At 69.8% G+C, this 52,878-nt stretch carries 48 protein-coding genes and 2 pseudogenes; 8 read left to right on the top strand and 42 right to left on the bottom strand.

Annotation, left to right across the window (positions count from 1 at the left end; translation table 11 throughout):
- The coding region (locus AC1DXV_RS03980) for a DUF2946 family protein (protein WP_477932581.1) at positions 1 to 276 on the bottom strand (276 nt) is incomplete at its 3' end.
- 98 nt (positions 277 to 374) lie between these two features.
- Between AC1DXV_RS03980 and ruvB the strand changes: the two genes are divergently transcribed.
- Positions 375 to 1,430, top strand: a complete 1,056-nt coding sequence (gene ruvB / locus AC1DXV_RS03975) for a Holliday junction branch migration DNA helicase RuvB (protein WP_477870258.1) — start codon at positions 375 to 377, stop codon at positions 1,428 to 1,430.
- Between the two features lie 29 nt (positions 1,431 to 1,459).
- Here the strand turns inward: ruvB and AC1DXV_RS03970 are convergent, their stop codons facing one another.
- From AC1DXV_RS03970 to AC1DXV_RS03915, 12 genes are all read right to left on the bottom strand, one after another.
- On the bottom strand, positions 1,460 to 1,864 hold the full coding sequence (locus AC1DXV_RS03970; RefSeq protein WP_477932579.1) for a hypothetical protein: 405 nt from the start codon (positions 1,862 to 1,864) through the stop codon (positions 1,460 to 1,462).
- A 66-nt stretch (positions 1,865 to 1,930) separates the two neighbouring features.
- A complete protein-coding gene (locus AC1DXV_RS03965; protein ID WP_477932577.1) occupies positions 1,931 to 2,782 on the bottom strand; it encodes a helix-turn-helix domain-containing protein in 852 nt (283 codons plus the stop codon).
- Entirely contained in the window at positions 2,775 to 3,554 is a 780-nt protein-coding gene (locus tag AC1DXV_RS03960; RefSeq protein ID WP_477872916.1) for an acetoacetate decarboxylase family protein, read from the bottom strand. Before AC1DXV_RS03960 ends, AC1DXV_RS03965 begins: the two co-directional genes overlap by 8 nt.
- A gap of 68 nt (positions 3,555 to 3,622) precedes the next feature.
- On the bottom strand, positions 3,623 to 4,726 hold the full coding sequence (locus AC1DXV_RS03955; protein ID WP_477932575.1) for a sterol desaturase family protein: 1,104 nt from the start codon (positions 4,724 to 4,726) through the stop codon (positions 3,623 to 3,625).
- A gap of 66 nt (positions 4,727 to 4,792) precedes the next feature.
- On the bottom strand, positions 4,793 to 5,899 hold the full coding sequence (locus tag AC1DXV_RS03950; RefSeq protein WP_477932573.1) for a DSD1 family PLP-dependent enzyme: 1,107 nt from the start codon (positions 5,897 to 5,899) through the stop codon (positions 4,793 to 4,795).
- Positions 5,896 to 6,585 (bottom strand): histidine phosphatase family protein, encoded by a 690-nt coding sequence (locus tag AC1DXV_RS03945; protein ID WP_477872538.1) that lies wholly within the window; start codon positions 6,583 to 6,585, stop codon positions 5,896 to 5,898. The genes AC1DXV_RS03950 and AC1DXV_RS03945 overlap by 4 nt, the downstream gene beginning before the upstream one ends.
- Positions 6,586 to 6,663: 78 nt before the next feature.
- Complete coding sequence (locus tag AC1DXV_RS03940) at positions 6,664 to 7,302, bottom strand: YbhB/YbcL family Raf kinase inhibitor-like protein (protein WP_477872540.1); 639 nt, start codon at positions 7,300 to 7,302, stop codon at positions 6,664 to 6,666.
- A gap of 12 nt (positions 7,303 to 7,314) precedes the next feature.
- Entirely contained in the window at positions 7,315 to 7,638 is a 324-nt protein-coding gene (locus AC1DXV_RS03935; protein WP_477932571.1) for a DUF1840 domain-containing protein, read from the bottom strand.
- Positions 7,635 to 8,888, bottom strand: a complete 1,254-nt coding sequence (locus AC1DXV_RS03930; protein ID WP_477932569.1) for a class I SAM-dependent methyltransferase — start codon at positions 8,886 to 8,888, stop codon at positions 7,635 to 7,637. Before AC1DXV_RS03930 ends, AC1DXV_RS03935 begins: the two co-directional genes overlap by 4 nt.
- 120 nt (positions 8,889 to 9,008) lie before the next feature.
- Complete coding sequence (locus AC1DXV_RS03925) at positions 9,009 to 11,117, bottom strand: putative bifunctional diguanylate cyclase/phosphodiesterase (RefSeq protein WP_477932567.1); 2,109 nt, start codon at positions 11,115 to 11,117, stop codon at positions 9,009 to 9,011.
- A complete protein-coding gene (locus AC1DXV_RS03920; protein ID WP_477932565.1) occupies positions 11,114 to 12,415 on the bottom strand; it encodes a cyclic di-GMP phosphodiesterase in 1,302 nt (433 codons plus the stop codon). Before AC1DXV_RS03920 ends, AC1DXV_RS03925 begins: the two co-directional genes overlap by 4 nt.
- 164 nt (positions 12,416 to 12,579) lie before the next feature.
- On the bottom strand, positions 12,580 to 13,020 hold the full coding sequence (locus tag AC1DXV_RS03915; protein WP_047510267.1) for an Lrp/AsnC family transcriptional regulator: 441 nt from the start codon (positions 13,018 to 13,020) through the stop codon (positions 12,580 to 12,582).
- 120 nt (positions 13,021 to 13,140) lie between these two features.
- On the opposite strand from AC1DXV_RS03915, the gene AC1DXV_RS03910 reads away from it, so the two are divergent.
- The 4 genes and pseudogenes from AC1DXV_RS03910 to pcaF all read left to right on the top strand — a co-directional run bounded on the left by AC1DXV_RS03910 (position 13,141) and on the right by pcaF (position 16,980).
- Positions 13,141 to 14,259: a saccharopine dehydrogenase family protein gene (locus tag AC1DXV_RS03910; RefSeq protein WP_477932563.1), complete on the top strand. Its 1,119-nt coding sequence runs from the start codon at positions 13,141 to 13,143 to the stop codon at positions 14,257 to 14,259.
- Between the two features lie 94 nt (positions 14,260 to 14,353).
- A pseudogene (locus tag AC1DXV_RS03905) lies at positions 14,354 to 15,022 on the top strand (3-oxoacid CoA-transferase subunit A); the annotation flags it as partial.
- 119 nt (positions 15,023 to 15,141) lie between these two features.
- On the top strand, positions 15,142 to 15,768 hold the full coding sequence (locus AC1DXV_RS03900; RefSeq protein ID WP_477871605.1) for a 3-oxoacid CoA-transferase subunit B: 627 nt from the start codon (positions 15,142 to 15,144) through the stop codon (positions 15,766 to 15,768).
- Between the two features lie 9 nt (positions 15,769 to 15,777).
- Positions 15,778 to 16,980, top strand: coding sequence for a 3-oxoadipyl-CoA thiolase (pcaF, locus tag AC1DXV_RS03895; protein WP_477932561.1), 1,203 nt, complete (start codon positions 15,778 to 15,780; stop codon positions 16,978 to 16,980).
- Between the two features lie 152 nt (positions 16,981 to 17,132).
- On the opposite strand, the gene AC1DXV_RS03890 is transcribed toward pcaF, so the two are convergent.
- The 13 genes from AC1DXV_RS03890 to AC1DXV_RS03830 form a co-directional block, all read right to left on the bottom strand.
- Positions 17,133 to 18,014 carry an EamA family transporter gene (locus AC1DXV_RS03890; RefSeq protein ID WP_477867738.1) on the bottom strand — a complete coding sequence of 294 codons (882 nt, stop codon included), beginning with the start codon at positions 18,012 to 18,014 and terminating at the stop codon, positions 17,133 to 17,135.
- Positions 18,011 to 19,117, bottom strand: coding sequence for a GGDEF domain-containing protein (locus AC1DXV_RS03885; RefSeq protein ID WP_477867736.1), 1,107 nt, complete (start codon positions 19,115 to 19,117; stop codon positions 18,011 to 18,013). Before AC1DXV_RS03885 ends, AC1DXV_RS03890 begins: the two co-directional genes overlap by 4 nt.
- A gap of 51 nt (positions 19,118 to 19,168) precedes the next feature.
- Complete coding sequence (locus AC1DXV_RS03880; protein ID WP_477867734.1) at positions 19,169 to 20,455, bottom strand: FGGY-family carbohydrate kinase; 1,287 nt, start codon at positions 20,453 to 20,455, stop codon at positions 19,169 to 19,171.
- Positions 20,456 to 20,521: 66 nt separating this feature from the next.
- Positions 20,522 to 20,836, bottom strand: a complete 315-nt coding sequence (locus AC1DXV_RS03875; protein ID WP_477867732.1) for an L-rhamnose mutarotase — start codon at positions 20,834 to 20,836, stop codon at positions 20,522 to 20,524.
- A complete protein-coding gene (locus AC1DXV_RS03870; protein WP_477867730.1) occupies positions 20,836 to 21,801 on the bottom strand; it encodes an ABC transporter permease in 966 nt (321 codons plus the stop codon). The genes AC1DXV_RS03875 and AC1DXV_RS03870 overlap by 1 nt, the downstream gene beginning before the upstream one ends.
- On the bottom strand, positions 21,798 to 22,790 hold the full coding sequence (locus AC1DXV_RS03865) for an ABC transporter permease (protein ID WP_477867728.1): 993 nt from the start codon (positions 22,788 to 22,790) through the stop codon (positions 21,798 to 21,800). The genes AC1DXV_RS03870 and AC1DXV_RS03865 overlap by 4 nt, the downstream gene beginning before the upstream one ends.
- Positions 22,787 to 24,322 carry a sugar ABC transporter ATP-binding protein gene (locus AC1DXV_RS03860; protein ID WP_477932558.1) on the bottom strand — a complete coding sequence of 512 codons (1,536 nt, stop codon included), beginning with the start codon at positions 24,320 to 24,322 and terminating at the stop codon, positions 22,787 to 22,789. The genes AC1DXV_RS03865 and AC1DXV_RS03860 overlap by 4 nt, the downstream gene beginning before the upstream one ends.
- Positions 24,322 to 25,251 carry a rhamnose ABC transporter substrate-binding protein gene (gene rhaS / locus AC1DXV_RS03855; protein WP_156155090.1) on the bottom strand — a complete coding sequence of 310 codons (930 nt, stop codon included), beginning with the start codon at positions 25,249 to 25,251 and terminating at the stop codon, positions 24,322 to 24,324. Before rhaS ends, AC1DXV_RS03860 begins: the two co-directional genes overlap by 1 nt.
- A gap of 126 nt (positions 25,252 to 25,377) precedes the next feature.
- Positions 25,378 to 26,670, bottom strand: a complete 1,293-nt coding sequence (gene rhaI, locus AC1DXV_RS03850) for an L-rhamnose catabolism isomerase (RefSeq protein ID WP_477869876.1) — start codon at positions 26,668 to 26,670, stop codon at positions 25,378 to 25,380.
- Positions 26,671 to 26,701: 31 nt separating this feature from the next.
- On the bottom strand, positions 26,702 to 28,801 hold the full coding sequence (locus tag AC1DXV_RS03845) for a bifunctional rhamnulose-1-phosphate aldolase/short-chain dehydrogenase (protein WP_477932556.1): 2,100 nt from the start codon (positions 28,799 to 28,801) through the stop codon (positions 26,702 to 26,704).
- Between the two features lie 229 nt (positions 28,802 to 29,030).
- Entirely contained in the window at positions 29,031 to 29,960 is a 930-nt protein-coding gene (locus AC1DXV_RS03840; protein ID WP_477867761.1) for a LysR family transcriptional regulator, read from the bottom strand.
- Between the two features lie 36 nt (positions 29,961 to 29,996).
- The gene (locus tag AC1DXV_RS03835; protein WP_477932554.1) at positions 29,997 to 31,310 is read right to left on the bottom strand and encodes a lipase family protein; all 1,314 of its coding nucleotides are present in this window, start codon (positions 31,308 to 31,310) and stop codon (positions 29,997 to 29,999) included.
- Positions 31,311 to 31,399: 89 nt separating this feature from the next.
- Entirely contained in the window at positions 31,400 to 31,972 is a 573-nt protein-coding gene (locus tag AC1DXV_RS03830) for an Lrp/AsnC family transcriptional regulator (protein ID WP_477867765.1), read from the bottom strand.
- 166 nt (positions 31,973 to 32,138) lie between these two features.
- On the opposite strand from AC1DXV_RS03830, the gene AC1DXV_RS03825 reads away from it, so the two are divergent.
- The 3 genes from AC1DXV_RS03825 to AC1DXV_RS03815 all read left to right on the top strand — a co-directional run bounded on the left by AC1DXV_RS03825 (position 32,139) and on the right by AC1DXV_RS03815 (position 37,561).
- Positions 32,139 to 35,702, top strand: a complete 3,564-nt coding sequence (locus AC1DXV_RS03825; protein ID WP_477932552.1) for an indolepyruvate ferredoxin oxidoreductase family protein — start codon at positions 32,139 to 32,141, stop codon at positions 35,700 to 35,702.
- A 90-nt stretch (positions 35,703 to 35,792) separates the two neighbouring features.
- Positions 35,793 to 37,295: a S8 family serine peptidase gene (locus AC1DXV_RS03820; RefSeq protein ID WP_477932550.1), complete on the top strand. Its 1,503-nt coding sequence runs from the start codon at positions 35,793 to 35,795 to the stop codon at positions 37,293 to 37,295.
- Between the two features lie 8 nt (positions 37,296 to 37,303).
- Positions 37,304 to 37,561: a hypothetical protein gene (locus AC1DXV_RS03815; protein WP_457329693.1), complete on the top strand. Its 258-nt coding sequence runs from the start codon at positions 37,304 to 37,306 to the stop codon at positions 37,559 to 37,561.
- A 25-nt stretch (positions 37,562 to 37,586) separates the two neighbouring features.
- On the opposite strand, the gene AC1DXV_RS03810 is transcribed toward AC1DXV_RS03815, so the two are convergent.
- From AC1DXV_RS03810 to AC1DXV_RS03735, 16 genes and pseudogenes are all read right to left on the bottom strand, one after another.
- Positions 37,587 to 37,916, bottom strand: coding sequence for a low molecular weight protein tyrosine phosphatase family protein (locus AC1DXV_RS03810; protein ID WP_477868394.1), 330 nt, complete (start codon positions 37,914 to 37,916; stop codon positions 37,587 to 37,589).
- Positions 37,917 to 37,926: 10 nt separating this feature from the next.
- On the bottom strand, positions 37,927 to 38,928 hold the full coding sequence (locus AC1DXV_RS03805) for a ParA family protein (protein WP_477868396.1): 1,002 nt from the start codon (positions 38,926 to 38,928) through the stop codon (positions 37,927 to 37,929).
- On the bottom strand, positions 38,925 to 40,130 hold the full coding sequence (locus AC1DXV_RS03800) for an ATP-binding protein (RefSeq protein ID WP_477868398.1): 1,206 nt from the start codon (positions 40,128 to 40,130) through the stop codon (positions 38,925 to 38,927). The genes AC1DXV_RS03805 and AC1DXV_RS03800 overlap by 4 nt, the downstream gene beginning before the upstream one ends.
- 29 nt (positions 40,131 to 40,159) lie before the next feature.
- Positions 40,160 to 41,239, bottom strand: coding sequence for a phospholipase A (locus AC1DXV_RS03795; RefSeq protein ID WP_477932548.1), 1,080 nt, complete (start codon positions 41,237 to 41,239; stop codon positions 40,160 to 40,162).
- A 93-nt stretch (positions 41,240 to 41,332) separates the two neighbouring features.
- Entirely contained in the window at positions 41,333 to 42,925 is a 1,593-nt protein-coding gene (locus tag AC1DXV_RS03790) for a chitinase (protein ID WP_477932546.1), read from the bottom strand.
- A 154-nt stretch (positions 42,926 to 43,079) separates the two neighbouring features.
- Positions 43,080 to 44,069: a hypothetical protein gene (locus AC1DXV_RS03785; protein ID WP_477867922.1), complete on the bottom strand. Its 990-nt coding sequence runs from the start codon at positions 44,067 to 44,069 to the stop codon at positions 43,080 to 43,082.
- A 1-nt stretch (position 44,070) separates the two neighbouring features.
- Positions 44,071 to 44,808, bottom strand: a complete 738-nt coding sequence (locus AC1DXV_RS03780) for an outer membrane lipoprotein-sorting protein (protein ID WP_477867924.1) — start codon at positions 44,806 to 44,808, stop codon at positions 44,071 to 44,073.
- Positions 44,809 to 44,819: 11 nt separating this feature from the next.
- Positions 44,820 to 46,028 carry an ABC transporter permease gene (locus tag AC1DXV_RS03775; RefSeq protein ID WP_477932544.1) on the bottom strand — a complete coding sequence of 403 codons (1,209 nt, stop codon included), beginning with the start codon at positions 46,026 to 46,028 and terminating at the stop codon, positions 44,820 to 44,822.
- On the bottom strand, positions 46,025 to 46,699 hold the full coding sequence (locus tag AC1DXV_RS03770) for an ABC transporter ATP-binding protein (protein WP_477932542.1): 675 nt from the start codon (positions 46,697 to 46,699) through the stop codon (positions 46,025 to 46,027). Before AC1DXV_RS03770 ends, AC1DXV_RS03775 begins: the two co-directional genes overlap by 4 nt.
- Positions 46,696 to 47,352, bottom strand: a complete 657-nt coding sequence (locus AC1DXV_RS03765; protein ID WP_477932540.1) for a hypothetical protein — start codon at positions 47,350 to 47,352, stop codon at positions 46,696 to 46,698. The genes AC1DXV_RS03770 and AC1DXV_RS03765 overlap by 4 nt, the downstream gene beginning before the upstream one ends.
- A gap of 119 nt (positions 47,353 to 47,471) precedes the next feature.
- Positions 47,472 to 48,542 (bottom strand): protein-glutamate methylesterase/protein-glutamine glutaminase, encoded by a 1,071-nt coding sequence (locus tag AC1DXV_RS03760; protein WP_477932538.1) that lies wholly within the window; start codon positions 48,540 to 48,542, stop codon positions 47,472 to 47,474.
- Positions 48,539 to 49,075 carry a chemotaxis protein CheD gene (locus AC1DXV_RS03755; RefSeq protein ID WP_477932536.1) on the bottom strand — a complete coding sequence of 179 codons (537 nt, stop codon included), beginning with the start codon at positions 49,073 to 49,075 and terminating at the stop codon, positions 48,539 to 48,541. Before AC1DXV_RS03755 ends, AC1DXV_RS03760 begins: the two co-directional genes overlap by 4 nt.
- A 7-nt stretch (positions 49,076 to 49,082) precedes the next feature.
- Positions 49,083 to 49,883: a CheR family methyltransferase gene (locus tag AC1DXV_RS03750; RefSeq protein WP_477932534.1), complete on the bottom strand. Its 801-nt coding sequence runs from the start codon at positions 49,881 to 49,883 to the stop codon at positions 49,083 to 49,085.
- Between the two features lie 32 nt (positions 49,884 to 49,915).
- Entirely contained in the window at positions 49,916 to 51,886 is a 1,971-nt protein-coding gene (locus AC1DXV_RS03745) for a HAMP domain-containing methyl-accepting chemotaxis protein (RefSeq protein WP_477932532.1), read from the bottom strand.
- Positions 51,887 to 51,930: 44 nt separating this feature from the next.
- Positions 51,931 to 52,482: a chemotaxis protein CheW gene (locus AC1DXV_RS03740; RefSeq protein ID WP_477932530.1), complete on the bottom strand. Its 552-nt coding sequence runs from the start codon at positions 52,480 to 52,482 to the stop codon at positions 51,931 to 51,933.
- 29 nt (positions 52,483 to 52,511) lie between these two features.
- Positions 52,512 to 52,878 (bottom strand): annotated as a pseudogene (locus AC1DXV_RS03735) (methyl-accepting chemotaxis protein); the annotation flags it as partial.

Genomic DNA, 52,878 nt, shown 5'->3' with positions numbered 1-52,878 from the left:
GACCGGGCCGGGCTGCGGCGCCGCGAGCGCCAGCACCGCCGACAGCGCGCAATGCTCGCTGCCATGCGCCCCGGCGTGGTCGGCGGGCGCCGGCTTCGGCTCGCCGCTGTCGTCGAGCGCGACGGTGGCGACCCCGTAGACCGTGCAGACCTCGACCAGCGTCTTGCCCTGCATCTGCGCCGACATACCCGCCAGCATCGGCACCGCGGCTTTCAGCAGCAGCGCCAGCGCAAAGGCCCAGACGGCCCATCGCGATGCAGGATGGCGGGAGGTCATGGTCCGATTGTGCCGCAGCCGTCCGGACGGCCTCTGCACATTTCCTGCACACCGGGTGAGCAAACGCAAGCGTTCGCCGGCGCCGTCGATAATGCGACATGGCCATCCAGACCGACGATTTCGGCAGCCTGCCACCGCGCGTGGTCAGTGCTGCGCCCAGCTCGCCCAACGAAGAGGCGATCGAACGGGCGCTGCGCCCGAAGGGCCTGGCCGAGTACGTGGGCCAGGCCAAGGTCCGCGAGCAGCTGGAGATCTTCATCAGCGCGGCCCGCATGCGCGGCGAGGCGATGGACCACGTGCTGCTGTTCGGCCCGCCCGGCCTCGGCAAGACCACGCTGAGCCACATCATCGCCAACGAGCTCGGCGTGAACCTGCGCCAGACCTCGGGCCCGGTGCTCGAGAAGCCGAAGGACCTGGCGGCGATCCTGACCAACCTCGAGAAGAACGACGTGCTCTTCATCGACGAGATCCACCGGCTGAGCCCGGTCGTCGAGGAAATCCTGTACCCGGCGCTGGAGGACTACCAGATCGACATCATGATCGGCGAGGGCCCGGCCGCCCGCTCGATCAAGCTCGACCTGCAGCCGTTCACGCTGGTCGGCGCCACCACGCGCGCCGGCATGCTGACCAACCCGCTGCGCGACCGCTTCGGCATCGTCTCGCGGCTGGAGTTCTACAGCGCCGACGAACTCGCGCGCATCGTGCACCGCTCGGCCGGGCTGCTGAACGTGCCGACCGATGCCGAGGGCGCGTTCGAGATCGCCCGCCGCTCGCGCGGCACGCCGCGCATCGCGAACCGGCTGCTGCGGCGCGTGCGCGACTACGCCGACGTGAAGGGCGACGGCCGCATCTCGAAGGCGCTGGCCGACAAGGCGCTCGCGATGCTCGACGTCGACCCGCAGGGCTTCGACGTGATGGACCGCAAGCTGCTCGAGGCGGTGATCCACCGCTTCGACGGCGGCCCGGTCGGCCTGGACAACGTGGCCGCGGCGATCGGCGAGGAACGCGAGACCATCGAGGACGTGATCGAGCCCTACCTGATCCAGCAGGGCTACCTGCAGCGCACGCCGCGCGGCCGGGTCGCGACGCTGGCGGCCTTCCGGCACCTGGGCGTGACGCCGACGCGGGCCGCGAGCGACCTGTTCGACAACTGAGCTGCCGCTGGGGCCGCTGCCCCGTCAGCTCAGATCAGGTCCTCGACCACCAGCCAGTGGTAGCGCTCGGCCAGCCGGGCATCGAAGCGCTTGACGACCTCGGCGACGCGCTCGGCGTGCGCCGTGTCGGGCGCGTACACCAGCAGCCAGCCGCAGCCTTCGCCGGCGAGCTGCTGGTAGCGGCGCATCAGCGTCACCTCGTAGCCGAAACCGGCCAGCTGGCTCGCGTGGCCGAGCATGTGCTGCATCTGCGCGCCTTCTTCCTCGGCGGTGATGAACATCACGTCATCGTCGTCGAAGCCGGCATCGAAGAGGGCCTGCATCGCCTGCCGCGCGAGCTCGTCGCTCGGCAGCGCGACGACCACGTGGCCGACCGGTTTGAATGCGCCCAGCGAGTGGGGCCGGGCACCCTTGGTCATCCGCTTGACTGACATCGCATCACCCTCCAGACGGGCCCCGATGAAGGACCTGCAGGAAGTCTAGACCTCGCCGGCCGGGCGTCAATGCGAGGTCGCCTGGGGGCCCGCGAAGGGGGGCCGGGCCGCCTGCACGAGCGCGCCGGGCGTGTAGCCGAAGTGGCGGCTGAACCAGCGCGTCAGGTGCGCCTGGTCGGCGAAACCGCAGGCCTGCGCCGCCTGCGCGATCGATGCGCCGTCGAGCAGCAGCCGGCGGGCGCGGGCCATGCGGGCGGCGCGCAGGTAGTCGCCGGGGCTCAGTCCCAGCCAGCGGGTCGCGACGCGGTGGAAATGTTCGCGGCTGAGCGCGCAGTCGCGGGCGAGTTCGTCGATCGCGAGCATGTGCTCGCCGGTGGCCGCCGCCGCGGCCCGCTGCAGTGCGGCCAGCACCTGGCGCGCCGCACGGCCCGGGGGATCCGGATCGCCCGGCAGCAGCGACCGGCCATCGGCCAGCGCCGCCGCCGCGCGGCTCAGCCAGGCCGCTGCGCCGGCGCTGTCGCGGTCGTTGTCGCACAAGCCCTGCGCTTCGGCGGCCAGCGCGGGCATCGGCCCACACGCACTGCCCCGCGGCATCGCCACGCCCAGCGCCGCCAGCCACGCCAGCGGGGCATAGACCATCACGACGCGCGTGTCGCCACCCTCGCCCGCATCGAGCCCGCAGGTGTGCACGGCACCCGGCGCGATCGCCAGCAGGTCGCCCGCCGACGCGGTGTGCCGGCGCCCGCCCAGGCTGAAGCGGCAGCGGCCGGCCAGCACCGCGCCGATCGACCATTCCTCATGCCAGTGCGGCGCCCATTCCTGCCCCGGCCGGTGGTGCATCACCTGCTCGAGCGCCGGCTGGCCGTCGACATGCCAGCGCCGCACGCTCGAATGCCGCGGCAGGCCGGGCTCAGGCATCGCGCGCCCCGATGACCGTCAGGCCGCACCAGCCGGCGCTCGCATCGCCGGGCTGCAGGTCGCCGAGCAGCGAGAGCTCCTCGAGAGGGTGCTCGAACACCCGCAGCGACGCGCTGGCCGCATGCCAGCCGCTCGTGGTGGGCTGGGCGATGTCGGCGCGCAGCAGGCGCAGCTCGGGCGGGCGCGCCGGCTCGCGCAGGTCGGGGAAGCCGACGACGCCGACGGTCGGCATCGCGAGGAAGCCGAGCGGCCGGCCCGGCGCGCCGGTCAGGCAGGCTTCGGCCTCGATCAGGCGGCGGTCCTTCACCGCCAGGCTCGCGCCGAGCCGCGTGCCGGCGCGCAGCGGCGCGGCGGCCGGGTGATCGAGCGGCAGGCTGCGCGTGAGCCAGGTGCTGCCCATCTTCTTCGGCCAGCCCTGCAGCAGGCCGCGCAGCATCGAGACATCCTGGTCGACCCAGATCGCCGGGCAGATGCCGCAGCGGCTGCCGTCGGCGCGTTCGATCTCCAGCACGACGATGGTCTCGCGGTACTGCGCCTGCACCGGGTCGAGCAGCTCGCTGCCGTCGGTGGTGGCCTGCCAGTCGGCGAAGTGAACGCAACCCTGGCCCGTCGTGCGGCCGATCGAAGGGGGCAGCAGATCGGCACCGCGCGCGGCATCGAAGCCGAAGGCGATGTTCAGCAGCCAGCCGGCGTAGTGCCAGGGCGGTGCGGCGACCAGCGCGCTGCGGCCGGAGGCGGTGTAGGGCGGCGTGAAACCGGGGCTGGTGAACATGGCGGCATTCTGCGTTCAGGGCCTGCCATGCTGCCGGGGCGGATTCGCGGCGTCTTGAACGCCAGTGATCACCGCGGCTGCGCGACCTGCCGTGCCGCCGGCCACCGCACCCCGTGCTCCGACACCCAGCCGACCGCCCACAAGCCGAGCAGGATCCCCGCCGCGGCCCCGGCCTGCACGGCGCCCGGCATCCGGTGCGCATTCCACAGGAAGACGCTGGTCGCGCCGAGCAGCACCAGGAACAGCCCGCCGGCGACGAGCGCCGCCGCGCGCGAGCGGTGCGGGTCGTACTTGCGGCGCGCGGCGATGTCGAAGGCCGGCTTCGGGAAGCGCTCGGCCACATCGGCCGGCCGCCAGCCCGGCGGCTCGATCCACACCCGCAGCTTGTCGCGCCAGCGCCGTGCATGCCAGGCATCCTGGGCGATGTCCCAGTAGACGTGCAGGTTGGCCCACAGCGGGTTCCAGCTCGCGAGCGGCGTGCGCGTGCCGTAGACGCAGGGCTCGGCATCGTCTTCCTCGATGAAGCTGCCGAACAGCCGGTCCCAGACGATCAGGATGCCGCCGTAGTTCTTGTCGAGGTACCGGTCGTTGACGGCATGGTGCACCCGGTGGTTGCTGGGCGCGCAGAACCAGCGGTCGAACCAGCCGAGCCGGCCGATCTGCTGCGTGTGCACCCAGTACTGGTAGAGCAGGTCGATCAGCGCGACGACGCCGAACACCAGCGGCGGGAAGCCCGCCACCGCCATCGGCAGGTAGAAGATCCAGCCGAACAGCCAGCCGGTGCTGGTCTGGCGCAGCGCGGTCGACAGGTTGTACTCCTCGCTCTGGTGGTGCACCGCGTGCGCGGCCCACAGCACCGCGACGGTGTGGCCGAGGCGGTGGTGCCAGTAGTAGCAGAAGTCGTAGACCAGCAGGCCGGCGCCCCAGACCCAGACCGCGTCCTGCGGCAGCGGGTGCAGCGCGAGCGTCTCGAAAGCGAGCGCGTAGAGCCCGACCATCAACAGCTTGCTGAACACGTTGAGCACCTGGCTCATGATCCCCAGGCCGATGCTGTTCAGCGCATCGGCCGTCACGTAGGTGTTGCGGCGGCGAACGACGCCGACCGCGAACTCGATGGCGATCAGCAGCAGGAACAGCGGCGTCGCGAGGACGATGATCTGTGAATCCGTCATCCGGCGATGGTGCGCCGCCGCGCGGGCCGCGACCACGGGAGTTTCACCGCCCCGCGCGGCGTCAGATCAGACCAGGCAGCCCCGCGCGTCCACCGGCCACAGCCCTTCGACGACGCCGTCGGCCAGCCCACCGCGCACCGCGACATAGCGGTCGTGCAGGTTGACCGTCGGATCGCAATGCCCCGGTACCAGCCACACGGTGTCGCCCAGCGCCGGCAGCGCATCGCGCCCCGGGTGCAGGATGCCGTGCTCGTCGCCGCCGTTGGCGAACACCAGGTCGCGCTGCCAGGTGCGCGGCAGGCCGCTGTCGATCGCATGCGATTTGTGGCCGGCGTCGACCACCGCATGCGACGCGCCGCGGCTCACCACCTGGCTCTTGACGAACAGCGCATGCTCGAACACCGGCGCGCCCGGCGTCGGCTGGTTGTCGGCGTAGTCTCGGTCCATGAACAGGTAGCTGCCGGCCTGCAGCTCGCCGTACAGGCCGCTGGCCGCCTCCAGCGCGAAGCTGCCGCTGCCGGCGCCGGTGACCAGCGGGCACGCGATGCCGGCCCCGGTGACCGAGGCCTGCGCCGCGCGCACCAGCGCCACCGCATGGCGGATCGCCGCCGCACGTTCGTCGGCGGAGCGCAGGTGCTGGGCCTTGCCGTGGTAGGCCTGCAGCCCGGCGAGGCGCAGGCCGTGCGACACCACCTGGTGCGCGAGCGCGCCGGCCGCTGTGGGTGCGACGCCGCAGCGGCCCTGCCCGACGTCGATCTCGACGAACACCTCGAGTGAGGTGCCGGCCGCCTTCAGCGCGAGCGCGAGGCGGTCGATGCCGAGGGATGAATCGACCGCGATCGCGAGCCGGATGCGGCCGGCCAAGGCCGCCACGCGCGCGAGCTTGGCCGCATCGACGATCTCGTTGCTGATGTAGATGTCGCCGACGCCGCCGGCCGCCAGTGCCTCGGCCTCCGACAGCTTCTGCACGCACACGCCGACCGCGCCGGCCGCGACCTGCAGCGCGGCGATGCGGGCGCTCTTGTGCATCTTCGCGTGCGGGCGCAGCTTCAGGCGATGCTCGCGGGCGAACGCGGCCATGCGCGCCAGGTTGCGCTCCATCGCGTCGAGGTCGATCACCAGCGCCGGTGTCGGCACGGCCGCGACCGGATCGCCGACGCGCGGCTGCATCATGCCGCGTGCCCGACGCGGTCGGTGGCGGCCAGGCCGGTCGCGTTGCCGGGGTCGTCGAGCGACGGGCCGTCCAACCCATCGAAATGGTGCGTGTCGTTCCAGCCGACCAGCGTGAAGCCCTCGGGCGTGTAGAGCAACCGGTTGATGCTGGCGTTGCCGAGCTGCCAGGAGCGCGGCGCCTGCAGGTCGATGCGGGCCGCGGCGCGGTACAGGCAGTCCATCACGCCGCCGTGCGCGACGATCGCGATGCTGCTGCCGAGGTGGGCCTCGGCCAGCCGCGTCACCGCGCCGACGCAGCGGGCGGACAGCTGCTGCAGGTTCTCGCCGCCTTCGGGGCCGTAGTCGGGATCGCGCCGGCGCCAGCGCAGGCTCTGCTCGGGCCAGCGGGCCTCGATCTCGGCGAAGGTCCAGCCTTCGAAGATGCCGAAGCTGCGCTCGCGCAGGCCGGCGTCGGCATGCACCGGCAGCCCGTGCGGCCGCGCGACCGCCTGCGCGGTCTCGAACGCGCGCTGCAGGTCGCTCGCGAACACGATGTCGACCTGCTCGTGCGCCAGCGCGGCGCCCAGCCGGCCGGCCTGCCAGCGGCCCTTGTCATTCAGCGGAATGTCGGTGTGGCCCTGGATGCGGCCATCGACATTCCAGGCGGTCTCGCCGTGGCGGATCGCGAGGATTCGAGTGAGCTGCATATCAGCCGGCGCCGAGCCGCCTCAAGGCGGCTGATCGCCCTCTCGGGGGGCAGGAGCGAAGCGACGTGGGGGTTGTCATCAAATCAGTCGGCGATTGAGGGTGTAGGTGCCGGAATGCGTGGCTTCCGCCAGCACGTGCCGGGCGATCGCCTCGCGCGCCTGCGCGCCGCTGAACACGCCGTCGACCGGCGTGCGCGCCACGTCGAGCGCGTACAGCGTGAACACGTAGTGGTGCACCAGCGAATCGTTGAACGGCGGGAACGGGCCGTCGTAGCCGAAGTACTGCCCCGCCATCTCGGCATTGCCGGCGAACCAGCCGGTGTAGTCGTTCAGGCCGTGCCGCGCGCCGTGCAGCGCCTGCGGGCCCGGCTTGCCGCGCGCGCTGAAGCCGCGGCTGAACTCGCCCTCGGCGATCGCCGAGAGGCCGGCCGGCAGGTCGACCATCACCCAATGGAAGAAGTCGACGCGCGGCAGGTCGCTCGGCACCTCGCGGTCGGCCTGGTTCACGTCGTCGCCGCGGCTCGGCACGTCGAAGTCGTGGCAGATCAGCGCGAGCGATTGCGTGCCCTGCGGCACCTCGCTCCATGCCAGGTGCGGGTTCAGGTTGTCGGAAAAAACGACACCCGAAGCGACGCCCGTCGCACCCTCCAGCCGCCCGGCTGCATAGCGCGCCGGAATCCGGTCGCCGTTGATCCAGCTGTCGCTCCACAGTTTCATCGCTGCTCCTCCTCAGACACCCCAGGTGATGCCGGCATCGGCCGGTTGCGAACGCTTCATCATCTCGACCAGCGGCCAGGCGCGCTGGCGCAGGCCCACGCCCTCGGCGGGCGGCAGCTTCCTGCCTTCGGCGGCCGCCTCCTGCTCGGCCTGCTGGCGCGCCGCCTCGTCCTGCGCGATCGCGGCTTCGAGCGCCGCGATGGCCGCCGGCATCTGCGCCGGCTCGATGATGCCCGTCGCACCCGGCGCCTTGCCGATCAGGCGCAGCACCTGGTCGCCGTTCGGGCCCATCATGATCACGTCGCCGGCCGCCTTCGATTTGAACTTGTAGATCATCGGTACATGTACTCGCGGTTGAACGGGAATTCGGATTGTGCGCCGCGCATCGGCCCGCGCGCCGGGTTGCCGTCCGGCCGCGCGGCCAGCATCTGGAACAGCGAGATCCAGCCCTGCTCGAAGCACATCGCGCTGCCGGCCAGGTAGAGCCGGTAGGCGCGCACCACCGATTCGCCGGTCAGCTCGCGCGCGCGCTCGAGCTGGTGCTCCAGCGCCGCGCTCCAGGCCCACAGCGTGCGCGCGTAGTGCGGGCGCAGGTTCTCGGCGTCCACCGGCTCGAGCTGCGATTCGCTCATCACCTTCAGCACGTGCGAGACATGCAGCAGCTCGCCGCCGGGGAAGATGTAGCGCTCGATGAAGTCGCCCATGCCGGCGCCCAGCTGCTCGTTGCGCGTGCTGCCGGCGGTGATGCCGTGGTTCATCAGCAGGCCGCCCGGCTTCAGCAGCCGGCGGATCTTGTCGAAGTAGGCCGGCAGCTGCCCGTGGCCGACGTGCTCGAACATGCCGACCGAGGCGATCTTGTCGAACGGCGCGTCCTCCGGCAGCTCGCGGTAGTCGCGCAGCTCCATCGTGACCCGCCCGCCCAGCCCGCTGCGCTCGATCAGCCCGTTGACGTGCGCATGCTGGTTCTTCGACAGCGTGATGCCATGCGCCCGCACGCCGTAGTGCTGCGCGGCCCACATCAGCAGCCCGCCCCAGCCGGCACCGATGTCGAGGAAGCGTTCGCCCTCGCGCAGCATCAGCTTGCGGCAGATGTGGTCGAGCTTGGCCTCCTGCGCCTTCGCGAGCGACAGGCTGCCTTCGCGGAAGTAGGCGCAGGAATAGACCTTGAGCGGGTCCAGCCACAGCGCGTAGAAGTCGTCCGAGACGTCGTAGTGGAACTGGACCTGCTGCGCATCCGATTCGGTGCTGTGGCGTGCCCGCGAGCGCGCGGCCCGCGTGATGTTGCGCCACCACGCGAGCGGCGCACCGTTCGGCTCGGACTTCGTCGGGTCGTCGTCGATCAGCTGCGCGGCGATGGCCATCAGGTCGCGCACGGTGCCGTCGAAATCGAGCCGGCCCTCGACATAGTCCTGCGCGACCCGGCCGACCTGGCCGCCGGCGATGTGCACCAGCGGCGCCAGCTCGTTGAGCCGTATCGTCACGGTGGGCCGCGCATGGCCGAGCCGCTGTCCACCGGGCAGCACCACCGCCATCGGGACGCCCAGCGCTTCGACGCGCTCCTCCAGCATTCGCTCCAGTGGATTCATCGGGAACCTCCAACGATCCCGCGAAAATAAGGCAAAACCGCAAACCGGGGCGCGGCGTACGGCTTTTGCCGGGGGCTCGGGAAGGGATGTCGGACGATGTCCGACCGTGTCGAGGGGCTGTCAGMCGCCGACCGGGTGCACCAATCGCACGGTGCGGGCCGGCGCCGTGCGGTTCACGCGGCCTTCGAAGCTGCCGTGGTCGAGGGCCGGCGCGAACAGGAAGCCCTGGAACTCGTCGCAGCCGGCGTCGAGCAGGAACTGCCGCTGCGGCTCGGTTTCGACCCCTTCGGCGATCACGCGCAGGTTCAGCGCGCGGCCGAGCTGGATGATGGCGTTGACGATCGCGACATCGCTGGTGTCGTCGGGCAGGTTCTTGATGAAGCTGCGGTCGATCTTCAGCCGCGCGATCGGGAAGCGCTTCAGGTAGCCCAGGCTCGAGTAGCCGGTGCCGAAGTCGTCGATCGCCATCTGCACGCCCAGCTGCTGCAGCGCCTGCAGGCGCTGCAGCGCGCCGGCCGCGTCGTGGATCAGGATCGATTCGGTGAGCTCCAGCTCGAGCAGCCGGGCCGGCAGGTTCGCGCCCTTCAGCGCGCCGGCCACGCGGTCGATGAAGTCGGGCTGGCGGAACTGCAGCGCCGAGACGTTGACCGACACCGGCATCTCCAGCCCGTTGGCGCGCCACGCGGCGGCCTGCCGCACCGCCTGCGACAGCACCCAGTCGCCGATCGGGATGATGAAGCCGCTCTCCTCGGCCACCGGGATGAACTCGCCCGGCGAGACCTCGCCGAGCACCGGGTCGCGCCAGCGGATCAGCGCCTCGGCGCCGATCACCTGGCCGCTCTTCAGGTCGATCTGCGGCTGGTAGTGCAGCCGGAACTGGCCGCTCACCAGCGCCTGGCGCATCGCGTGGTCGATCCGCATCGGCGAGTTGTCCACGCGCTGGCCGGCATCGCCGCGCGGCTGGTGGAAGCGGAAGCTCGCGCGCCCGGCTTCCTTCACGTGGTGCATCGCCGCATCGGCGCGGCGCAGCAGGTCGTCGGCGCTGTCGCCGTCGGCGGGGCTCATGGCGATGCCGATGCTGCAGGTGACGGTGAAGCTGACGGCGTCGAGCGTGAACGGGCGGGCCATCGCGTCGATCACGCGCCGCGCGGTGGCTTCGGCCGCGGTGGCGTCGGCCTGGTGCACCAGCAGCACGAACTCGTCGCCGCCCTGGCGCGCCACGGTGTCGACGTTGCGCAGGCAATCCTTGATGCGGTCGGTGACCTCCAGCAGCACGCGGTCGCCGACCCCGAGGCCGAGCGTGTCGTTGATCTGCTTGAAGCGGTCGAGGTTCAGCACCATCAGCGCGAACGGGTTGCCGCCGCGCTGCGCCATCGCGAGCGCGAACTCGATGCGGTCGGCCAGCAGGCGGCGGTTCGGCAGGCCGGTCAGCGCATCGGTGTGCGACAGCTCCTCGATGCGCGCGCTGGCGGCGAGCTTCTCGGTGATGTCGCGGAACGAGAACACGCGGCCGATCGGGTGGCCGCGCGTGCACTGCGGCAGCGTCAGCCGCTCCAGCACGCGGCCCGAATGCAGCGTGAAGACGTCGCTGGTCTGCAGCATCGTCGCCTCGTGGATCGCGGCGAGCCGGCGCTCGTAGTCGGCCCCGTCGACGACGCTTGCGCGCATCCAGTCGCGCACCGCCTCGTCGTCGCGCCGGGCCAGCACCTCCTCGGGCAGGGCCCACAGGCCGGCGAAACGGTGGTTGAAGCTGCGGATGTGGCCCGACAGGTCGGTCACCAGGATGCCGTCGGCGGTGGACTCGAGCGTCGCGCGCAGCTCGGCCAGGCGGGTCTCGAGCTCTTCTTCGGCGGCGCGCTGCGCGCTGCGGTCGCGGCAGGTCACGAGGAACAGGTCGGCGCCGATGCGGCTCACGCGGCGCGTCACCGGCAGCAGGCGGCCGCTCGCGTGGCGCACCAGCGTGTCGGAGACGATGTCGTCGACGACGCCGGTCGACGCCTCGCTCCAGAACACCAGGTCTTCAGGCGTCGCGCACAGGTCGGTGGCACCGCGCCCGCGCAGCGACGCGGCCTCGACACCGAACAGCTCGGCCGCCGCGGCATTGACCGAGCGGATCCGCAGGCTGCCGGCGTCGACCAGCCACACCGCCTCGAGCAGGCCATCCAGCAGTCCGTCAGGCAAGCCGTCGATCGAAGCGTCGAGGCCCCGCGCCGGCTCGCCGACCGTCATGCAACGGCCTCGGCGTCCGCGGTCTCGGGCACCTGCTCCGGCTCGAAGAAATAGGCCACGCGGGCGCGCGGCGACAGGTAGATCAGCGATGCCGTCGGCAGCTGCTGCGGCTTCAGGCTGCGGCGGATGCCCAGGCGCGGCGTCTGCTCCAGGTCGAGCATCAGCGCTTCGTCGCGCGGCACCTTCGGGTCGTGCACCAGCACGCGCGGCTTCAGCGGCCGGGTCGAATTGACCGACACCACCATCGCGTAGCGGTCGTCGGTGAGCTGCACCGTCGAGCCGGGCGGGTAGACGCCCATCATGCGGATGAAGGCGCCGAGGATCGCGGTGTCGAACTTGGCCTTGCTCTGCGCGAACAGCGTGGACAGCGCCTCGTGCGGCGTCAGCGCGCGCGACGGCACGTGCGGATTGCACAGGTTGTCGTAGCGGTTCACCAGCGAGACGATGCGCGCCGCCGTCGTCATGCGGTCGCTGTTGAGCTTGAGCGGAAAGCCGCTGCCGTCGGCATGTTCGTGGTGCTGCGCGATCACGAGCGCGGCGCCCGGCTGCAGCTCCATCTTCCTGGCCAGCGCGACGCCGTGCGTCACGTGCTCCTGGTAGAACTGCGTCTCGGCGTTCGTGAAGTGCTCTTCGCGGTGGCGCACGCGGTCGGGCAGCTCGATCTTGCCGATGTCGTGCAGCATCGCGCCGACGCCCAGGTCCATCATCTCGGCCTGCGACAGCCCGAAGGTCTTGCCCATCAGCAGCGAGATCACGGCCACGTTGACCGAATGCATCGACGCCTTGTCGCCGATGCCGTCGCTCAGCAGGCGGATGCACAAATCTTGCGCCGACAGCATCTTGTCGACGAAGGCGCGGCTCAGCGCCTCGGTGTTCTCGCGGGCTTGCTGCGGCTTGGTCAGCACCAGCTCGAGCGTCATGCGGCAGGCCTTGGTGGCCTCGGCGAACTGGCGCTCGCAGACGGCGAGCGATGCGCGCTCGGCCGCCAGGGCTTCGCGCAGCCGGCGGCGCTCGGCGACTTCGGGGGGTTCGGCGGGGGCGGCCGGCGCCGCAACGGGTGCCTGCGCGGCCGGCGTCTCGGCCGGCGGCGTGGCAACGGGCGGCGGATCGCTCTTGTCCGGGCTCCAGCGCACGCGCGGCAACCCGAGGCTGCGGATCGTCGCGATCTGGTCCGGCGTCGTCAGCTTGAAGCTGCTGAGCGGGAACGGGTGCGCCATCCAGCCCACGTCGAGATGAACGAACATCCCGACGCGCAGTTCCTGGACATCGATGACCAATGGGGAGATGGCTTCTTTCATGCGAATGGCGGGCCGCCGGAGATCATGTGTTGCACGAGGGACGCGCTTGCGAGATTTTCGGCCGCGGGTGCCTTGACTTGAAGTTCATTATCCCGAGGGACACCCGTCCTCACACCTGCTAACTCTGACAGGAAATAGGGGTAGCGGGCTGTCGTCCGTGACTTTTACCGCTCTATTCGCGTCGACAGCACGATCGCCGACGTGGTGCGCTCGACGCCTTCGAGCGCGCCGATGCGGTCGATCAGCGCATCGAGCTCGCCGATCGACTGCGCCGCGACGATCGCGATCAGGTCGAACGGGCCGCTGACCGAGTGCAGCACGCGCACCTCGGCGATCTTGCGCAGCGCCGCCTCGATCGCGGCGCTCTGGCGTGGCGCCACCGTGATCAGCACATGGGCACGGACCAGTGCCGCCTCGAGTTCATCGGGCACCACGATCGTGTAGCCGGCGACGACGCGCTGGCGCTCCAGCCGCTCCAGCCGGCTCTGCACCGTGGTGCGCGACAAGGCCAGGCGCCGCGCCAGCTCGGCGGTGGAGGCGCGGGCGTTCTCGCGCAGCAGCGCGAGCAGCGCGTGATCGGTCTTGTCGAGGATGGTTTTGTGCATTTCGTCGGAGCGTATCGGCGATATGCCGGAATGTGCCCGTCGTTTCGTTGAATTTCAAGCTGCCTTTTGATCTGATGCTGCCGACAATCGCCGTCACTCCCCACAGCACGCGAGGCGGCAATGAAAGACATCCTGGTGATCGGCGGCGGCAAGATCGGCTCCGTGGTGGGGGCCCTGCTGGCCTCGGCGACCGCTGGTGAGCGCTACACCGTGACGGTGGCCGACCGCTCGGCGACCCAACTGGCCGAGATCGCGACCGAGATGGCCGGCACGCCCGGGCTGTCGACGCTGGTGCTGGACGTGAACGATGCGCAGCAGCTGCGCTCCGCGCTGCGCGGCCGCTTCGCGGTGCTGAGCGCGGCGCCCTACCACCTGACGGCCAAGGTCGCGCAGGCCGCGCGCGACACCGGCGTGCACTACCTGGACCTCACCGAAGACGTGGCCAGCACCCGCCGCATCCGCGAGCTGGCGGTGGGCGCCAGCACCGCCTTCATCCCGCAGTGCGGGCTGGCGCCCGGCTTCATCTCGATCGTCGCCGCCGACCTGGCGAGCGGCTTCGACACGCTCGACAGCGTGCGCATGCGCGTCGGCGCCTTGCCGGCCTACCCGAGCAACGCGCTGAACTACAACCTGACCTGGAGCACCGAGGGCGTCATCAACGAGTACTGCGAGCCCTGCGAGGCGATCGTCGACGGYGTGAAGCGCGAGGTGCCGGCGCTCGAGGAGCGCGAGGAGTTCTCGCTCGACGGCGTGCTGTACGAGGCCTTCAACACCTCGGGCGGATTGGGCACGCTGTGCGAGACGCTGGCCGGCAAGGTGCGCACGCTGAACTACCGCACGATCCGCTACCCCGGCCACGCCGCGATCATGAAGGCGCTGCTGCACGACCTGCGGCTGAAGGACCGGCGCGACGTGCTGAAGGACATCCTCGAACAGGCCGTGCCGACGACGATGCAGGACGTGGTGATCGTGTTCGTCACCGTCTCCGGCATGAAGGACGGGCGCCTCGTGCAGAGCACCTACGCGCGCAAGACCTATGCGCACGTGCTGGCCGGCAAGCTGCGCAGCGCGATCCAGATCACCACCGCGAGCAGCCTGTGCGCGATCCTCGACATGCTGGCGAACGGCCAGCTGCCGCAGCAAGGCTTCGTGCGGCAGGAAGACGTGAAGCTGGCCGACTTCCTGGCAAACCGCTTCGGCCGCGTCTACGCGATGGACGAACTCGCAAAAGCGGCTTGAGACGGGCCGCCTGGGCGGTTTAAACTGTTCCCATAAAGAACTCGAGTTCGTCAAAAGAACTTTTTGACGAAGCCCGGGTCTTGCGAGGAACAGCATGATCAACAAGCTCTGCGATTCGGTGCAGGACGCGCTGGCCGGCGTGCCCGACGGCGCGACGGTGATGATCGGCGGCTTTGGCGGCGCCGGCCAGCCGGGCGAGCTGATCGATGCGCTGATCGCGCAAGGTGCGCGCGACCTGACCATCGTCAACAACAACGCCGGCAACGGCGAGACGGGCCTGGCCGCGCTGCTCGCGACCGGGCGGGTGCGCAAGATCATCTGCAGCTTTCCGCGCCAGGTCGACTCGCAGGTGTTCGACGGGCTGTACCGCAGCGGGCGCATCGAGCTGGAGCTGGTGCCGCAGGGCAACCTGGCCGAGCGCATCCGCGCGGCCGGGGCCGGCATCGGCGGCTTCTTCACGCCGACCGGCTACGGCACCGAACTCGCGCGCGGCAAGGAAACGCGCGAGATCGACGGCCGCATGTACGTGCTCGAGTCGCCGATCCATGCCGACGTGGCGCTGATCAAGGCCGAGCGCGGCGACCGCTGGGGCAACCTGGTCTACCGCAAGACCGCGCGCAACTTCGGGCCGATCATGGCGATGGCGGCGAAGCTGAGCATCGCGTCGGTGCACGAGGTGGTGGCGCTCGGCGAGCTCGACCCGGAGCACATCGTGACGCCGGGGATCTTCGTGCAACGGATCGTGCAGGTGCCGCGCAGTGCCACCGGCCCGGCCGGCTTCAAGCACGCCGACGCGAGCGGGCCGAGCGCCGGGCCGCTCCCAAGCCGGCCCGCCGTCCCCTCGGGGGACCGGGCGATGTACCCATCGACCGAGGGGCTGTCATGACACGCGACCAGATGGCGGCCCGTGTGGCGCGCGACATCCCCGAGGGCGCGTACGTGAACCTCGGCATCGGCCTGCCGACGCTGGTGGCCAACCACCTGCCGCGCGAGCGCGAGATCTTCCTGCACAGCGAGAACGGCCTGCTCGGCATGGGCCCGGCGCCGGCCGCGGGCGACGAGGATTTCGACCTGATCAATGCCGGTAAACAACCGGTGACGCTGCTGGCCGGCGGCGCGTTCTTCCACCATGCCGACAGCTTCGCGATGATGCGCGGCGGCCACCTCGACATCTGCGTGCTCGGCGCGTTCCAGGTGTCGGCGCGCGGCGACCTGGCGAACTGGCACACCGGGGCGCCCGATGCGATCCCCGCGGTCGGCGGCGCGATGGACCTGGCGATCGGCGCGAAGAAGACCTTCGTGATGATGGAGCACCTGACCAAGTCCGGCGAGAGCAAGATCGTTGCCGAGTGCAGTTACCCGCTGACCGGCGTGGCCTGCGTGAGCCGCATCTACACCGACCTGGCTGTCATCGACGTGACGGCCGCGGGCCTGAAAGTCGTGGAGACTTTCAACGGCCTGCCCTTCGATGAACTGCAGCGGTTGAGCGGCCTGCCGCTGATCGCCTGAAAGACTGTCATGACCGATGCCTTCATCTGCGACGCGATCCGCACACCCTTCGGCCGCTACGGCGGCGCGCTGTCGTCGGTGCGCACCGACGACCTTGGCGCGATCCCGCTGAAGGCGCTGATCGCGCGCAACACCCGCGTCGACTGGGACGCGGTCGACGACGTGCTGTTCGGCTGCGCGAACCAGGCCGGCGAGGACAACCGCAACGTGGCGCGCATGTCGGCGCTGCTGGCCGGCCTGCCGATCGGCGTGCCGGGCATGACGATCAACCGGCTGTGCGGCTCGGGCATGGACGCGGTGGGCAGCGCGGCGCGCGCGATCCGCAGCGGCGAGGCCGGCCTGATGATCGCCGGCGGTGTCGAGAGCATGAGCCGCGCGCCGTTCGTGATGCCGAAGGCCGAGAGCGCGTTCAGCCGCAACGCGGCCATCCACGACACGACCATCGGCTGGCGCTTCGTCAACAAGCTGATGAAGGATCTGCACGGTGTCGATTCGATGCCCGAGACGGCGGAGAACGTGGCGGCCGATTTCGGCATCGCGCGCGACGCGCAGGACCGGATGGCGCTGGCCTCGCAGCTGAAGGCGGTCGCGGCGCAGAAGGCCGGCTTCTTCGATGCCGAGATCACGCCGGTGACGATCGCGCAGAAGAAGGGCGAAGCGCTCGTCGTGACGCAGGACGAGCACCCGCGCGAGACCTCGTTGGAAGCACTCGCGAAGCTGAAGGGCGTGGTGCGGCCCGACGGCACGGTGACGGCCGGCAATGCCTCGGGCGTCAACGACGGTGCCTGTGCGCTGCTGCTGGCGAGCGAAGCCGCCGCGGCGCGCCACGGCCTGACGCCGCGGGCTCGCGTGCTCGGCATGGCGACGGCCGGCGTGCCGCCGCGCATCATGGGCATGGGCCCGGCACCGGCGACGCGGCGCGTGCTGGCGCTGACCGGGCTGCGGCTCGACCAGATCGACGTGATCGAGCTGAACGAGGCGTTCGCAGCGCAGGGCCTCGCGGTGCTGCGCGACCTCGGGCTGCAGGACGACGATGCGCGCGTCAACCCGAACGGCGGCGCGATCGCGCTCGGTCACCCGCTCGGCGCGAGCGGTGCGCGGCTGGTGACGACCGCGGTGAACCAGCTGCACCGCAGCGGCGGGCGCTATGCGCTGTGCACGATGTGCATCGGGGTCGGCCAGGGCATTGCGGTGGTGATCGAGCGGGTCTGATCCACATCCGTTCGCCCTGAGCCCGTCGAAGGACCTGAGCCTGTCGAAGGGTCGGACTGAGCTTGTCGAAGGCCTTGCGCGCTTCGGGCACTACCCTTCGACGGACGGGCCTTCGACAGGCTCAGTCCCTGCTCAGGGCGAACGGAAGTCTGCTATCCGGCGGGCCGCCAGCGCGGCCACAACAGGTTCAGCGCCAGCCCCGCCATCACCAGCCCGGCGGCGATCAGCTTCCAGGCCGGCAGCGATTCGCCCAGCCACCACGACGACGCGGCCATGCCGAACACCGGCACCAGCAGCGCCATCGGCGTGATGGTGGCTGCCGGGTGGCGCGCCAGCAGCCAGCCCCAGGCGGCGTAGCCGAAAAGCGTGTTGCCGACCGATTGCCACAGCACCGAGGCCCAGGTCACCGCATCGGCCTGGCGCAGGCCGGCCTCGATCGCCGCGCTGCCTTCGAAGCACCACGACAGGATGAACAGCGGCGGCACCGCGAACGCGCTGGTCCACACGACGTAGGCCAGCATGTTCACGCGGCCGGCCGCGCGGCTGACGATGTTGCCGCCGGCCCACGACAGCGCGGCGAACAGCACCATCAGCACGCCGGCCACGGTGGTGTCGCCGCCGGTGTGCGAACCGATCACGACGATGCCGGCGGCCGCCAGCCCCAGCGCCACCCACTGGAACGGGCGCACGACCTCGCCGGTGCCGCGCATCGCCAGGCCGATCGTGAAGAACACCTGCGTCTGCACGACCAGCGACGCGAGCCCCGGCGTGATGTGCCCGCGCATCGCGAGGTACAGCACGCCGAACTGGCCCACGCCGATCAGCAGCCCGTAGGCCGCGAGGTTGCGCCACGGCACCGCCGGGCGCGGCAGGAAGAACACCGCAGGCAGCAGCGCGAACGTGAAGCGCAGTGCGGCGAACAGCAGCGGTGGCAGGTGTGCGAGGCCGAGCTTGATGACGACGAAGTTGGTGCCCCAGACCGCGACGACCAGCACCGCGAGAAAAAAGTGGCGCGCCGGCAAGGGGGCACTCATGCGAGTACCACGCGGTTGCGCCCCGCCCCTTTGGCCGCGCGCAGCGCCTGGTCGGCACGCGCGATCGTCTCGGCCACCGATTCGCCGGCCCGGTGCTCGGTGACGCCGGCCGAGAAGCTGACGTGCATCGGCGGCCCTTGCGCATCGATCTGCATCGCGAAGATGCGTTCGCGCAGCCGCTCGAGCCCGAGGCGTGCGAGCGAGGCGCGGGTGTCCGACAGCAGCAGCAGGAACTGCTCGCCCTGCCAGCGCCCGAGCAGGTCGGAGATGCGGATCACGTTGATCGCCTCGCGGGCGAAGCGCTTCAGCAGCCGGTCGCCGAACTCGTGGCCCTGCTGGTCGTTGATCTTGCGGAAGCCGTCGAGGTCGATCATCGCGAGGCAGAAGGTGTAGCCGGAGCGCACGCCGCGCTGGCGTTCCTGCTCCATCAACTCCTGCATGTGGCGGCGGTTGATCAGGCCGGTCATCTCGTCGCGGGTCGCGAGGTCCTGGATGCGCGCGAGCGCCACCGACAGCTCCTTCTTCTGCCGCCGCATCCGCTCGCGCAGGCGGCTGAGCTGCCCGGCCAGCACCGCGATCGCCGGCACCATGATCGCGATCATGATGAAGTGGCCCCATTCGACCGCCGGCTCGTAGGTGGCCGGGTCGTGCCAGGCCATCGCCGCCATCGTCGCGCCGAACAGCGCGACCGCGAACAGCGCGATGCGCATCACCTGGGCGGGTGGCAGCGCATACATGCTGAACATGAAGATCACCATCAGGATCGGAAAGGCGCCGCCGCGGCCCGCGCCGGCCAGTGCGTAGCCGGCCGCGCCGCAGACGATCGCGAACACCATCTGCGCCTGCGTCAGCGCCGGGTCGGGCAGCTTCAGGTTGAGGCCGCTGCGGATCACGCCGAAGAAGACCGCGAAGCCGCCGGCGAGCAGCGCGCTCCACAGCGCAACGGGCCCGGCGGGCGCGAGGCCGGCGACCACGAGGTACTGCATGTTGAGCACGCTGCCGAGCACCAGCAGCATCGCAACGCCGCATTGCACGAGCCGCAAGCGCTGCTTGGGTTCGGTGCCGAGCACACGGTCGGCGAGAGGGGCGAGGACGGTCCGCACGGGGCGTGAGGTTATCAGCCCCGCGAACCCCGGCCGCGCAAGGTCACGGGTTCAATCGTTCCAGCGGGTTAACGCCAGTGCACCGAGCACGGTGCCGTCGATCGCGGCATCACCGACCTGGCAGCGGTGGCTGGGCAGCGATTGCGCGAGCAAGGCGAGGTAGGCGGCATTGCGGGCGAGCGGGCCTTCGACGACGACCGGCGACGGGCCGGACAGCGCCCGCACGCGCTCGGCGGTCATCGTGGCGCAGTACTGCGCGGCCAGCGTCGCGCGCTGTGCCGCGCTGAGCCGTTGCGTGGCCTGAGCGGTGATGTCGCTGCCCTGGCAGACGATGCGCGGGCCGTCGCCATCGGCCGAGGCCACGGCCTGAATGCCGGCCTCGGCCAATGCGGGCAGGCAGGCGAGGTCGGCCGCATCGGGGTCTGCCCCGGCACACAGGGCCGCATGGTCGCGCCCACCCATGAAGCGCGCCGTCGGCACCAGGTCCTGCGCGACGGACACATTGGCGAGCATGTCGGCCGACAGGTCCAGCCGATCGACCGATCCGCCGCAGGCCATCACGACGGTCCAGGTGCCCGAGGTCACGAGTGTCATCGCCGGCGAGCGCTTCAGGTGGCGCGCGAGGCAGGCATTGCTGTCGTGCACGCCGGCATGGATGAAGCAATCGGCCGGCAGGCCAAGGCGCTTCGCCAGTTCGGGGCGCACGGGGCCGAGCACGTCCCACGCCGACCGCAGCGGCGCGAAGCGGCGATCCCAGCCTTCGGCCCGCGCGAGCCGCGACCAGCTGCGAGCGACCGGCGCCCACAGATGCGTGTGGCAGCCCAGTGAACTCGCCTCGCTCGCCGCCACCCCGCTCAATCGCCAGGCCCAGTACTGCGGATACGGCAGCAGCGTGGTCGCGCGCGCGAACTCCCTCGGAAACTCGCGCGACAGCCAGTACCAGGGACGCGCCGCGTTGAGCCCCATCGGCAGATGCGGCGACTGCGTTTCGCGCAGGTCGCCCACGGCATTCGCATAGGCCTCGCGCCGGTCCGCATAGGCATCGAACTCGTAGTCGACGATCGGAACCACGAGGCCGCTCGCATCGATCGCGGCGAAAGCGGCGCCGTGCGTGCTCGTGATGATCCGATCGATGTGGAACTCCAGCGCCAATGACGCGAGGCTGCCCCACAGCCATGCCTCGATGCCGTCGGTGTCGAGGGCCGCGTAGCCGGCGGGGCTTGGGACGCTCGCGTTGTCTTTCGTGCGGACCGCCAGGACGTGGTCGCTCGCGTCGAGGGCGCAGAGCTTGACGTGGGTCTTGCCGATGTCGAGCACGACGGTGGCTTGTGGCTTCATCGCTTGCCTGGTTCTGTGCGTCGCGGCGGGTGGCGGGGGGAAAAGACGGGTCAGGGGGTTGAGCATTCATTCAAGATGAAACATCGGCGTCAAGGCCACGACCTGAGGCGCCCGTGAAGGCTCGACCTCCATCAATCCGGCCATCTCCGCCCACCAGCGCTGCATCACCGGATGCGAAGGCAACTCATCCATCCGATGATCGACAGGACGGCGCAGCACCGCGAACAGCGCCAGGCTCTCCTCGTCGAGAAAGATGCTGTAGTCGCGCACGCCGGCCTCGTGCAGCAGGCTCGCGAGCTCCGGCCACAAGGCATCGTGGCGGCGCTTGTACTCGGCCGCGCAGCCCGGCTTCAGGCGCATCCGGAACGCGATCTGCTCCATCACAGCAGCACCCGCGGTCCGCGCAGCAAGCGCGGCAACACCATCGAGACGATCAGCAGCACGCCGACGATCATCGCCATCACGATGCCCGAGACGTTGGCCATGCCGAGCGCGAACGTGAACAAGCCCAGCAGCAGCACGGCCAGCAGCACGCCGACGATGCTGCCACGCCCACCCTCTATCGCGACACCACCGAGGATCACCATCGTCACCGCGTCCAGCTCCCAGCCGAGTGCGATGTTCGGGCGCGTGCTGCCGATGCGGCCGGTCAGCAACACCGCTGCCAGCGCCGCCATCAGGCCCGCGAAGACGAACAGCGCGAAACGGTGGCGGTCGACCTCGATGCCCGAGAAGCGCGAGGCGATCGGGTTCGCGCCGATCGCGACCAGCCGCCTGCCCGTCACGGTGCGGTGCAGCAGCACGCCGACGGCCACCGCCATCACCAGCAGGATCGCGAACTCGATCGGCACGATCAGCCACGGCAGCCCGATCAAGTCACCCAGGTAGCCGTTGCCCAGCACCGACAACGCCTCGGGGTAACCGGTGATCGCCTGGTCGCCCAGCACCACCAGCGCAATCCCGCGGTACAGCGACAGGCTGCCGATCGTCACGACGATGGATGGCAAGCGGTACGCGGTGACGAGCCAGCCGTTCAATGCGCCGGCCGCGGCACCGGTGCCGAACGCAGCCAGCAGCATCAGCGGCAGGCCGGCACCAGCCTTCATCGCGAAGCCCATCGCCAGCGAACACAGCGACAGCGTCGCGGCGATCGACAGGTCGATCTCGCCGGCCACGATCAGCAACGCCATCGCCAGCGCGAGCAAGCCCTTCTCGCTGAAGTTGAAGCTGCTGTCGGCCAGTGCGTACGGCGACATGAAGCCGTCGATGCCGAGGCCGAAGCCCGCCAGCAGCAGCACCAGCAGCGCGAGCAGCAGGCGCTCCCAGGTCCCGAACGCCTTCGTCATGCCGGCACCTCCCGTCGCTCCAGGATCTGCCGGCCACTGCGCCGCTGCGCGCCGGCATTCACCGCCACCGACACCAGGATCACGAGGCCGGCAATCGCCTGCTGCCAGAACGGCGACACCTGGATCACCGGCAACGCGCCGTTGACGACGCCGATGAACAGCACGCCGAGCAGCGCACCGGCGACGCTGCCGACCCCGCCGCCGATGCTGACGCCACCGATCACGCAGGCGGCGATCACCGTCAACTCATACCCGGACGCCAGTTCGGTGAAGGCGATCGCATAACGGCCGACCCACAGCAGCCCCGCCAGCCCGGCGAGCGCGCCCGACACCGCGTAGACCAGCAGCAAGCGCCGCCGCAACGGGATGCCGACATACGCCGCCGCGGTCGGGTTGCCGCCGAGCGCATACAGCTCGCGCCCCTCGCGCCGCCAGCGCAGGAACACCACCATCGCCAGCATCACCGCCGCGGCAATCCACACCAGCGCCGGCAGCCCCAGCCACTGCTCGCGCGGCAGGCCCTTGATCACCGGGTGGATCTGGTGGTCGGAGATCCACGCCCCCTGGCTGGCGACGAAGATCGCACCCCGGTACGCCGACAAGGTGCCCAGCGTCACGACGATCGGCGGCAGCTCGAAGAACGTGATCAACCAGCCGTTGACGAGGCCGAGCACGGTGCCCGTGGCGATCGCCAGCAGCACCAGCGGCACCACCCCGAGCTGCGGCATCGCCCGCCCCGCCAGCGCGCACAGCATGCCGGTCAGCGCGAGGTTCGAGGCGGCCGACAGGTCGACACCGCGCGTCAGCAGCACCAGCATCTGCCCCATCACGAGGATCGCGAGGATCGCCGAATCGTTCGCGATGTCGAGCGCGTTGTGCCAGGTCAGGAACACCGGCGCGCGCACCCCCACCGCCAGCGCGATCGCGACGATGATCGCCAGCAGCGCGATCTCGCGGTGGCGCCCACCCAGGCCCTTCAGGCGCGTCATGCGGCCAGCTCCCGCAGCTCGAGCGGCGCCTGCGGCCGCGGTGGCGCGGCCAGGCCCGACGCTGCTGCCACGACAGCCTCCGCTTCTGCGCCATCGCGCGCGAACTCCGCCACCTGCCGCCCGCGCCGCATCACGATCACCCGGTGCGCCAGGTTCATCACCTCCGGCAGCTCCGACGACACCAGGATCACCGCCAGCCCCTGCGCCACCATCTCGCCGATCAGCTGGTACACCGCCTGCTTCGCGCCGACGTCGATGCCCTTGGTCGGCTCGTCGAGGATCACGATGCGCGGGTCCAGCCCCAGCCACTTCGCGATCACCACCTTCTGCTGGTTGCCGCCCGACAGCCCCGCCATCGGCGTGTGCGGCGAACCGGTCTTGATCTGCAGCCGCTCGATCATCCGCTGGCACAGCGCCGATTCGCGCAGCGCCGACAGCCACGGCCCGCGCGCGAAGCGCGACAGCCCCGCCAGGCTGATGTTGTGCTGCACCGAGAAGCTCAGGATGCCTCCCTGGCGCTGCCGCTCTTCGGGCACGTAGGCGATGCCGGCCGCGATCGCATCGCCGGCACGGCCCGGCCTGAAGCGCTTGCCGTCGATCTCGAACTCGCCGCGCGCTTCGGCATTCAGCCCCATCAGCGCGAGCATCGCCTCGCTGCGGCCCGACCCCACCAGCCCGTAGAAGCCGAGGATCTCGCCGCGCCGCAATTCGAACGACAAGCCGTCGAACTCGCTCGGGTGCGAGAGCCCGCGCACGCGCAGCACCACCTCGCCCGGCGGCGCGGCCGGGGCCGGGTAGATCTGCTCGATCGCGCGGCCGGCCATCAGCTTCACCAGCTCGCGCTCCTCGGCCTGCGCGATCGGGCCGCAGCCGACCGACGCGCCGTCGCGCAACACCAGGTAGCGGTCGGCCACCGCGAAGATCTCGTCGAACTTGTGGGTGATGAAGATCACGCCGACGCCCTGCTCGCGCAGCGTGCGCACCAGGCCATAGAAATCGCGGATCTCCTGCTGCGACAAGGCCGCCGTCGGCTCGTCGAGGATGACGACCGAGGCCTGCTGCGACAAGGCCCGCGCGATCTCCACCAGGTGCCGCTCGGCCAGGCTCAGGTCCTTGACGAGCGCGCCGGGCGCGAAGCGCGCGCCGATCTTCGCGAGCACCTGCGCCGCCTGCGAATGCATCGCGGGCCAGTCGATGAAGGGCCCGCGCTGCAGGTGCCGGCCGATGAAGATGTTCTCGGCCACCGACAGCTCGTCGAACATCACCGTTTCCTGGTGCACGGCGACGATGCCGGCGGCCTGCGAGGCCTGCGCATGCGCGAAACGCAGCGCCCGCCCGTCGAGCTCGATCGTGCCCTCGTCCGGCTGCACCACGCCGGTCAGGATCTTCACGAGCGTCGACTTGCCGGCACCGTTCTCGCCGACCAGCGCCAGCACCTCGCCGCGCTGCAACGCGAGGTCGACACCGCGCAGCGCGTGCGTCGCCCCGTAGCGCTTGTGGATGCCGCGCAGTTGCAGCAGCGGAGAGATCATCAGAAGAATTTCGCGAATTTCTCGACGTTGCCGGCGTCGTAGGTGAACGGTTCGGCCATCGCCGCCTCGTTGTTCGCGTCGAGTGCCACCGTGCCGACGCGGCCCAGCGACACCTTCTCGCCCGCCGCGCCCTTGGCCTTGCCGTGCACGAACTGGTGCGCCGCATACACCGCCGAGTAGCCGAGGTCGATCGGGTTCCAGATCGCGAACGACTTCACCGCACCGCTCTTCACGTGGCCGGCCATCTCCGACGGCAGCCCGAGGCCGGTGACGAACAGCGTGCCGACCTTCTTCTCGTCCTGCACCGCCTTGGCCGCGGCCGCGACGCCGACGGTGGTCGGCGCGACGATCGCCTTCAGGTTCGGGTAGCTCTTGAACAGGCCCTGCGCCTCGCGGTAGCTCTTGTCGGTCTGGTCGTCGCCGTAGACGACGCTGACCAGCTTCAGCCCGGTGTACGGCGGCTTCGCGAGCACCTTCTTCATCTCGTCGATCCAGATGTTCTGGTTGGTCGCCTGCGCGGTCGCCGACAGCACCGCGATCTCGCCGGTGGCGCCGATCGCGTCCTGCGTCATCTTCACCAGCTTCTCGCCGATCAGCGCGTTCGACGACGGGTTCAGGTGCATCAGCCGGCCGTCCTTGCGCACGCCGGAATCGAACGACACCACCTTGATGCCGCGCGCCATCGCCTTCTTCAGCGCCGGCACCAGCGCGTCGGGGTCGTTGGCCGAGATCACGATCGCCTTCACGTTCTGCGCGATCAGCGAGTTGATGATCTCGATCTGGCCCTCGGCCGTCGCCTTGGCCGGGCCGGTGTAGATGATCTCGACGTCCTTCAGCTCCTTGGCCGCTTCCTGCGCGCCCTGGTTGGCGGCATCGAAGAAGCCGTTGCCCAGGCTCTTGACGACCAGCGCGATCTTGTCGGCCGCCATCGCGCCAGGGGCGAAAGCCGCGCACACCAGCGCGGCCAGCAGAACTTGCAGAGGTTTCTTCACGGGTTTGTCTCCTGATGGTTTTATGGACTGACGGGGAACGTGAAACGTGGAATCGAAAAAGCGTCAGACGATGCCGCTGCTCGGGCCCGACGCGGGCCTCGCCTCGGCGACACGGGCGCGGTAGCCGCTCGCGCGGTAGGCCGCCACCGGCTCGATCGCGCCGCCGGCCTCCAGCCGCACGCGCTGCAGGATCGGCGTCACGTCGGTCTGGAAGGCCTGCTTCAGCGCCTGCGCGGCCATCAGCACGTCGTTCGCATCCTGGTGCGCGGCCAGCGCCTGGCGGTCGACCAGCAGCGCCTGCGCGCAGCAGCGCTGCACGCTGGCGGCGCTGGTCATCAGGCTCTCGATCGGGTCGGTGACGTTGTGCGACTGGTCCAGCATGTAGGCCGGTGCAAAGTCAGGCGCGCCGGACTGCGCCGCATCGACCAGCTCGTTGAACACCAGGAACAGCTGGAACGGGTTGATGCTGCCGCTGTCGAGGTCGTCGTCGCCGTACTTGCTGTCGTTGAAATGGAAGCCGGCCAGCTTGCGGGCATGCACCAGCCGCGCAACGATCATCTCGATGTTGACGTTCGGCGCGTGGTGGCCCAGGTCGACCAGGCAGCGCGCCTTGTCGCCCAGCGCCTGCGCGGCCAGCAGGCTGGAGCCCCAGTCCTGGATCACCGTCGCGTAGAACGCCGGCTCGAACATCTTGTGCTCGAGGAACATGTGCCAGTCGGCCGGCAGCGCGGCATAGATGCGCCGCGTGCTGTCGAGGTAGCGCTCGAAGCTGCGCCGGAAATGCTGCTGGCCGGGGAAGTTGGCGCCGTCGCCGATCCACACCGTGATCGCGCGGCTGCCGAGTTCGCGGCCGATCTCGATCACCTCGAGGTTGTGCGCGACCGCCTGCGCCCGCACCGCCGCGTCGGCGTGCGTGAGGCTGCCGAACTTGTAGCTGAGCGGCTGGCCCTTCTGGTCGGAGAAGGTGTTCGAGTTCACCGCATCGAACGCGAGGCCGCGCATCGCGGCATGCTCGCGCAGCTCGCTGTAGTCGCTGCACTTGTCCCACGGGAAGTGCGGCGAGACGGTCGGCGTGCAGCGCGCGAGCTGCTGGATCACGCTGCAGTCCTCGATCTTGTCGAACACGTCGCGCGGCTCGCCGGCGCCGGGGAAGCGCGCGAAGCGCGTGCCGCCGGTGCCGACGCCCCACGACGGCAGCGCGACCGCGAAGGCGGCCACCTGGCGGCGCACCGCATCGATGTCGATGTCGCGGCGGGCGAGCTGGGTGCCCAGCGCGTCGTAGTCGTCGCGCACGCGCGCGGCGAGCGGCGCGTTCTGCGATTCGACCAGGCTGGCGGCGATCAACGGTGTCGGCATGGCGTTCTCCTTGGATCAGCGCGCTTCAGGGTCAGCGCGGGAAGGCGGCGAGGTTGCCCGCATCCACATTGAGGATGTTGCCGGTCGACTTGGCCGACAACTCCGACGCGAAGAAGCAGGTGGCCTCGGCGATGTCCTCGGGCAGCACGCTGCGCTTGAGCATCGAGCGGTCGCGGTAGAAGGCTTCGAGTTCATCTTCGCTGATCTTGTTGGCGGCGGCCCGCTCCTGGCTCCAGGTGCCCGTCCAGATCTTGCTGCCGCGGATCACCGCATCGGGATTCACGACGTTGGCACGGATGCCCAGCGGCGCCCCTTCGAGGGCGAAGCAGCGCGCGAGCTGGATCTCGCTCGCCTTCGCCGCGCAATAGGCCGAGGCCTGGTTGCTCGGCACCATGCCGTTCTTGCTCGCGATGAAGACGATGCTGCCGCCGCTGCCCTGCGCCTTCATCACGCGGAAGGCCTCGCGGCCGACCAGGAAGTAGCCGGTCGACAGGATCGACTGGTTGCGCATCCACAGCGCGAGCGAGGTGTCCTCGATCGGCGCGGCCGATGCGATGCCGGCGTTCGACACCAGGATGTCGAGGCCGCCGTAGTCGATCGTCGCCTCGGCATAGGCGCGCAGCACCGCGGCCTCGTCGGTCACGTCGCAATGCAGCGTGCGCACCACGTCGCGGCCGAAGCGTTTCGACAGCTCCGCGCCGACCTGCTCCAGCGCCTGCGTGTCGATGTCGAGCAGCACCGCGCAGGCGCCGTCGGCCAGCAGCCGTTCGACGATCGCGCGGCCGATGCCGCCCGCGCCGCCGGTCACCAGCGCCACCTTGCCGACCAGCGGCTTGGGCTTGGGCATGCGCTGCAGCTTGGCCTCCTCGAGCAGCCAGTACTCGATGTCGAAGGCCTCCTGCTCGGGCAGGCCGACGTAGCGGTCCAGCGCATCGGCCTCGCGCATCACGTTGATCGCGTTGACGTAGAACTCGCCGGCGATGCGCGCGGTGGCCTTGTCCTTCGCGAGCGAGACCATGCCGACGCCGGGCAGCAGCACGATCACCGGGTTCGGGTCGCGCAGCGCCGGGCTGTCGGCGCGCCTGCAGCGCTCGTAGTAGGCGCTGTAGTCGGCGCGGTAGGCGGCCAGCCGCTCCTCGATCGCGGCGGCGAGCGCGGCACCGTCGAGCGCGTACAGCGCGGCCGGCAGGATCAGCGGGCGGATCTTGGTGCGCAGGAAATGGTCGGGGCACGAGGTGCCGAGCGCGGCCAGGCGTTCGAGGTCGCGGCTGTTGACGAACTCCTGCACCGTGGCCGAGCGGTCGACGTGCGCCAGCTTGTGGCCGCTGCGCGAGACCGCGCCGCGCAGCACCGGCAGCAGCCGCGCCAGCAGCGCGTGCTGCTCGGAGCCGGCCAGCGGCTCGCGCGCCGCACCGCCGAAGCTGACCAGCTTGCGCTCGCGCCGCTCGGCCTGCAGCCAGGCCTGCGCCTCCTGGATCACGCCGACGGTGTTCTCGTAGCAGCTGCGCGCATCGTCGCCCCAGGTGAACAGGCCGTGGCCGGCCAGCACCAGGCCGCGCAAGCCGGGGTGCTCGGCGACGTGGCGCTGCAGCTGCATGCCGAGCTCGAAGCCGGGCCGCCGCCACGGCAGCCAGCCGACCGTGCCGCCGAAGATCGTCTGCGTCAGCGCGCGGCTGTTCTCCATCGCGGCGATCGCGATCACCGCGTCGGGGTGCATGTGGTCAACGTGCCGGAACGGCAGGTAGGCATGCAGCGGGGTGTCGATGCTGGCGGCGCGCGCGTTCAGGTTGAAGGTGCAGTGCGGCAGGTAGCCGACCATCTCGTCTTCATGTGCGGGGCCGCGGTACAGCGTCTGCAGCGCCTGCAGCTTGTCGAGGTAGAGCGTCGAGAAGCCGTCGAGCTTCATCGAGCCGAGGTCGCCGCCGGAGCCCTTGACCCACAGCACCTCGGTGTCCTGCTGCGAGAGCGGGTCGCGCTGCAGCAGCTTGGCAGAGGTGTTGCCGCCGCCGTAGTTCGTGATGCGCAGGTCGGAGCCCAGCAGGTTCGATCGGTACAGCAGGCGGCCGGGCTCGTCCAGGCGCTCGGCGTGGGCGGCATCCCAGGTCGGGAAGGGGTGGGTCGGATCAGTCATGGAGACGAAATCTAGGAGCCTCCAGGCATAAGGACAAGCAATGGTTTCTTATTGAATGAGAAAGGAACCCTGATGAGTTCGTAGCCCGGATGCCAATCCGGGGATCGTCGGTCACGTCGACGGCCGCTCCCGGATTCCCGCTGCGCTCCATCCGGGCTACGAACTCGGGGAAAACGTGGGGGACGCGTGCTGTCGGCGGCTCTCGCGACACCGCGCCGACCACGGGCAATCACCCGCCCTTCAACTCGCAATGCGCCAGCCGCGCCCCGTGCTCCAGCACGAACTCGCGGAACGCCGCGCTCACGCCGGTCAGCACGCCGTCGCGGCGGTGCAGCAGGCACCAGTCGAGCAGCTTGGGCATGCCGGCGAGGTCGAGCACCGCCATGCGCCCGGCCGCCAGCTCGATCTGGAACGCATGCGCCGACATGAAGCTGATGCCCATGCCCGCCATCACCGCCTGCTTGATGGTCTCGTTGCCCGACAGCTCCATCGTCACGTTGACCTGCAGCGACTGCGACTGCAGCAGGTGCTCGAGGAACTGCCGCGTCGCCGAGCCCGGCTCGCGGAAGATGAACGGTTCGCCCTTCAGCTCGCTCCACGCGATGCGCCGCTTGCCGGCCAGCGGGTGCGTGGGCGCCGCGACGATGCAGTGCGGGTGGCGTGCGAAGGCCTCGGCCTCGACATCGGCCTCCGACGGCGGGTAGCCGGCGATCGCGACATCGATCTGGTGCTCGTTCAGCAGCGCGAGGATGGTCTCGCGCCGGTCCACCGACAGCTTCAGCTTGACCTCGGGAAAGCGCTCGCGGAACGCCATCATCAACAGCGGCGCGAAGTAGTTCGCCGTCGGCACCACGCCCAGGTGCAGCTGGCCGCGCGTGCTGCCCTCCCCCGAACTCATCGAGGTCAGCGCCTCCTCGGCCTGGCGGATCGCGCCGAGGATGCCGCGCGCATGGCGCAGCAGTTCGTCGCCCGCCTCGGTGAGCTGCAGCCCGCGGCCCTGCTTGCGGAACAGCGGCAGCCCGAGCTCGTCTTCGAGCAGCCGGATCTGCATCGACACCGCCGGCTGCGTGAGATGCAGCTGCTCGGCGGCGCGCGAGTGGCTCAGCGTGGTCGCGGCGGCCTCGAAGGCGCGCAGCTGGCGCAGCGTCAGGTTCTTCATGGGCCGCAAGCTTAGGGCCTGCAGCCGCGCCCCCGATCAGCGGCCACCCAACTCGGAACTGCTCAGGCGCATCGGAGCATCGGCACCCGGGTCGTCCGACGACGAGTACAGCTTTTCACATTGCTCTTTTGCAGGATCCTTCCACCAGATGGGATTGATATTCTTGGAGCAATAGCAGTCGGGATGGCCTTTCGTGAGCAGCGCAAACTGATCTTCGGCAACCGGCCGCGCACGCACTTCCTTCGACAGCTGCCGATAGAAGCGCGGCATGCTGTGGTTGGCGATGATGTTGCCGTGCAGCAGATCGAACTCGAGCTCGGTGATGTTCTCGCTCAACGAATAGAACAGCCGCAGGAAGGAGCGCACATAGGCCAAGGCCTCCCCCTTCTCGTAGATGCGCCATACCGGCACATTGCAATGCATCACCTTCGGGTCAACGCAGGACCAGTAGGCTGTCACCGGCGAAGGGTCGAAGACGACCGCGGCCTCGACCTCGGCGCTGCGATAGGCAAACAGCTGGGCCAAGCCACCGCCCAGCGAGTGCCCGGTCGACACGATGTGCCAGCGGTCGATGGGCCGGCCCAACGCCTCCTTGATGTCGAGCTTGGTGCGATCGATCACCTGCTCGACCATGTCCGACACCTGGTTGTACTGATCGTGTCCCGGCACGACCCACCGCAAATTGCTGTACCAGTCGGCCAGGCTCGTGAAGTCCGTGCCGCGAAACGCGACGGCGACACTCACCGAGCCGTCGGCCTCCGGCCGATAGAACACTCCGAAACGCAGGCCAAGCCATTCGCGCCCGGCCGGCAGGTCGGCCGTGTCGTCACTGCGGTCGCTGGCGTAGGTGTGCAGTCGGCTCCAGCCGTGATCGGCCGCTGCGAAGCCTCCGTCGCAGTCGGAGTCGGACACCGGGTCGGATGCGCTGGCTGCTTCGCCGGCAACTGCCGGCTTCGGGACTTTGCGGCGCTGGTACAGGTCATCGCAGTAGACGACCGCCGACAGCATCGCGTACGGAAGAATCGCCGACGCATGTTGCGCGACCTCGTCGGCCAGCATCGGTTGCTTGGTGCGCTTGCGGAAATCGCGTCGAAACGCGTGCAATGGTTCAGCGGGCTTTTCCGCCTTGTCCGGCAGCACCGCATCGGCCGCAGGCGTCGTCGGCGGGTCCAGTGCGCCGGGAGTCTTTGGTGGTGGGTCTTGCGGAGGCAGCACCTTGTCCGGCGGGGGCCCGGCTTCCACCTCCTGCGCCTGCGGATCCACCGGAGCTTCCTGCRCCCCTGCCCCTGCAGCCGCGCCCAGCAGCAGCGCCGCCACGGCTGCTCGCCCCCATGCGTTCGAAATGACCATGCCTGCCTCCGCGCCTGAAAGACTCGAAGATAGGCCAGCCTCTTCGCATTCACCTCCCCAAGGAGAAGGACGTCGTCGCCCTGCGCGGTTCAGTCAACGCCGAGTGCGCCTCTCAGGTGCGTCAGCGGCAGCGCCCCGCCCGCCTTCACCTCGCCGAGCGAGAAGCTGGTGTGGATGTCCTTCACGTTCGGCAGGTTCAACAGCGTCTCGATCGAGAAGCGCGAGAACGCATCGAGGTCGGTCGCCATCACCTGCAGCTCGAAGGTGCCGGCGCCCGAGATGTAGTGGCAGGCGATCACCTCGGGCAGCTGGCGGATCGCGTCCTCGAGCGCGCGCGTCTCGGTGCCGGTGTTGCGGTTGGCATCCACGCGCACGAAGGCCAGCACGCCCAGGCCGACCTTGCGCCGGTCGAGCTCGGCGCGGTAGCCGGTGATGTAGCCCTGCTCCTCCAGCCACTTGACGCGCCGCCAGGTCGGCGCGGCCGACAGCCCGATGCGCCCCGCGAGCTCGGCATTGGACAGCCGCGCCTCCTGCTGCAGCTCGCGCAGGATCAGCACGTCGTAGCGGTCGAGCGTGGCGCCGTGCGGCTCGCCGGCGGGGGCGTGAAGCGCCGGGGCCGCCGATCTGCTGGTTTTCCCTGATACGGGCTTTTTGAGCGTCATTCTCGTCACCAGATGGAAATGTCAGCAAGATTATTGCGCGCAGGCCCTCTGGCAGGGCAAACATAGAAAGGACTTGCGCAGCCCGAATCCCTACACTGACCGCTGCCGACGCCGCCACGAGCGGCCGACGCGCCTCACCGAACCCTCCCCCAAGGAGCCCTGGCCGATGAATGCCCCGCTACCCGAATCCATTCGCAAGGCGCTCGAGAGCGTCTCCCTCGACGACAAGTACAGCCTCGCGACCGGCCGCGCCTTCATGAGCGGCGTGCAGGCGCTGGTGCGGCTGCCGATGCTGCAGCGCACGCGCGACGCGATGGCCGGCCTGAACACCGGCGGCTTCATCAGCGGCTACCGCGGCTCGCCGCTCGGCGGCTACGACCAGGCGCTGTGGCAGGCCAAGAAGCACCTGCAGGCGCAGAACATCGTGTTCCAGCCCGGCGTCAACGAAGAGCTCGGCGCGACCGCGGTGTGGGGCACGCAGCAGCTCGACCTGTACCCGCAGAGCAAGAAGTTCGACGGCGTGTTCGGCATCTGGTACGGCAAGGGCCCGGGCGTGGACCGCTGCTCCGATGTGTTCAAGCACGCCAACATGGCCGGCACCGCGAAGCACGGCGGCGTGATCGCGCTGGCCGGCGACGACCACATCGCCAAGAGCAGCACCGCGGCGCACCAGAGCGACCACATCTTCAAGGCCTGCGGGCTGCCGGTGTTCTTCCCGTCGAGCGTGCAGGACATCCTCGACATGGGGCTGCATGCGTTCGCGATGAGCCGCTTCGCCGGTGTCTGGTCGGGCATGAAGACGATCCAGGAGATCGTCGAATCGTCGGCCAGCATCAGCGTCGACCCCGACCGCGTGAACATCGTGCTGCCGGAAGACTTCGTGATGCCGGCCGGCGGCCTGCACATCCGCTGGCCCGACGCGCCGCTCGAGCAGGAAGCGCGGCTGATGGACCACAAGTGGTACGCCGCGCTCGCCTACATCCGCGCCAACAAGCTGAACCACAACGTGATCGAAGGCCCGAACGACCGCTTCGGCCTGATCGCCAGCGGCAAGGCCTACAACGACACCCGCCAGGCGCTGCACGACCTCGGCCTCGACGACGACGCCTGCCGCCACCTCGGCATCCGGCTGCACAAGGTCAACGTCGTGTGGCCGCTCGAGGCCACCATCACGCGCGAGTTCGCGAAGGGCCTGCAGGAGATCCTGGTCGTCGAGGAGAAGCGCCAGGTCATCGAGTACCAGCTGAAGGAGGAGCTCTACAACTGGCGCCCCGACGTGCGGCCGACCGTGCTCGGCAAGTTCGACGAGGTGGCCGGCGACCAGAGCGGCGGCGAATGGTCGCAGCCGAACCCGGGCAGCAACTGGCTGCTGCGCGCGCAGGCCGACCTGACGCCGGCCATCATCGCGAAGGCGATCGGCAAGCGGCTGAAGAAGCTCGGCGTCGATGCCGACACCGCCGCGCGCATCGATGCGCGGCTCGCGCTGATCGAGGCCAAGGAACGCAGCCTCGTCGACGTGAAGAACGAGGGCGGCGACCGCCTGCCGTTCTTCTGCAGCGGCTGCCCGCACAACACCAGCACCAAGGTGCCCGAGGGCTCGCGCGCGGTGGCCGGCATCGGCTGCCACTACATGGTGGTGTGGATGGACCGCAGCACCAGCACCTTCACGCAGATGGGCGGCGAAGGCGTGCCGTGGATCGGCCAGGCGCCGTTCACGACCGACGAGCACATCTTCGCGAACCTCGGCGACGGCACCTACTTCCACAGCGGCAGCCTGGCGATCCGCCAGAGCATCGCGGCCGGCGTGAACATCACCTACAAGATCCTCTACAACGACGCAGTCGCGATGACCGGCGGGCAGCGCGTGGGCGAGCGGCCCGAGGGCCACTCGGTGCTGCAGATCATGAACAGCCTGAAGGCCGAGGGCGTGGCCGCGCTGTGCATCGTGACCGACGAGCCCGAGAAGTACGACGGCGTCGCGCTCGCCGAGGGCGTGCAGGTGTTCCACCGCGACGAGCTCGACCGCCTGCAGCGCGAATACCGCGAGCTGAAGGGCACGACGGCCATCATCTACGACCAGACCTGCGCGACCGAGAAGCGCCGCCGCCGCAAGCGCGGCACGATGGTCGAGCCGGCCAAGCGCGTGGTGATCAACGAGCTGGTTTGCGAGGGCTGCGGCGATTGCTCGGTGCAGAGCAACTGCCTGAGCGTGGAGCCGGTCGAGACCGAGTTCGGCCGCAAGCGCCGCATCAACCAGAACACCTGCAACAAGGACTACTCCTGCGTGAAGGGCTTCTGCCCGAGCTTCATCACCGTCGAGGGCGGGCAGCTGAAGAGCGCGAAGAAGGCCAAGCAGGAGCGGCCGCAGCCGTCATCGATCGCGGTGCCGGAGCCGGTGCTGCCGGTGGCGGAAACGGCCTGGGGCATCGTCGTCGCCGGCGTCGGCGGCACCGGCGTGATCACGATCGGCCAGCTGCTCGGCATGGCGGCGCACCTGGAGGGCAAGGGCATCGTCACGCAGGATTCGGCCGGCCTCGCGCAGAAGGGCGGCAGCACCTGGAGCCACATCCAGATCGCGAACCGCATGGAGGCGATCCACACCACCAAGGTCGGCACCGCGGAAGCCGACCTGGTGATCGCCTGCGACCCGATCGTCGGCGCCAACAAGGCCACGCTGGCGACGCTGCGCGAGGGCCGCAGCTTCGTCGCGCTGAACACGCACGGCTCGCCGACGGCGGCTTTCGTGACCAACCCGGACTGGCAGTTCCCCGGCGCGAGCTGCGAGGCGGCGGTCGTCGCGGCGGCCGGTGCGGCGCAGGTGGGCATGCTCGATGCCGAGGAGCTCGCGGTGCAGCTGGTCGGCGATTCGCTGTACACCAACCCGTTGATGCTCGGCTATGCATGGCAGAAGGGCCGCGTGCCGCTCGGCCATGCCGCGCTGATGCGCGCGATCGAGCTGAACGGCGTGCAGGTCGACAACAACAAGGCGGCCTTCGAATGGGGCCGCCGCGCGGCGCACGACCTGGCGGCGGTGAAGGCGCTGTTCAAGGCGGCACAGGTGATCGAGTTCGTGCGCAAGAGCGTCAACGTCGACGACGTGATCGCCAAGCGCGTCGAGTTCCTGACCGGCTACCAGGATGCGGCGTACGCGGCGCAATACAAGGCCTTCGTCGAGAAGGTGCGGGCCGCCGAGGCGCCGCTGGGCGGCCACAAGCTGACCGAGCAGGTCGCGCGCTACCTGTTCAAGCTGATGGCCTACAAGGACGAGTACGAGGTGGCGCGGCTGCACACCGACAAGAGCTTCCTCGACAAGGTGGCGGCGCAGTTCGAGGGCGACTACACGCTGAACTACCACCTGGCGCCGCCGGCCCTCGCGAAGAAGAACGACAAGGGCGAGCTGGTGAAGCAGCGCTTCGGCCCGTGGATGCAGACGGCGTTCCGCGTGCTCGCGAAGTTCAAGGGGCTGCGCGGCACCGCGTTCGATCCGTTCGGCCGCACCGAGGAGCGCAAGACCGAGCGCGCGCTGATCGGCCAGTACCGCGAGTCCATCGACGAGGTGCTGCGAGGGCTGAACGCGCAGACGCTGCCGCTCGCGCTGCAGATCGCGCGCATTCCGGAAGACATCCGCGGCTACGGGCACGTGAAGGAGCGGCACCTCGCGACGGCGATGCCGAAGTGGTCGGGGCTGATGGCGCAGTGGCGGGCGGGTGGGGAGCGGAAGGCGGCCTGAACCCGGCTGCGCGACACTTGGGGGCGGGCAGCACGACCGGCCGACACCGATGTCGGCCGGCGTTGCCGCTCCCAGGGAGAGACAACAACAATGGATCCGACCCGGCGACCGCGTCGCCTCATCGTCATTCCGCCGGCCCGCGCCGGCAAGAACGCACCGGCCCCCGCGGCCACGCTGCGCAGGCTGCAGGCCGCAGCCGCCGAGAAACGCCCCACCGTCCCGCGGATGACCCCGTCGACGCTGAAGCTCGTCACCAGCTCGCCCGCCGACGGTGCCGTGCTGCTGGACATCGGCCGCCGCAGCATCGACGAGGTGCGTGCAAGCGCGCCGGACGGCGCGACGCTGGCCGAGGAGCAGTGGTACCGCCTGGAGCGCCCTGCGCGGCCGTGGCACAAGCTCAGCGAGCACCTGAAGGCACCACGCATCGCGGCCGGCCGCGACCAGGCCTGGACCGTCACGGTCGTCGTGGACGACGCGGCCCGCACGCGGCTCGCGCAGGCGTTGGTGACGATCCTGCTCGATGAAGAAAAGGGCACCGGCCTGGAGGCGATGACCGACCGGCGCGGGCGCGTCAGCTTCCGGCTGGGCCGCGGCACGAAGCGCCTGGATGCCGTCGAGGTGGCGCCGCTGCACGGCGGCTGGCCGGTGCGGCTGTCGAATGTGGAACTGCTGCGCGGCGGCCTGGAGATCGCCGTGCCGGCCCTGTCGCTGAAGACGCCGGATGCGCGCGGCCTGGTCTACGGCAAGCCGGCGGCCGGCGCCGGCAAGGGCATCTCGGTCGGCGTGGTCGACACCGGCATCGGACCGCACGATCACCTGAAGCTGGCCGGCGGCCGCAACACCACCGCGAAGGAAGCGACGCGCCTGCTGCGCGATGCCGACGGCCATGGCAGCCACGTGGCCGGCGTGATCGCGGCGACGGCCGGCGGCTGGCGGCGCGGCGAGGCGGGGGCTGTGTCGCTGCATGCGTACCGCGTGTTCGAGGCGGGCGATCCGTTCGCGTCGACCTTCGCGATCCAGGCGGCCATCAAGCAGGCCGCCGTCGACGGCTGCGACCTGGTCAACCTGAGCCTCGGGGACAGCCTGGCGGACGAGGCGGTGCGCGACGCGGTCGAGTTCGCGTGGGCGCGCGGCTGCGTCTGCCTGGCAGCGGCCGGCAACGACGGCGCCGACGAAGTGGACTACCCGGCCCGCTACCCGAAGGTGATCGCGGTCTCGGCCATCGGTTTGGAGAACGCGTGGCCGGCCGGTGCCTACCTGGAGTGGACGCTGGGCGAGCCGCGCGGCAAGCCGATCGGCAAGCACGTGCCGTTCTTCGCGCAGTTCTCCAACCGCGGCCGCAAGCTCACGCTCACCGCGCCGGGCGTGGCCATCGTGTCGACGCTGTTCGGCAACCGCTGGGGCGTGATGTCGGGCACCTCGATGGCCACGCCGGTCGCCACCGGCGTGCTGGCGCGCCGCCTGGCGGGCAGCGCGGTGCTGGCGATGCCGCGCGACGCCCGGCGTTCGGCCGCCATCGTGGGATTGGCCACGGCGCATGCCCAGGACCTCGGATTCCCCGCCCGTATGCAAGGCAAGGGCTTGGCGCGATAATCGAGGCCATGGCGCGCTTCGTCTTCTTCAACTCCAGCGACGTGGACGCCAAGGCGCTCACGGCGGCGAAGAAGTCGGTGCGTGCCTTGGGCGGCATCGTCGTCGGCGGTGCGGCCGGCTCGATGCTCGTCGAGGCGCCTCCCACCAAGGCGGCGCAGGTGGCCAAGGCCCTGCCGGGCTGGCACTACGCGCAAGACCGCAAGACAGCCCGCGTTCCCGAGCACACGCCCCTGCAGCGTGCCAAGCGGGCCGCCGCCAAGGGCTGACGCTCTCCTCTCCCGGTTTTCCGTTTCACCGCACCCGAAGGTACGGTCCCACCTTCGTCGTCAACAAGTCCACGAGTTCCGGGTCCATGAAGGCGTACTCGTCGGGAATGCCCAGCACGATCACGCGCTTCCCGCTCAGCCACGGCTTGAACTTGCGGGACAGCTTGTTGCGGTGCGACCGCTCCATCACGAAGATCACCTGCGCCCACTGCACCGTCTCGCTGTCCAGCGGCGTGAGTGCCGAGCTGTCGAGCCCGGCCGAAGTGCATTCGACATCAGGCCACGATGCGAACACCTGCTCGGCCGTCGGGCTGCGCAGGCGGTTCTGGCTGCAGAGGAAGAGCACGCGCCGCATTGAGCCGCACTCAGGGCACTCGGTTCAACCCGATGCGCTTGCCAATGTCACCGGCCAGTTGCCTGAAATCAGCATAGGCGCCGGAAACTGCCGTTGCATGCGCCCCGATCGCACCATCTGCCGCCTTGAGGAAGAAGATCGGCTTGCGCGCCTCCTGGCCCAGCGGCATCAGGCTGTTGTAGTTCTTGAGCATCGCCAGACAGAAGGGATCGTGCTCGATCGTCGGTGTGGACGATGAAACCTCATCCAGAACGCTGCGACGGAATTCCGTCGGAATCTGATCCAGCCACCGGGTGTAAGCCTGGACGGGACGGGTCAGCCGCACACCGTGGCGCATCGCCACATATCCCATCGGCGTCATGTCCCCGATGGGAAGCTCGAACTCCGGTTGCGCCCAGGCCTGCTTGCGATGCTCCCAGCCCTTCCGCCAGTCGCGCAGTGTCGGCCCGAGGTTACGCAGGCCCTGCAGGGAAAACAGGTCCGCGCCCAGCGGCACGATCACATGGTTGCTGCCCAGAAGCGCGGCACGGTTGATGGCACCGAGGTTCGGGCCAACATCGAAGACGATCAGGTCAGCACCAAAGCGCTGCGCTGCTTCCTGCGCAGAACGCCAGAAGGCGGTCAGTATCCGGAATGGTCGCGCCTTCTTTTTGTCGTCCAGCGCCTGGGTCCACTCCGAAGAGAGCTCATCTTCAAAACTCGACAAGCCCAGATCACCGGGAATCAACGCAAGACGCTGGTCGACGGTCTGGAAGGCGACCGGCGCAAAATCACCGACGTCCAGCAGTGGCTCGACACTGCGAAAGATCGTTGACGCTCCCGCACCTTCATCCCACAACAAGGCGAGCCGCTCTTCATCGAGAAACGCAGCGGTGAGGTTCGCTTGTGGGTCGAGATCCACCGCCAGGACGCGCAGCCCCCTTTCAGCGAACATCCATGAGAGGTGATAGACCAGCGACGTCTTGCCGACTCCACCCTTGTTGTTGAAGAAGGAGAGGACCGGAATACTCATGCTGCTCTCCTGATCGACACCATGACCAGCGAGTCACGCACTTCGAACTCCGGTGCGGGATTCCCGTTGTCTGCCAGCAGACGCCGTGCCGTCGCAATGCCCACGCCGAAGCGCTGCACATATCCCAGGACCTTCATCGATTCGGCCAGGTTCGGATTGCGGTAGTCGGTGACACCCGGCATGCCGAAGTTCTCTCGCGTCACCATGCCGAAGGGGCCGCCGGGGTTGATGATCTCGATCCGGTCCTTGAACCACGTCAAGCGAACTGGCGCGTTGGTCGCTTCATAGGCGCGGTGCATCACGGCATTCCGAACCAGTTGCTGCAGCGCCGCGAGCGGGTAGTCAGCTGAACGCTTCTCGATGGATGCCGACTGGAAATCGACCGCTGTCGAGATGTTGGCCTTGAGCTTCTCATCGACGCGGGAGAGCACCTCGCCGAGGCGACCGTCGATCTCCGCCGCATCGATGATCGGCGCATCCAACTCGGTACCGTCCAGCCGCAGGAACTGCACGTACGCGCAGGGGATGAGATCTCGGGGACGGTTGCCGAGGACCAGGCTTCCGAGCACCGTCGGCACCGGGTGGTCGATCGATTCGACCATGCGGCAGGCGCTCAATCGCTCTTCGAAGCTGCGGTTGTTCGCCTCCAGGGCGTCGGCGGAGAAAGCGCCCGGCAGATACTCCGCCTCGAAAGTCGGCCGATGCAGGTCGGCAAGCTTGGCGAACGACACCGGCTGCAGATCGAACGGCAGATCGCGGTGGCGCCGGCGTTCGTTCAGAAGCCGCTCGTCCTGTCGGCTTGCGATGTCACGGCGCGGGCCTGTGCGGAGGTAGGTGCGGCCCTTGTAGCGCACCGGTGGTGCGTCGGCAGGCAACACCATCAGCACGGCGACATCCGCCCCGCGCAGCGTTCGCTTCTCGACGCTCATCGTCGGTAGCGGGAGGATATTTCCGTCACTGTGGATGTCGGCCAGCGCCTTCAGCAGGTCGTCCGTGATGTCGAGATTCGACACCTGGCCGTCATCCTTGACCCCGATGAAGATGACGCCAGCCCCCTTGTGCCCCGGCAGGTCGTTGGCAAACGCACACACGGCCTGCCGCACCTTCTCGGGGGAGTCGCCCTTGAAGCTCTCCTTGCGCTCGGCTCGATCCGACTCCAGGTCGTCAAGCAGGGCCTCCAGTTCAGCGTCGGACAGTCTCATGGCGCCATTCTCGGTCACCCCCGGCGAAATCAGAACTGCAGGAACGTCACCCCCAACCCAAAGCTCGTCTGCCGGAAGTTGTAGTCCGTCAGCGTCTCGCCGTAGCCGCGGAAGGCCTGCAGGTACCAGCGCAGGCCGTTCGGCTGGTCGCGCAGCACCGGGTAGGTCCACTCGAGCTGCAGCGCGCCGTACTTCACCCCCTGCAGCGTGTTGCGGTACAGCAGCGAGGCGGTCGACACGCCGCTCGCCCAGTTCAGCTGCGTCTCGCTGCGGCCGCGGTAGTCGATCAGGTCGGGGTTGTTGTCGGTCTCCAGCTTCTCGTTGAAGCGCTGCACCAGGCGCGTGCTCAACGACCAGTTGTCGCGCTCGAAGCCGGCCCCGAGCGACGCGCGGTTCCAGCTGCGCGACAACGGGTCGGACTGGCCGTTCGACTGGTGCGCGATCCCCAGCTGCCCGTAGCGCCACTGCCAGCCGAACGGCAGCCCGCGCCAGGCCTCGGGAACCGGCACCACATAGATCGCCTCAGGTTCATAGTCGCTGTTGCGGAACGGCTTCGAATCCTTGCCGTTCCAGATCTGCCACAGCGCCTGCTGCGTGAAGGCGAGCCACAGGTCGCCGCCCTCGAAGCCCACATCCTGCAGCACCTTGGTGCGCAGCGACAGCTGGAACTTGGCCTCGGTGCGCTTGTAGTCCGGCAGCGGCACGGCCGCCTGCGTCGGCGATCGAGGCTCGCGGTTGATGCGGCTCGTCTGGTGCACCGGCAACACGTAGTTGGGCTTGTAGCCGACGAAGTTGAAGATGCCGCGCTTGTCCTCGGGCTCGAGCTCCCAGTAGCGCGAGACCAGGCTGCCGCTGCCGCCGCTCACCGGCCGGCTCGCCGGCGGCAGCAGCTGCGTCTTCGGGGCCAGCTTCGAATCGCTCTCGCCCTCGCGCCCGGTGGGGGCCGGCCCCTCGACCGCACGGCCGGCCAGCCGGTCGTAGCAGGCGAGGCGATCGGCCGGGGCACCGATCTCGGCACAGGCCGCGAGCCCCTCAGGCTGCGCGAAGGCAGGCTGCAGCGAGGCGATGAAGAGGAAGCAGGCGCATGCGGCAAGGGTCGAAGATTGCATGCGGCCGCATGGTAGGGCCATGTGGTGAATCCCCGAGCAGCGGGCGCCGGATGGGCGTCCCGCCGCTCGGGTATCCAAAGGCCCTTGCGGGCCTTACGGCAAGGTCTTCAGGTGCGCGCCGACCGGCGCCGAGAAGTTGTACCCATCGAAGCGGTCCCAGTTGATCGACCAGGTCATCACGCCGCGGAAGGTCGGGTAGGCCTGGTTCGGGCGCAGCGAGCCGCAGCCGGTCAGCTTCACCATGCAGTCCACCGCGTTGTTCACGGTCGCCGCGGTGACGAAGCCGGAGTTCGCCGAGCGCGGGCCCGACGGCACGCCGAACGCGACCTGGTCCGGCCGCAGCCCGGCGAAGGTGCCCGCCGAGCCGTTCGACAGGCCGAAGCCCTCGATCAGCATCTTGCTGCCCGCCACCAGCATGTCGACCGAGCCTTCCGGGTACGGGTTGGCCTGGTACGGCGAGTACAGCCCGCCGTTGTTGTAGTACTGCACGTGGATGATCGACAGGTCGTCGCGCAGCCCGTTGATGATCGGCAGGTAGGCGCCCCAGATGCTGCCGTACGAGATGAAGCCGCCTTGCACGTACGGCCACTCCGGCGCCATCGACAGGTAGAACTTCGAGCCGACCTTGGCCTTCAGCGCCTTCACCGAGCTGACCAGGTACTGCTGGATCGGCGCGCCTTGCGCCACGCCGTTCTCCAGGTCGAGGTCGATGCCGTCGAAGCCGTACTTCTGGATGATCGCGTACAGGCTGTTGGTGAAGTTCGTGGCCTCGGCCTGCGAGCCGACGCTGACCGAGCCGTTCTGGCCGCCCAGCGACAGCACCACCTTCTTGCCCCGGGCCTTCAGTGCCCGCACGTCGGCGATGAACTGCGCATCGCTGCCGGCATTGGAGTCGACCGTGAAGCTGACGTTGCCGCCACCGGCGTTGTCGGCGAACGCGACGACGATCACGTCCCACGCGTCCGGGATCTGGCTCAGCGGGTAGGTGTTGCCGGCCGGGTTGGTGAAGTTGTGCCAGTAGCCGACCAGCGCGTGCTTGGCGATGTCGCTCGACGGTGCGGGTGCCGGGGCCGGGGCGGGCGCCGGAGCGGGTGCAGGGGCCGGCGCGGGAGCAGGGGCCGGCGCAGGGGCGGGAGCCGGTGCCGGAGCGGGGGCCGGAGCGGGCGCAGGGGCCGGCGCGCCATTGCAATTGGTCGTCGCCGTCCACGGCTGGCCGCTGCCGRCCGGGCCGTTGTTGGACGACGGGTTCTGGCCCTGSGTCCACCAGTTGGCCTTGTAGTTGGTGCCGTTCACGCTGACCAGCGCACCGCCGCTGTACGCGGTGGCGGCGAGCCACACCGGGCTGCAACCGGCCGGTGCCGGGGCCGGGCTGGGGGACGGCGCGGGAGACGGTGCGGGCGCCGGAGCCGGCGAAGGCGCCGGGGACGGTGCGGGCGCGGGCGGCGGCGTACCGCTGCTCACGCCGAGGTCGGCCCACAGGCTCGCCGTGGTCGGGTTCCAGCCGGTGCTGGCGTAGTCGGTCTGGCTGACCAGCGCGCGGTAGTCGTGCCCGTTGTACGACACGATGGTGCCGGCGGCGTAGAAGGTGTCGGCCTTCCAGGCGGGGTAGGCGGCATAGGCCGACGCGGCGGCGACGGACGTCGCAAGCGCCGCCAGCAGGCGCAGCTTGTACGGTGCGTTGAACATGGTGGGATCTCCCTCGGCAAGTCGATGAACCCCACCTGCACGGCGGGACGGCGATGCCCGATTGGCGCATGGAACCAATACGCTACCAGGCAATACCATCGTAATACCAGTAACGAGCGGTGTGAAGCGCGGAGATCCCGGTGCGGCGCGCCCTTCAGAACGGCCAGGTGGCTGCAAGAAAGGCGATCCGCCGCGTCGGCAGCCGGGCGATGGCAGCGGTCGGCGGCCCGCCGAACCAACGCAGGCCGGCGTCGACACGCCAGCGGTCGCCCTGCCAGCCGAGCGCCGCGGTGGTGATGCGGCCGCGGTCGGCCGGCACCAGCAGCAAGTCGACCACAGGTTGCCAGCCTTCATGCTCCCAAGCTGCACGCAGATACACATTTCTGCGGGGTTGAGGGGCCGCGGCGAGACCGTCGGACCACGCCTCGGCCATCAGGCTGAGCTTGCTCTCGCCGGTCCAGGTGACGCCGGCCAGGGCCTGCGTGACGGCGGGTGCGGGCGCTGCCTGTTGCGCACGCCGCAGCGAGGCATGCAGCTCGAGGCTGTCGCTCGCGACCCACGACGTGGCCGCGCCCAGGCTGCCGCGCGAATGCGCGCCGACGCGTGCGAAGCCGTGCCAGTCGGCCGACCCGACACGCCGGTAGACACGCGCGGCGAACGCCTCTTCATCACCGCCCGAGCCCGCATCGCTGCGCGGGTTGACCCAGACCAGCGTCCACGCGGTGTCGGCATCGAAGTGCTCGGCCTGCACCAGGCCGCGGCCCTGCGGCGTGGTCGCGAGCAGCGTGCGGCGCTGCTCCTGCTGCACCACGTCGTTCGGCCGGAAGCCGTAGCCGACATCCCACGCGACGATCTTGCGGCCACCGCTCCACTGCCAGCCCAGCGCGTCGCCCGACGCATGCAGCTCGTTGACGGCGGCGTCGCCGTGCCACGCGCCGCCGTCGGGCCGCCGCTGCGTGAAGACGACGTTGCCGCTGAGCGCCTTCCAGTGGCCGCGCAGTTCGGTCTCGAGCGTGTCGGTGCTGGGCGGTGCCGCGCCTTGCACCTGCTCCCGATGGGCACGCACCTGTCCGCCGAATTCGTCGTCGGCCACCGCGCTGCCCGCGAGCGCCGACAGCGCCGCGATCCACACGAAGCGGCGCATTTCAGTCGAGCGTCGGGTTGCGCGCGAGGAACATCGGATTCAGCCAGGCCTCGGGCACGTCGCGCGGCGCGCGCGAGAGGTAGCGCACCCGCGTCTCCTTGTGGTTGCTCAGCTGGTCGCGCAGCACCATCTCGGTCACCCGTGTCGGCGCGGCCGGCGTGTCGAGCACGAAGCCCGCCTGCTTCGCGAGCTTGTCCGACTGCACGTACAGCTCGGCCTTCAGCGGCTCGTGCAGCCTCGTGCCCAGCCACAGCTCGATGCGCTGGTAGGTGACGCCCTTGCGGTTGGCCGCCAGGCTCAGGTGCAGGCAGGCCGCCTCGCCGCAGCGCTCCTCGCCGATGACGCGGCCGCCATAGTCGTCGGCCCAGCTGAGCGTCGCGATGTCGCCGGTCGACGCATCGCCCAGCAGCTTCTGCATCGGCGTGATGCGCAGCGGGCGCTGGCTGCCGGGCATCAGCAGCCAGAAGTCGTCGCCCAGCATCAACACCTTCTGGCCCTTCTCGGCCGGGCTGCGCATCAGCACCAGCGAGCGGTGGCCGGCCTGCGCGAAGACGGTGTAGCGCCGCTCCTTGTCGGGCGAGCCGTCGGTGTTGAAGACGCTGATCAGCGTGTCGACCTGCAGGTTGTCGCTGCCCATGCGGAACCGGTCGGCGGCCTTCAGCAGCGGCGCGATGTCCTGGGCCAGCGCCCGGGCAGACACGGCCAGCAGGCCGAGCCCGATCGCGAGGAAGTGTTTCATCGTGGATCCCTTCAGGTGTGGGCCAGCGCATCCACCACCGGCGTGTGGACGGTCCTGCGGGCGACCAGCGCGGCCGCGGCCATCGCGAGCAGCAGCATCGCGAGCACGGTGGCGGCGAACATCAGCGGATCGACCTCGATCGTCAGCGGGTAGCCGCTGGAGCGGCCGGGCGGCGGCGGCATCTGCACCGGCACCAGGTACAGCCCCAGCGAGATCGCACCGGCCAGCGCGGCGCCGAGCAGCGCGCCGGCGCCGCCGAGCAGCATGCCCTCCAGCGCCAGCGTGCGCAGCAGCTGCGACGGCAGCGTGCCGAGCGCGCGCAGCGTGCCGATCTCGCGCGTGCGCTCGAGGATGGCCATCGCCATCGCGTTCGCGACGACGAACACCACGATCACGCCGATGATCAGCCCGAGCGCGCCGAAGATGCGGTTGTAGAGGTCGCGCACCGAGCGGTAGAAGAAGGCCTGGTCGAGCCAGGTCTGCACCGTGAGCGACGGGAACAGGGCCGCCATGCGCTCGCGCGCCGGCCCGGTCGATTCCATGCGGTCGAGGAACACGCCGAGCGTCGACACCCGCGTGGTGTTCAGCAGCTTCTGCGCGGTCGCGAGGTCGGTGTAGACGAGGCGCTTGTCGATCTCCGGCACGCCGGTCGAGAACACGCCCTTCACGCGCACGTCCAGCGCGTTCAGCGCGCCATCGGTGGTGCTCGCGAGCAGTGTCAGGCCGCTGCCGGGCCGGGCCTTCAGGCTGCGCGCGAGGCCGTCGCCGAGCATCACCTCGGCGCGGTCGGCGCCGGCCAGCACCTCGCCGGCCGTCACCGTGAGGAACGGGCCCTTCACCGAGAACTCGCCGTCGGGGTCGACGCCGTGGGCCATCATCACGGTCGACTTGTCGCCGTTGCTGACCAGGCCGCTGAACTCCACGCGCGGCAGCACCTGCCGCACTGCGCGGTCGGCGAGCAGCCGGGCGCGCAACGCGGTGGCATCGTCGAGGCCGTGCTGCAGCGGCGTGTCCTCGTCGCTCGTGAACTGCGCCGGCCGGCCGATCACCAGGTGCCCGCTGCTGCGCGCCGCGGCCTGCGCCAGCGCGTGGTACGTCGACAGCGCGAAGCCGCCGGCCAGCAGGATGGCCGCGGTGCCGAGCGCCGCGATGCCCACCGTGACCAGCGAGCGGCGGCGATTGCGCAGCGTGTTGAGCCACGCGAAGTACAACCACTTCATTCGATCCTCCCGTCGCGCAGCGCCAGCGTGCGGTCGCAGCGCTGCGTGAGGCGCGCGTCGTGCGTCGCGATCACGAAGGCGGCGCCTTCGGCATGGCCGCGTTCGCGCATCAGCGCCAGCACCTGCTCGGCGGTGACGGAGTCGAGGCTCGCGGTCGGCTCGTCGGCGATCACCAGCTTCGGCCGCTTGACCAGCGCCCGCGCGATCGCGACGCGCTGCCGCTGGCCGCCCGACAGCGCATCGGGCCGGTGCCCGGCATGGTCCTGCAGGCCGACGGCGAGCAGCTGCGCGGCAACGCGCGCGCGCCGTTCGGCCGCCGGCACGCCGGCGAGGAACAGCGGGTAGTCGACGTTCTCGGCAACGGTCATCACCGGCACCAGGTTGAAGCCCTGGAACACGAAGCCGAGCGCATCGCGGCGCAGCAGCGTGCGCTGCGTCTCGTCGAGGCCGGCAACCCGCTGGCCGTCGATCGCGATCTCGCCGGCATCGGCGGTGTCGATCAGGCCGCACAGGTTCAGGATCGTGCTCTTGCCGCTGCCCGACGGGCCGGTCAGCGCGAGCAGCTCGCCGCGCGCGACCGACAGGTCCACGCCTTGCAGCGCCGGGATCACGTGCGGACCCAGCCGGTAGGTCTTGCGCACGCCGCGCAGTTCAACCGCCGGCACGCTCACGACGGCAGGCCCTGCAACGCCGCACGGGCTTGCTCGGCCTGCGGCGCACCGCGCTGCACCACCTGCTCGAAGAAGCGGCGCGCGTCAGCCACGCGGTTCTCCTTCGCCGCCTGCGTGCCGGCCCGCATCCACACCGCGGCCTGGAACGGCAGCGGCGCCTGCGCGAACAGCGGGCTGGCCAGCACCTCGGCCAGCAGCGCGCTGCCGCGCGCGCCGCGGTGCATGAAGTCGGGCACCGCGAGGAAGGTGCTGGCGGCGACGAAGCGCGTCTCCAGGCTGGCCGGCGTGCCGTGCTGGCCGATCGCGTCGTGCGCCGGCTCCAGCAGCGCGAGCGCCTTGTCGAGCGTCGCCAGGCCGTCTTCGGCGAAGCCGATCTTCTTCCACGGCAGGAAAGTCGTACGGGCCTTCATCGCGGTGCTGGCGCCGCTGTAGGCCATCAGCACCGGGCTCGCGGGCTCGGCCTGCAGCAGCGCGTCAAAGGCATCGGCGGCCGCGTCGACGGCGCCCTTGTCGCCGGCCGAGGCCTGGTTGAAGAGCTGGAATGCGGGCCGGAATTGCGCGTCGGGGGCGGCGTGGCCGGTCACCGGGCTGGTGGCGAGCACGAGCGTGAACACGGCGGCGGCCAGCGCGCGCGGCAAGGTGGAACGGTCCATCGAAGTCTCCGGGAGGTGGCGATGGCGCACATCCTCGGAGGCCTGGCACCGCCGCGCAGCCGCGCTGCGACGAAGCGGGCGCGGGCGGCGCGAAACGGCAGCCCGGCAGCGCGAACGACTCAGCCCACCTGCTTCTGGATCTCCGCCGCCACCGCATCCAGCGGCAGCGTCCGCTGCACGCCGCCGCGCTTGATCGCTTCCTTCGGCATCCCGAACACGACGCAGCTCTCCTCGTCCTGCGCGACGGTCTGCGCGCCGACCTTGCGCATCTCCAGCAGCCCGGCCGCGCCGTCGTCGCCCATGCCGGTCATGATCACGCCGAGCGCATTCGCGCCGGCGCTGCGCGCGACCGAGCGGAACAGCACGTCAACCGACGGCCGGTGGCGGTTCACCAGCGGCCCGTCGATCACCTCGACGAAGTACTGCGCCCCGCTGCGCTTGAGCAGCATGTGCCGCCCGCCCGGCGCGATCAGCGCGCGGCCCGGCAGCACGCGGTCGTTGTGCTCGGCCTCCTTCACCTCGATGCGGCACAGGCTGTCCAGCCGCGCCGCGAAGGCCGCGGTGAATTTCTCCGGCATGTGCTGCACGATCACGATGCCCGGCGTGACCCGTGGCAACGCGGTCAGCACCTCTTCGAGCGCCTGCGTGCCGCCGGTGGAGGTGCCGAGCGCCACCACCCGCTCGGTGGTCTGCGTCATCGCCCGCGTGGCCGGCGGCAGGATCACGTCGGCGGTGTTCTTCGCGGCCGGCGTCGGCGCCACGGCCGGCCCCGCGGCCAGCCGCCGCACGTTGGCCTTGGCCGCGGCCCGCACGGTGCCGATCAGCTCCTCGCCGCTGGCGGTCAGGAACTGCTTCAGCCCGAGCTTCGGCTTGGTGACGATGGCCACCGCGCCGGCCGCCATCGCCTCGAGCGTGGTCTTCGCGCCGCGCTCGGTCAGCGTCGAGCAGATCACCACCGGCGTCGGCTTCTGCTGCATCACCATGCGCAGGAAGGTGATGCCGTCCATGCGCGGCATCTCGACGTCGAGCACGATCACGTCGGGCCAGTCGTGCTTGAGCCGCTCGATCGCGAGCACCGGGTCGGCCACCGCGGCCATCACCTCGATGCCCGGCGCGTCGTCGAGCAGCGCGGTGACCACCTGCCGCACCACCGCCGAATCGTCGATCACCATCACGCGGATGTTGCTCATGTGGTGCCACCCTCCAGCGGCATCGACGCCGATTCAGGGTTGACCTGGCGCACCCACACGTCGCCGGTCGCCAGGTCGAAGATCATCTGGCGGTGCCCGTTGCCGAACAGGCTCTCGGAGTGCACGCGGATGCCGTGCGCCATCAGCAGGTCGCGCGCCGCCTCGCCGTTGCGGCGGCCGATGTTCGGCGTGGCGGGCGAGGCCTGGTCGGGGAACATGTTGCCGCCGCCGAAGATCTTGGCCTCGCACTCGGGCGGCGCGATGCCGCGCTTGTGCAGCTGGCGCAGCATCAGCGCCAGCGCCTCCTCGCCATAGCGCGCGTCGGGCACGCCTTGCTGGCTCGGCGAGCGCGCGGCCAGCAGGAAGTGCGACATCGCACCGATGCGCCGCACCGGATGCCACAGCGTGATCGACACGCACGAGCCGAGCAGCGTGCGCATGCGCAGCGGCGCCTCGCCTACCGCGTACTCGCCGGGCTGCAGCACCCGGTCGCCGGGCTCGGCGCTGTCGAATCGGATCGTGTTCCCCGCCATGCTGCGCTCACGGCTTGCGGTAGATCGACGGCGCCACCTGGGTCAGCGCCGTCGTGATGTCGTTCAGGCTCTCGGAGTGCCCGATGCAGAAGAACCCGCCCGGCTTCAGCTGCTCGAGGATGCGCGCCACCACCTGCCGCTTGGTGTCGCCGTTGAAATAGATCATCACGTTGCGCAGGAAGATCACGTCGAAGGCGGCGAGCCGCGGCAGCGTCGTGTTCAGGTTGACCTGCATGAACTGCACGCGGCTGCGCAGCGTGCGGTCGACCAGCAGCGTGCCCTGCTGCTCGTCGATGCCGCGCAGGCAGAAGCGCTTCAGGTAGCCCTGCGGGATCTGCCGGCAGCGCTCCATCGGGTAGTGCGCCTGGCGCGCGCGCTGCAGCACGCGGGTGCTGATGTCGGAGCCCGTCACCTCCCAGGCCGTGTCGCCCAGCGTGTCGGCCAGCACCATCGCGATGCTGTAGGCCTCTTCGCCGGTCGAGCTGGCCGCGCTCCAGACGCGGAACGGCTGCGAGCGGGTCGGGCTCGCCAGCGCGGCCTCGCGCAGCAGCTCGAAGTGCTTCGGCTCGCGGAAGAAGTAGGTTTCGTTGGTGGTCAGCAGGTCGACCGCGGTCTGCACCTCGGCCCCGTTCTGGCCGCTGGTCAGCAGCTTGAAGTACTCGCTGTAGCTGCCCAGGTTGCAGGCCTGCAGCCGCTTCGCGAGCCGGCCGCACACCAGCGCCTTCTTCGCCGACGACAGCGTGATGCCCGCCGCGTCGTAGATGAAGCGCTGGAACAGGCCGAACTCGTTGTCGGAGATGGTGTTCATCGTGCAGGTCCGCCGGGTCGATCCAGCCTGCCTCAGAAGCGGGCGAACTGCGATTCGTCGAGCGCGCCGGTGCCGTTCGCGTGCAGCGAGAAGCCGTTGTGCCCTGCAGCCGGTGCCGGCTTGCGCACGCCCGCCTTGCTGCCCTTGCCTGCAACGACCGGCTTGGCCGCCGGCTTGCGCGCTGCGCCCGGGCGCTGCCGCGGTGCATCGACCTGCGTCGCCAGCTTGAAGAACGACATCGTCTGCTGCAGCTGCTCGGCCTGGCTGCTCATCTCCTCCGACGTGGCCGCCAGCTCCTCCGAGCTCGACGCGTTCTGCTGCGTCGTCTGGCTCAGCTGGCTCACCGCCGCRTTGATCTGGCTGACGCCCGACGACTGCTCTTCCGACGCCGCCGTGATCTCCTGCACCAGGTCCGAGGTCTTCTTGATGTTCGGCACCATCTGGTCCAGCAGCCGGCCCGCCTTCTCGGCCAGCTCCACGCTCGAGCCCGCCACCGTGCCGATCTCCTGYGCCGCCACCTGGCTGCGCTCGGCCAGCTTGCGCACTTCCGCCGCCACCACCGCGAAGCCCTTGCCGTGCTCGCCSGCACGCGCCGCYTCGATCGCCGCGTTCAGCGCCAGCAGGTTCGTCTGGTACGCGATGTCGTCGATGATCCCGATCTTCTGCGCGATCTGCTTCATCGCCGCCACCGTCGCGCGCACCGCCTCGCCGCCTTCGGCCGCTTCGCTCGCCGCCTTCGTCGCCATCCCGTCCGTCACCTTCGCGTTCTCGGTGTTCTGCGAGATCGACGCCGTCATCTGCTCGATCGATGCGCTCGTCTCCTCGACCCCCGCCGCCTGCTCGCTGGATGCCTGCGACAGCGACTGCGCCGTCGCGCTCACCTCTTCCGACGCCCCCGCCAGCGCTTCCGCGCCACTGTTCACCTCGGTCACCACCTGCGACAGCTTGTCGACGGTGGCGTTGACGTATTCCTTCATCTCGGCGAACGCGCCTTCGTAGTCGCGCTCGATCGTCCGCGTCAGGTCGCCTTCGGAAACCGCGCCCATCACCTGCACCACGTCGCCGATGCTGTCGCCGGTCGTCGACACCAGCGCGTTCAGGCCTTCTCCCATCTCCTTCTGGAAGCCCTGCAACCCGTCGAGCTCGACGCGCGCGCTGAAGTCGCCGCGGTTCGCCGCCGCCACCACGTGGCGCTGGCCGTCGATCACCTGCTTCAGGCGGCCCACCATCTGCTTCACCGCGAACAGCATGCTGCTGTCGTCGCCGGCACGCAGCGTGATCTGCGCCGACAGGTCGCCGGCCGCCACCTGGTGCAGCAGCGCCGCGGCCTGGTCGGGCTCGCCGCCGAGCTGCCGGCCGATCACGCGGGTGACCAGCAGGCCCAGCCCGATCGCGACTGCCACCGAAACCCCGATCACGCCCAGCATCAGCGTCCAGGTGTGGCGCACCGTCTGCTCGGCGCCCTCGTTGGTCGCCTTGGTCTGGCTCGCCAGTTCCTCGATCACCTTGACCATCGTGGCCTCGATGTCCGAGACGGCCTTGCGCGCCGGCCCGTTGCTCTGGTCGGAGGCCTGGTCGAACTTGCCCTCCAGCACCAGTTGCGCGATCTTCTCGTTCTGCGCCAGGTAGTTCGGCAGCTGCGCGTCGAGCTCCTTCATCAGCGCCTGTTCGGTCGCGCTGAGGTTGGTGGCGCGGTAGGCCTTCAACGCCACCCCGAACTTGTCGAGGTGCGTGGCCGAGCGGCGGATGGTCTCCTTCACCTCGGCCGGGTCCTTCATGGCCGGCAGGCGCACGTACGAGCGCGAATGCGCGGTCAGGCGCGACTGGGCCTCGGAAATGTCCTGCAGCGGCAGCACGGTGTCGACGTAGGTCGTGTGGATCACGCCGCCCAGCTCGCTCAGGCGCGACAGGCTGTAGCCGCCGACCAGCGCGGTCAGCACCGAGCACAACAGGAAGCTCGCCAGCAGCTTGTGCGCCAGTTTCATGCGAAGGAACCAGTTCATTTTTGTCTTCCCTTGAATATCAGGCGGCCGATCAGGCCGCCAAATCAGACGGCCAGCGCGTTCTGCGTGCGGTCGGTGGCGTCGGCCAGCGTGCCCAGGTCGTCCAGCGACAGCACGTGGTCGACGTTGAGCAGGATCACGAACTTGCCGCGCACCTTGCCCATGCCGTGGATGAAATCGGTACGGATGCGGGCGCCGAAGGCCGGTGCCGGCTCGATGTCGGCAAGGGCGATGTCGAGCACCTCGTTGACCGCGTCGACGACGACGCCGATCACCYGGCGCTCGCCTTCGGTCTCGACCTCGACGATCACGATGCAGGTGCGCTTGGTGACCGGGCTCGGCGCGCGGCCGAAGCGCGCCAGCAGGTCCATCACCGGCACGACGGCGCCGCGCAGGTTGATCACGCCGCGCACGCAGTCCGGCATCATCGGCACCTCGGTCAGCGTGTGGTACTCGATGATCTCCTTGATCGCGAGGATGCCGATCGCGAACATCTCGCCCGCCAGCATGAAGGTGAGGTACTGCGCCGGCTCGGCGGCGACAGGGCGCGTCACGGCCGTGGCCGGCGCGCGGTGGGTCTGGACCAGTGCGGTCATCGCGGGACTCCTTGGTTCAGAGGCTTGGATCAGAAACGGGCGAACTGCGATTCGTCCGGGCCTTCGCCGGCACCGGCGAACGCCATGCCGCCGGCGAGGTTGAAGCCGCCTGAGCCGGCACCGGCGCGCTTGCCCGCCTTCGCGCTGCGCGGGGCGGCCGGCTTGCTCGGCGGCTGGCCCGGGGCCTTCGCGGCCTGCGTGGCATGGCCACCGGCCAGCTTGAAGAACGACATCGCCTGCTGCAGCTGCTCGGCCTGGCTGCTCATCTCCTCCGACGTGGCCGCCAGCTCCTCCGAGCTCGACGCGTTCTGCTGCGTCGTCTGGCTCAGCTGGCTCACCGCCGCGTTGATCTGGCTGACGCCCGACGACTGCTCTTCCGACGCCGCCGTGATCTCC

Source organism: Rhizobacter sp. P3_C12 (assembly GCF_056402735.1).
Note: the sequence above shows the minus strand (reverse complement) of the source record. Positions and strands in the feature narration are given on the sequence as shown.

What these genes read in the sequence shown, in the direction of transcription:
- ruvB (WP_477870258.1), top strand. Translation starts at nt 375, where the DNA reads ATGGCCATCCAGACCGACGATTTCGGCAGCCTGCCACCGCGCGTGGTC.
- AC1DXV_RS03970 (WP_477932579.1), bottom strand. Translation starts at nt 1,864, where the DNA reads ATGTCAGTCAAGCGGATGACCAAGGGTGCCCGGCCCCACTCGCTGGGC.
- AC1DXV_RS03965 (WP_477932577.1), bottom strand. Translation starts at nt 2,782, where the DNA reads ATGCCTGAGCCCGGCCTGCCGCGGCATTCGAGCGTGCGGCGCTGGCAT.
- AC1DXV_RS03960 (WP_477872916.1), bottom strand. Translation starts at nt 3,554, where the DNA reads ATGTTCACCAGCCCCGGTTTCACGCCGCCCTACACCGCCTCCGGCCGC.
- AC1DXV_RS03955 (WP_477932575.1), bottom strand. Translation starts at nt 4,726, where the DNA reads ATGACGGATTCACAGATCATCGTCCTCGCGACGCCGCTGTTCCTGCTG.
- AC1DXV_RS03950 (WP_477932573.1), bottom strand. Translation starts at nt 5,899, where the DNA reads ATGATGCAGCCGCGCGTCGGCGATCCGGTCGCGGCCGTGCCGACACCG.
- AC1DXV_RS03945 (WP_477872538.1), bottom strand. Translation starts at nt 6,585, where the DNA reads ATGCAGCTCACTCGAATCCTCGCGATCCGCCACGGCGAGACCGCCTGG.
- AC1DXV_RS03940 (WP_477872540.1), bottom strand. Translation starts at nt 7,302, where the DNA reads ATGAAACTGTGGAGCGACAGCTGGATCAACGGCGACCGGATTCCGGCG.
- AC1DXV_RS03935 (WP_477932571.1), bottom strand. Translation starts at nt 7,638, where the DNA reads ATGATCTACAAGTTCAAATCGAAGGCGGCCGGCGACGTGATCATGATG.
- AC1DXV_RS03930 (WP_477932569.1), bottom strand. Translation starts at nt 8,888, where the DNA reads ATGAATCCACTGGAGCGAATGCTGGAGGAGCGCGTCGAAGCGCTGGGC.
- AC1DXV_RS03920 (WP_477932565.1), bottom strand. Translation starts at nt 12,415, where the DNA reads ATGAAAGAAGCCATCTCCCCATTGGTCATCGATGTCCAGGAACTGCGC.
- AC1DXV_RS03915 (WP_047510267.1), bottom strand. Translation starts at nt 13,020, where the DNA reads ATGCACAAAACCATCCTCGACAAGACCGATCACGCGCTGCTCGCGCTG.
- AC1DXV_RS03900 (WP_477871605.1), top strand. Translation starts at nt 15,142, where the DNA reads ATGACACGCGACCAGATGGCGGCCCGTGTGGCGCGCGACATCCCCGAG.
- pcaF (WP_477932561.1), top strand. Translation starts at nt 15,778, where the DNA reads ATGACCGATGCCTTCATCTGCGACGCGATCCGCACACCCTTCGGCCGC.
- AC1DXV_RS03890 (WP_477867738.1), bottom strand. Translation starts at nt 18,014, where the DNA reads ATGAGTGCCCCCTTGCCGGCGCGCCACTTTTTTCTCGCGGTGCTGGTC.
- AC1DXV_RS03880 (WP_477867734.1), bottom strand. Translation starts at nt 20,455, where the DNA reads ATGAAGCCACAAGCCACCGTCGTGCTCGACATCGGCAAGACCCACGTC.
- AC1DXV_RS03875 (WP_477867732.1), bottom strand. Translation starts at nt 20,836, where the DNA reads ATGGAGCAGATCGCGTTCCGGATGCGCCTGAAGCCGGGCTGCGCGGCC.
- AC1DXV_RS03870 (WP_477867730.1), bottom strand. Translation starts at nt 21,801, where the DNA reads ATGACGAAGGCGTTCGGGACCTGGGAGCGCCTGCTGCTCGCGCTGCTG.
- AC1DXV_RS03865 (WP_477867728.1), bottom strand. Translation starts at nt 22,790, where the DNA reads ATGACGCGCCTGAAGGGCCTGGGTGGGCGCCACCGCGAGATCGCGCTG.
- AC1DXV_RS03860 (WP_477932558.1), bottom strand. Translation starts at nt 24,322, where the DNA reads ATGATCTCTCCGCTGCTGCAACTGCGCGGCATCCACAAGCGCTACGGG.
- rhaS (WP_156155090.1), bottom strand. Translation starts at nt 25,251, where the DNA reads ATGGCGGCCGACAAGATCGCGCTGGTCGTCAAGAGCCTGGGCAACGGC.
- rhaI (WP_477869876.1), bottom strand. Translation starts at nt 26,670, where the DNA reads ATGCCGACACCGTTGATCGCCGCCAGCCTGGTCGAATCGCAGAACGCG.
- AC1DXV_RS03845 (WP_477932556.1), bottom strand. Translation starts at nt 28,801, where the DNA reads ATGACTGATCCGACCCACCCCTTCCCGACCTGGGATGCCGCCCACGCC.
- AC1DXV_RS03840 (WP_477867761.1), bottom strand. Translation starts at nt 29,960, where the DNA reads ATGAAGAACCTGACGCTGCGCCAGCTGCGCGCCTTCGAGGCCGCCGCG.
- AC1DXV_RS03830 (WP_477867765.1), bottom strand. Translation starts at nt 31,972, where the DNA reads ATGACGCTCAAAAAGCCCGTATCAGGGAAAACCAGCAGATCGGCGGCC.
- AC1DXV_RS03825 (WP_477932552.1), top strand. Translation starts at nt 32,139, where the DNA reads ATGAATGCCCCGCTACCCGAATCCATTCGCAAGGCGCTCGAGAGCGTC.
- AC1DXV_RS03820 (WP_477932550.1), top strand. Translation starts at nt 35,793, where the DNA reads ATGGATCCGACCCGGCGACCGCGTCGCCTCATCGTCATTCCGCCGGCC.
- AC1DXV_RS03815 (WP_457329693.1), top strand. Translation starts at nt 37,304, where the DNA reads ATGGCGCGCTTCGTCTTCTTCAACTCCAGCGACGTGGACGCCAAGGCG.
- AC1DXV_RS03810 (WP_477868394.1), bottom strand. Translation starts at nt 37,916, where the DNA reads ATGCGGCGCGTGCTCTTCCTCTGCAGCCAGAACCGCCTGCGCAGCCCG.
- AC1DXV_RS03805 (WP_477868396.1), bottom strand. Translation starts at nt 38,928, where the DNA reads ATGAGTATTCCGGTCCTCTCCTTCTTCAACAACAAGGGTGGAGTCGGC.
- AC1DXV_RS03800 (WP_477868398.1), bottom strand. Translation starts at nt 40,130, where the DNA reads ATGAGACTGTCCGACGCTGAACTGGAGGCCCTGCTTGACGACCTGGAG.
- AC1DXV_RS03795 (WP_477932548.1), bottom strand. Translation starts at nt 41,239, where the DNA reads ATGCAATCTTCGACCCTTGCCGCATGCGCCTGCTTCCTCTTCATCGCC.
- AC1DXV_RS03785 (WP_477867922.1), bottom strand. Translation starts at nt 44,069, where the DNA reads ATGCGCCGCTTCGTGTGGATCGCGGCGCTGTCGGCGCTCGCGGGCAGC.
- AC1DXV_RS03780 (WP_477867924.1), bottom strand. Translation starts at nt 44,808, where the DNA reads ATGAAACACTTCCTCGCGATCGGGCTCGGCCTGCTGGCCGTGTCTGCC.
- AC1DXV_RS03775 (WP_477932544.1), bottom strand. Translation starts at nt 46,028, where the DNA reads ATGAAGTGGTTGTACTTCGCGTGGCTCAACACGCTGCGCAATCGCCGC.
- AC1DXV_RS03765 (WP_477932540.1), bottom strand. Translation starts at nt 47,352, where the DNA reads ATGGACCGTTCCACCTTGCCGCGCGCGCTGGCCGCCGCCGTGTTCACG.
- AC1DXV_RS03760 (WP_477932538.1), bottom strand. Translation starts at nt 48,542, where the DNA reads ATGAGCAACATCCGCGTGATGGTGATCGACGATTCGGCGGTGGTGCGG.
- AC1DXV_RS03755 (WP_477932536.1), bottom strand. Translation starts at nt 49,075, where the DNA reads ATGGCGGGGAACACGATCCGATTCGACAGCGCCGAGCCCGGCGACCGG.
- AC1DXV_RS03750 (WP_477932534.1), bottom strand. Translation starts at nt 49,883, where the DNA reads ATGAACACCATCTCCGACAACGAGTTCGGCCTGTTCCAGCGCTTCATC.